The sequence below is a fragment of the Streptomyces sp. NPDC001868 genome, assembly GCF_040297125.1.
GTDB lineage: Bacteria > Actinomycetota > Actinomycetes > Streptomycetales > Streptomycetaceae > Streptomyces.
In genome coordinates this window covers 273,853-331,523 of the sequence record NZ_JBEOYO010000001.1, presented here as the reverse complement: position 1 = coordinate 331,523, position 57,671 = coordinate 273,853, and the positions used below count along the sequence as shown (strand labels likewise).

Annotated in this window: 48 protein-coding genes and 4 pseudogenes (2 of these 52 only partly in view); 35 read left to right on the top strand and 17 right to left on the bottom strand. The window is 70.8% G+C overall.

What is annotated here, in order from left to right; all coding sequences use genetic code 11:
• From ABT147_RS01605 to ABT147_RS01575, 6 genes are all read left to right on the top strand, one after another.
• Positions 1–905, top strand: the 3' portion of a protein-coding gene (locus tag ABT147_RS01605) for a BMP family lipoprotein (protein ID WP_351401532.1). 193 nt of this gene lie to the left of the window's left edge; the window shows 905 of its 1,098 coding nt (coding positions 194–1,098); the start codon falls outside the window, past its left edge; it ends in the stop codon at positions 903–905.
• A gap of 30 nt (positions 906–935) precedes the next feature.
• Positions 936–2,612, top strand: coding sequence for an ABC transporter ATP-binding protein (locus ABT147_RS01600; protein ID WP_351401530.1), 1,677 nt, complete (start codon positions 936–938; stop codon positions 2,610–2,612).
• Positions 2,609–3,817 carry an ABC transporter permease gene (locus ABT147_RS01595; RefSeq protein WP_351401528.1) on the top strand — a complete coding sequence of 403 codons (1,209 nt, stop codon included), beginning with the start codon at positions 2,609–2,611 and terminating at the stop codon, positions 3,815–3,817. Before ABT147_RS01600 ends, ABT147_RS01595 begins: the two co-directional genes overlap by 4 nt.
• Complete coding sequence (locus tag ABT147_RS01590) at positions 3,814–4,749, top strand: ABC transporter permease (protein WP_351401527.1); 936 nt, start codon at positions 3,814–3,816, stop codon at positions 4,747–4,749. Before ABT147_RS01595 ends, ABT147_RS01590 begins: the two co-directional genes overlap by 4 nt.
• Positions 4,750–4,996: 247 nt before the next feature.
• Entirely contained in the window at positions 4,997–7,864 is a 2,868-nt protein-coding gene (locus ABT147_RS01585; protein ID WP_351401525.1) for an esterase-like activity of phytase family protein, read from the top strand.
• Positions 7,865–8,560: 696 nt separating this feature from the next.
• The gene (locus ABT147_RS01575) at positions 8,561–9,508 is read left to right on the top strand and encodes a hypothetical protein (RefSeq protein ID WP_351401523.1); all 948 of its coding nucleotides are present in this window, start codon (positions 8,561–8,563) and stop codon (positions 9,506–9,508) included.
• Between the two features lie 61 nt (positions 9,509–9,569).
• Here ABT147_RS01575 and ABT147_RS01570 read toward each other — a convergent pair whose 3' ends face one another.
• Both ABT147_RS01570 and ABT147_RS01565 read right to left on the bottom strand, forming a co-directional pair.
• Positions 9,570–12,311, bottom strand: coding sequence for a DUF6493 family protein (locus ABT147_RS01570; RefSeq protein ID WP_351401521.1), 2,742 nt, complete (start codon positions 12,309–12,311; stop codon positions 9,570–9,572).
• The gene (locus ABT147_RS01565) at positions 12,308–13,729 is read right to left on the bottom strand and encodes an SWIM zinc finger family protein (protein ID WP_351401948.1); all 1,422 of its coding nucleotides are present in this window, start codon (positions 13,727–13,729) and stop codon (positions 12,308–12,310) included. Before ABT147_RS01565 ends, ABT147_RS01570 begins: the two co-directional genes overlap by 4 nt.
• Before the next feature lie 373 nt (positions 13,730–14,102).
• Here ABT147_RS01565 and ABT147_RS01560 point away from each other — a divergent pair, with 373 nt between their 5' ends.
• Both ABT147_RS01560 and ABT147_RS01555 read left to right on the top strand, forming a co-directional pair.
• Positions 14,103–16,157, top strand: coding sequence for a SpoIIE family protein phosphatase (locus tag ABT147_RS01560; protein ID WP_351401519.1), 2,055 nt, complete (start codon positions 14,103–14,105; stop codon positions 16,155–16,157).
• Positions 16,158–16,194: 37 nt separating this feature from the next.
• Positions 16,195–16,422: pseudogene (locus tag ABT147_RS01555) on the top strand (response regulator transcription factor); the annotation flags it as partial.
• Between the two features lie 56 nt (positions 16,423–16,478).
• On the opposite strand, the gene ABT147_RS01550 reads toward ABT147_RS01555, so the two are convergent.
• Entirely contained in the window at positions 16,479–17,456 is a 978-nt protein-coding gene (locus ABT147_RS01550) for a quinone oxidoreductase family protein (RefSeq protein WP_351401516.1), read from the bottom strand.
• Positions 17,457–17,593: 137 nt separating this feature from the next.
• Between ABT147_RS01550 and ABT147_RS01545 the strand changes: the two genes are divergently transcribed.
• A complete protein-coding gene (locus tag ABT147_RS01545; RefSeq protein WP_351401514.1) occupies positions 17,594–17,938 on the top strand; it encodes an ArsR/SmtB family transcription factor in 345 nt (114 codons plus the stop codon).
• Between the two features lie 49 nt (positions 17,939–17,987).
• Here the strand turns inward: ABT147_RS01545 and ABT147_RS01540 are convergent.
• Positions 17,988–18,731 (bottom strand): annotated as a pseudogene (locus ABT147_RS01540) (MATE family efflux transporter); the annotation flags it as partial.
• Positions 18,732–18,739: 8 nt separating this feature from the next.
• On the opposite strand from ABT147_RS01540, the gene ABT147_RS01535 reads away from it, so the two are divergent.
• The gene (locus ABT147_RS01535) at positions 18,740–19,072 is read left to right on the top strand and encodes an ATP-binding cassette domain-containing protein (protein WP_351401946.1); all 333 of its coding nucleotides are present in this window, start codon (positions 18,740–18,742) and stop codon (positions 19,070–19,072) included.
• Between the two features lie 110 nt (positions 19,073–19,182).
• Positions 19,183–20,268 (top strand): threonine ammonia-lyase, encoded by a 1,086-nt coding sequence (locus tag ABT147_RS01530; protein WP_351401510.1) that lies wholly within the window; start codon positions 19,183–19,185, stop codon positions 20,266–20,268.
• Here ABT147_RS01530 and ABT147_RS01525 read toward each other — a convergent pair.
• Positions 20,228–21,127, bottom strand: coding sequence for a LysR family transcriptional regulator (locus tag ABT147_RS01525; RefSeq protein ID WP_351401508.1), 900 nt, complete (start codon positions 21,125–21,127; stop codon positions 20,228–20,230). The two genes, ABT147_RS01530 and ABT147_RS01525, sit on opposite strands and share 41 nt — an antisense overlap.
• A 72-nt stretch (positions 21,128–21,199) precedes the next feature.
• Between ABT147_RS01525 and ABT147_RS01520 the strand changes: the two are divergent.
• Positions 21,200–21,562 (top strand): annotated as a pseudogene (locus ABT147_RS01520) (RidA family protein); the annotation flags it as partial.
• On the top strand, positions 21,545–21,979 hold the full coding sequence (locus tag ABT147_RS01515; RefSeq protein ID WP_351401944.1) for an antibiotic biosynthesis monooxygenase family protein: 435 nt from the start codon (positions 21,545–21,547) through the stop codon (positions 21,977–21,979). The pseudogene ABT147_RS01520 and the gene ABT147_RS01515, both read left to right, overlap by 18 nt.
• Before the next feature lie 39 nt (positions 21,980–22,018).
• Here the strand turns inward: ABT147_RS01515 and ABT147_RS01510 are convergent, their stop codons facing one another.
• Positions 22,019–23,536, bottom strand: coding sequence for a catalase (locus ABT147_RS01510; RefSeq protein WP_351401506.1), 1,518 nt, complete (start codon positions 23,534–23,536; stop codon positions 22,019–22,021).
• 482 nt (positions 23,537–24,018) lie between these two features.
• On the opposite strand from ABT147_RS01510, the gene ABT147_RS01505 reads away from it, so the two are divergent.
• From ABT147_RS01505 to ABT147_RS01475, 7 genes and pseudogenes are all read left to right on the top strand, one after another.
• Complete coding sequence (locus ABT147_RS01505) at positions 24,019–25,242, top strand: phospholipase D-like domain-containing protein (protein ID WP_351401504.1); 1,224 nt, start codon at positions 24,019–24,021, stop codon at positions 25,240–25,242.
• 124 nt (positions 25,243–25,366) lie between these two features.
• A complete protein-coding gene (locus ABT147_RS01500) occupies positions 25,367–25,537 on the top strand; it encodes a hydrophobic protein (protein WP_351401501.1) in 171 nt (56 codons plus the stop codon).
• A gap of 244 nt (positions 25,538–25,781) precedes the next feature.
• The gene (locus tag ABT147_RS01495; protein WP_351401499.1) at positions 25,782–26,492 is read left to right on the top strand and encodes a VanZ family protein; all 711 of its coding nucleotides are present in this window, start codon (positions 25,782–25,784) and stop codon (positions 26,490–26,492) included.
• A 107-nt stretch (positions 26,493–26,599) separates the two neighbouring features.
• Complete coding sequence (locus tag ABT147_RS01490; RefSeq protein ID WP_351401497.1) at positions 26,600–27,358, top strand: response regulator transcription factor; 759 nt, start codon at positions 26,600–26,602, stop codon at positions 27,356–27,358.
• A complete protein-coding gene (locus ABT147_RS01485) occupies positions 27,351–28,466 on the top strand; it encodes a sensor histidine kinase (protein ID WP_351401495.1) in 1,116 nt (371 codons plus the stop codon). The genes ABT147_RS01490 and ABT147_RS01485 overlap by 8 nt, the downstream gene beginning before the upstream one ends.
• Positions 28,467–28,475: 9 nt before the next feature.
• Positions 28,476–28,783, top strand: a pseudogene (locus ABT147_RS47265) (GNAT family N-acetyltransferase).
• A gap of 73 nt (positions 28,784–28,856) precedes the next feature.
• Positions 28,857–29,459 (top strand): GNAT family N-acetyltransferase, encoded by a 603-nt coding sequence (locus ABT147_RS01475; protein WP_502983012.1) that lies wholly within the window; start codon positions 28,857–28,859, stop codon positions 29,457–29,459.
• Positions 29,460–29,577: 118 nt separating this feature from the next.
• Here ABT147_RS01475 and ABT147_RS01470 read toward each other — a convergent pair whose 3' ends face one another.
• On the bottom strand, positions 29,578–30,261 hold the full coding sequence (locus ABT147_RS01470; RefSeq protein WP_351401491.1) for a maleylpyruvate isomerase family mycothiol-dependent enzyme: 684 nt from the start codon (positions 30,259–30,261) through the stop codon (positions 29,578–29,580).
• Positions 30,262–30,445: 184 nt separating this feature from the next.
• Here ABT147_RS01470 and ABT147_RS01465 point away from each other — a divergent pair, with 184 nt between their 5' ends.
• From ABT147_RS01465 to ABT147_RS01445, 5 genes are all read left to right on the top strand, one after another.
• Positions 30,446–31,168, top strand: a complete 723-nt coding sequence (locus ABT147_RS01465; RefSeq protein WP_351401489.1) for a hotdog fold domain-containing protein — start codon at positions 30,446–30,448, stop codon at positions 31,166–31,168.
• Between the two features lie 127 nt (positions 31,169–31,295).
• On the top strand, positions 31,296–31,829 hold the full coding sequence (locus tag ABT147_RS01460; protein ID WP_351401486.1) for a hypothetical protein: 534 nt from the start codon (positions 31,296–31,298) through the stop codon (positions 31,827–31,829).
• Positions 31,830–32,071: 242 nt separating this feature from the next.
• On the top strand, positions 32,072–33,655 hold the full coding sequence (locus ABT147_RS01455; protein ID WP_351401484.1) for a Re/Si-specific NAD(P)(+) transhydrogenase subunit alpha: 1,584 nt from the start codon (positions 32,072–32,074) through the stop codon (positions 33,653–33,655).
• Between the two features lie 6 nt (positions 33,656–33,661).
• A complete protein-coding gene (gene pntB, locus ABT147_RS01450; protein ID WP_351401482.1) occupies positions 33,662–35,113 on the top strand; it encodes a Re/Si-specific NAD(P)(+) transhydrogenase subunit beta in 1,452 nt (483 codons plus the stop codon).
• A gap of 337 nt (positions 35,114–35,450) precedes the next feature.
• A complete protein-coding gene (locus tag ABT147_RS01445) occupies positions 35,451–36,995 on the top strand; it encodes a ricin-type beta-trefoil lectin domain protein (protein WP_351401480.1) in 1,545 nt (514 codons plus the stop codon).
• 151 nt (positions 36,996–37,146) lie between these two features.
• Here ABT147_RS01445 and ABT147_RS01440 read toward each other — a convergent pair whose 3' ends face one another.
• The gene (locus tag ABT147_RS01440) at positions 37,147–37,767 is read right to left on the bottom strand and encodes a hypothetical protein (protein ID WP_351401478.1); all 621 of its coding nucleotides are present in this window, start codon (positions 37,765–37,767) and stop codon (positions 37,147–37,149) included.
• Positions 37,768–37,805: 38 nt separating this feature from the next.
• Complete coding sequence (locus ABT147_RS01435) at positions 37,806–38,135, bottom strand: hypothetical protein (RefSeq protein ID WP_351401476.1); 330 nt, start codon at positions 38,133–38,135, stop codon at positions 37,806–37,808.
• A 316-nt stretch (positions 38,136–38,451) separates the two neighbouring features.
• On the opposite strand from ABT147_RS01435, the gene ABT147_RS01430 reads away from it, so the two are divergent.
• The 7 genes from ABT147_RS01430 to ABT147_RS01400 all read left to right on the top strand — a co-directional run bounded on the left by ABT147_RS01430 (position 38,452) and on the right by ABT147_RS01400 (position 45,868).
• A complete protein-coding gene (locus tag ABT147_RS01430; RefSeq protein ID WP_351401475.1) occupies positions 38,452–39,222 on the top strand; it encodes a sigma factor-like helix-turn-helix DNA-binding protein in 771 nt (256 codons plus the stop codon).
• Positions 39,219–41,240, top strand: coding sequence for an SsgA family sporulation/cell division regulator (locus tag ABT147_RS01425; protein ID WP_351401472.1), 2,022 nt, complete (start codon positions 39,219–39,221; stop codon positions 41,238–41,240). The genes ABT147_RS01430 and ABT147_RS01425 overlap by 4 nt, the downstream gene beginning before the upstream one ends.
• A gap of 338 nt (positions 41,241–41,578) precedes the next feature.
• Positions 41,579–42,004, top strand: coding sequence for a zinc ribbon domain-containing protein (locus tag ABT147_RS01420; protein WP_351401470.1), 426 nt, complete (start codon positions 41,579–41,581; stop codon positions 42,002–42,004).
• A gap of 59 nt (positions 42,005–42,063) precedes the next feature.
• Entirely contained in the window at positions 42,064–43,332 is a 1,269-nt protein-coding gene (locus ABT147_RS01415; protein ID WP_502983011.1) for a CaiB/BaiF CoA transferase family protein, read from the top strand.
• Positions 43,333–43,391: 59 nt separating this feature from the next.
• A complete protein-coding gene (locus tag ABT147_RS01410) occupies positions 43,392–44,573 on the top strand; it encodes an acyl-CoA dehydrogenase family protein (RefSeq protein ID WP_351401468.1) in 1,182 nt (393 codons plus the stop codon).
• An 86-nt stretch (positions 44,574–44,659) separates the two neighbouring features.
• Positions 44,660–45,127 carry an electron transfer flavoprotein subunit beta/FixA family protein gene (locus ABT147_RS01405; RefSeq protein ID WP_351401467.1) on the top strand — a complete coding sequence of 156 codons (468 nt, stop codon included), beginning with the start codon at positions 44,660–44,662 and terminating at the stop codon, positions 45,125–45,127.
• Between the two features lie 516 nt (positions 45,128–45,643).
• Positions 45,644–45,868, top strand: coding sequence for a hypothetical protein (locus ABT147_RS01400; RefSeq protein ID WP_351401464.1), 225 nt, complete (start codon positions 45,644–45,646; stop codon positions 45,866–45,868).
• 76 nt (positions 45,869–45,944) lie between these two features.
• Here ABT147_RS01400 and ABT147_RS01395 read toward each other — a convergent pair whose 3' ends face one another.
• From ABT147_RS01395 to eno, 6 genes are all read right to left on the bottom strand, one after another.
• Entirely contained in the window at positions 45,945–46,811 is an 867-nt protein-coding gene (locus tag ABT147_RS01395; RefSeq protein WP_351401462.1) for a 3-hydroxybutyryl-CoA dehydrogenase, read from the bottom strand.
• A 54-nt stretch (positions 46,812–46,865) separates the two neighbouring features.
• A complete protein-coding gene (locus tag ABT147_RS01390; protein ID WP_351401460.1) occupies positions 46,866–47,867 on the bottom strand; it encodes a LysR substrate-binding domain-containing protein in 1,002 nt (333 codons plus the stop codon).
• Positions 47,868–47,998: 131 nt separating this feature from the next.
• Entirely contained in the window at positions 47,999–49,105 is a 1,107-nt protein-coding gene (locus ABT147_RS01385; protein WP_351401458.1) for an alcohol dehydrogenase catalytic domain-containing protein, read from the bottom strand.
• Between the two features lie 60 nt (positions 49,106–49,165).
• On the bottom strand, positions 49,166–49,717 hold the full coding sequence (locus ABT147_RS01380) for a carboxymuconolactone decarboxylase family protein (protein WP_351401457.1): 552 nt from the start codon (positions 49,715–49,717) through the stop codon (positions 49,166–49,168).
• A gap of 26 nt (positions 49,718–49,743) precedes the next feature.
• Positions 49,744–50,757: a VOC family protein gene (locus ABT147_RS01375; protein WP_351401454.1), complete on the bottom strand. Its 1,014-nt coding sequence runs from the start codon at positions 50,755–50,757 to the stop codon at positions 49,744–49,746.
• 75 nt (positions 50,758–50,832) lie between these two features.
• Entirely contained in the window at positions 50,833–52,143 is a 1,311-nt protein-coding gene (gene eno / locus ABT147_RS01370; protein WP_351401452.1) for a phosphopyruvate hydratase, read from the bottom strand.
• A 444-nt stretch (positions 52,144–52,587) separates the two neighbouring features.
• On the opposite strand from eno, the gene ABT147_RS01365 reads away from it, so the two are divergent.
• The gene (locus ABT147_RS01365; protein WP_351401450.1) at positions 52,588–53,181 is read left to right on the top strand and encodes an NADPH-dependent FMN reductase; all 594 of its coding nucleotides are present in this window, start codon (positions 52,588–52,590) and stop codon (positions 53,179–53,181) included.
• A gap of 80 nt (positions 53,182–53,261) precedes the next feature.
• On the opposite strand, the gene ABT147_RS01360 is transcribed toward ABT147_RS01365, so the two are convergent.
• Positions 53,262–54,293, bottom strand: coding sequence for a LacI family DNA-binding transcriptional regulator (locus ABT147_RS01360; protein ID WP_351401448.1), 1,032 nt, complete (start codon positions 54,291–54,293; stop codon positions 53,262–53,264).
• Positions 54,294–54,477: 184 nt separating this feature from the next.
• Between ABT147_RS01360 and ABT147_RS01355 the strand changes: the two genes are divergently transcribed.
• Positions 54,478–55,257: a fumarylacetoacetate hydrolase family protein gene (locus tag ABT147_RS01355; RefSeq protein ID WP_351401446.1), complete on the top strand. Its 780-nt coding sequence runs from the start codon at positions 54,478–54,480 to the stop codon at positions 55,255–55,257.
• A 161-nt stretch (positions 55,258–55,418) separates the two neighbouring features.
• Here ABT147_RS01355 and ABT147_RS01350 read toward each other — a convergent pair whose 3' ends face one another.
• Entirely contained in the window at positions 55,419–56,699 is a 1,281-nt protein-coding gene (locus tag ABT147_RS01350) for an MFS transporter (protein ID WP_351401444.1), read from the bottom strand.
• Positions 56,700–57,466: 767 nt separating this feature from the next.
• Here ABT147_RS01350 and ABT147_RS01345 point away from each other — a divergent pair.
• A protein-coding gene (locus ABT147_RS01345) for a C-terminal binding protein (protein ID WP_351401442.1) crosses the window boundary here: on the top strand, positions 57,467–57,671 show its beginning. 800 nt of this gene lie beyond the right edge of the window; only the first 205 of its 1,005 coding nucleotides appear in the window; its start codon is at positions 57,467–57,469; its stop codon lies off the right edge, out of view.

Below are 57,671 nucleotides of genomic sequence, written 5' to 3'. Positions count from 1 at the left end.
CCGAGAGCGAGCTCGGCTACGAACTGAAGGTCGTGGAGCTGGGCTCGGACCGCACCAAGTGGGAGCCGGGCTTCGAGGACGCGGCGGCCGCCGACGACTACGACATCCTCGCGGCCGGCACCTTCGACGTCACCGACTACATCGGTGAACTCGCCCCGCAGTACCCGGACAAGAAGTTCTGGGTGTTCGACTCGGCCGTCGACTACACCGGCAAGAACGGCTGCTCCAACAAGTGCGAGAACGTCTACTCGGTGACCTTCAAGCAGAACGAGGGCGGATATCTGGCCGGATTCCTCGCCGAGAAGCTGGTCGCCGGGAAAGCCCTCAAGGGCACCGAATCCCTGAACAAGGTCGGCGTCGTCGGCGGTGTGAAGATCCCCGTCATCGAGGACTTCATCATCGGATTCAAGGCCGGATTCAAGGCGGCCGGCGGGAAGAACTCCGATGTCCTCGTGCAGTACGTCGGCGGCGACAAGCCCTTCGGTGACCCCGCAAAGGGCAAGGAGATCTCCACCGCCATGTACGGACAGGGCGCCGCCCTCGTCTGGCCGGTCGCCGGGCTCTCCGGACTCGGCACCTTCGAGTCGGCCGCGAGCGCCGGGCGCTACACCTTCGGCGTCGACTCCGACCAGTACCGGACCCTCACCGACAGCGCCCAGAAGAACACCGTCGTCACCTCCATCCTCAAGAACGTCGGCAACGCCCTCTACAAGGCCGCCGAGGACGACAAGAAGGACGCCGTGAAGTACGGCGCCGTCGAGAGCGTCGGTCTCTCCGAGGACGCGGTCGGCTACGTCGACGACGACCACTTCCAGGAGCTGGTCCCCGAAGGCATCCGCACCGAACTCCAGGAGGCCGCCGACCAGGTGAAGTCCGGTTCCGTCACGGTCCCCAGCGCCTTCTGACCCCTTCACCGACTCCCGAACGGCCTTGAGATGAACGAGTCATGGGACCCGGCCGGGCCCGCCGTCGCCACCCGCGCGGTCACCAAGACGTACGCCAACGGTGTGCGCGCGGTCCGGGGCGTCGACCTCGACGTACCGGCCGGCGAGATCCGCGCGGTCGTCGGCGAGAACGGCGCGGGCAAGTCCACGCTGATGAAGCTGTTCTACGGTCTGGAGCAGCCCAGCTCCGGCGAGATCCTGATCGGCGGCCGGCCCCGTGTCCTGCGCGGCCCGGCCCCCGCGATCGCGCTGGGCGTGGGCATGGTCCACCAGAACCTGATGCTGGTGCCGTCCTTCACGGTCGCCCAGAACGTCGTCCTCGGCGTCGAGCCCGGCCGCCGTGGCCTGGTCGACGCCGGGGCGGCCGTCGAGGCGACCGCCCGGCTCGCCGAGGAGGCCGGACTCGCCGTCGACCCGCTGGCCCGCGTCGACGAGGTGTCCGTCGGCATGCGCCAGCGCGCCGAGATCCTCAAGGCCCTCCACCGCCGCGCCCGGATCCTGATCCTGGACGAGCCGACCGCCGTCCTCACCCCGCAGGAGACGGAGGACCTCTTCGCCGCCGTACGACGCCTGCGCGACGGCGGGATGACCGTGCTGTTCATCTCCCACAAGCTGCGCGAGGTACGGGAGATCAGCGACAAGGTGAGCGTCATGCGGGCCGGCGCCCTGGTCGGGACCGTCGCCACCGCCGACACCACCGAGCACTCGCTGGCCGCGATGATGGTCGGGCGCGAGATGTCCCTCGACGTGGCCCGAGCCCCCGCGAGACGCGCCGCGACCACATTGCGGGTGCGGGGCCTGGCGTACGACGCCCCGACCGGGCAGTCCCTGCACGGCATCGACCTCGATGTCGCCGCCGGCGAGATCGTCGGCGTGGCCGGCATCGAGGGCAACGGACAGACCGAACTCGCCGAGATCCTGGCCGGGTTGCGGCGACCGAGCGCGGGCACCGTCCGGGTCGGCGACACCGACACCGCCGGCCTCGACGTCGCGGGACACCGCCGGGCCGGCGTCGGCTACGTCCCCGAGGACCGCCTCCACGACGGGGCCGCCCTGGACGAGTCCATCGCCGACAACCTCGTCGTCGACCGGCACGACCGCCCGCCCCTCGCCCGGCGGGGCGTCCTGCGCCCGTCCGCCGTCCGCGCCCACGCCGAGCGGCTCATCACGGACTACGCGATCCGCACCCCCGACCCGTCCGTCCCCGTGCGCGCGCTGTCCGGCGGCAACATGCAGAAGGTCGTCGTCGCCCGCGAACTCTCCGCCGGACCAAGGCTGTTGATCGCCTCCCAGGTCACCCGGGGCGTCGACATCGGCGCCATGCGCTTCATGTACGAGCGCCTCGTCGCCGCCCGCGACGACGGCGCCGCCGTCCTCCTGATCTCCGCCGACCTCACCGAACTCCTCGCCCTCTCCGACCGCCTGCTCGTCCTCAAGGACGGCCGCCTCGTCGGCCGCTTCGACGACACGACCGGCCTCACGGAGAAGCGGGTCGGCTTGTACATGCTCGGGGTCGAGCAGCACGAGCGTGGCCGGCTGACGGCGGGGTCGGACGGCACGGCAGGCGCGGGTGGCGCGCCCGGCCCGCACGCCGACTCCGGCCCCGGCCCCACCACCGACCCGAACGACGCCGGTTCCGGCGGTTCCGGAAAGGCGTCCGCCGAATGACATCCACCCTCATCGAGAGCGAGGACCGCCGGGAGTACAGGGCCACCCGGCGCCGAGGCCTCGCCGTCGACCTCAGCATGACCCTGGCGACCATCCTGGCCGCCCTCGTCATCGGCTTCCTCGTCATGCTCGCCATCGGCAAGGACCCCATCGCCGCCTACGAGGCCCTGCTCACCGGCCCGCTGGAGCGCTCCTTCCGCGTTGGCCGCTGGCTGGAGGACGCCACCACGCTCACCCTGCTCGGCCTGTCCGTGGCCATCCCCTTCCGGGCCCGGCAGATCAGCCTGGGCGCCGAGAGCCAGGTGTACGCGGGCGCGCTGGCGGCGGCCACGGTCGCGATCTTCCTGCCGCTGCCACCGGTCGCCGCCGTGCTCGTCCCGCTGGCCGCCGCGGCGGCGGCCGGGGCCGGCATGGGCTTCGTACCGGGATCGATGAAGGCCCGGCTCGGCGCCAACGAGATCGTGGCGACCCTGATGCTCAACGCCATCGTCGTCCGCGTCTACGACTACCTGGTCAACGGCCCGCTGAAGGAGCCCGGCAGCAGCGCCGTCCACTCGGAGCGCATCCAGCCGGACTCCGCCCTCACCCCGCTCACCGAATGGCTCGGCATCCCCTTCGGCCGCGCCAACGTCGGCTTCCTGCTGATGCTGCTCACCGCCGTCGCCCTGTGGCTGCTCATCACCCGCACCCCGCTCGGCTACCGCATCCGGATGACCGGCTCCAATCCGCACTTCGCCGAGTACGGCGGTATCCGGGTGCCCCGCGCCATCGAGTGGAGCTTCGTCATCGGCGGGGCCGTCGCCGGCCTGGCCGGAGCACATCTCGTCCAGGGCGTGTACGGGCGCCTCGAACCCGGGCTCGCCGGGAGCCTCGCCTTCGAGGGGATCGTGGTGGCACTGCTCGCCCGGAACAACCCGCTGGTCGTCGTGGTCGCCGGCCTCTTCTACTCCTACCTGCGTGCCGGGGGAGACATCATGGAACAGCAGACGGACGTGGGCACGGAGATCGTGGTCGTGATCCAGGCGGTCATCGTGCTGCTGGTCACCGCCCAGGCCCTCCCGGACCTCCTCAAGCGCCGCCTCGCCCGCAGACAGGCCGACACCTCGCGAGGCCGGTCGGGCGCCGGCGGACAGCCGGGCGGTGGCGCTCGGCCGGACGGCGGTGGCCGTCCGGGCGCCACGCACGGTGAGGCGGGTGCCCGATGAACTCCGTCCTCGACGTCGTCCTCAGCAGCGCCTTCCTCGCGGCCGTCCTGCGCGTCGCGACCCCGTACCTGCTCGCGGCCATGGGCGGACTCGTCGCCGAACGCGCCGGCATCAGCAACATCGCCCTGGAGGGCCAGATGCTGAGCGCCGCCTGCACGGGCGCGCTGGTCGCCGGCTACAGCGGATCGGTCGCGGCCGGAGCCCTCGCCGGAGTCGCCGTGGCCCTCCTCCTCGGCCTCCTCCTCGCCGCGCTCCGCCTGGAGTTGGGCGCCGACGCGATCATCGCCGGAATCGGCCTCAACCTCCTCGCCTCCGGCGGTACCGCCTTCGCCGTCTTCACCCTCCTCGACGACAAGGGCGGCACGTCCGGCCTCAAGAGCGGCACGCTGCCGACGGTCACCCTGCCCGGCATCGAGGACATCCCGGTGATCGGCGAGGTCCTGAGCGGCCAGAACATGGTCACCTGGCTGGCCTTCCTCGCCGCCCCCTTCGTGGCCTGGCTCTTCTACCGCACCCGCTTCGGCTTCCACCTCCGGGCGATCGGCGAGATGCCGGACGCCGCCGCCTCGGTCGGCATCGCCGTACGGCGCGTCCAGTACGCCGGGCTCGCCCTCAGCGGAGCCCTCGCCGGGCTCGCCGGGGTCTTCCTCAGCATGGGGTACGTGTCCTTCTTCGTCCGGGACATGACCGCCGGCCGCGGCTTCATCGCCCTCGCCGCCGTGTTCCTCGGCGGACTGCGGCCCTGGGGCGTCTTCCTCGCCGCCCTCGGCTTCGGCGCGGCCGAGGCCCTGGCGGTCCAGCTCGGCACCCTCGACGTACCACCCCAGCTGGTGTCGACCATCCCGTACGCCATGACCCTCATCGCCCTCGCGCTGTACGCGTGGCGCAGAAAGCGCCGGGGCGTGGGGGAGGTGACCCCGACCTCCCTCTGACCGAGGGGCTTGGCCCCCGGCCCTCCTCGCCCCCGACCCTCCTCGCCTCCGGGCCTCCCCGCCCCCGGGCCTCCTTGCCCCCGGCTCCTCCCTGACCCCTGCCTCCCTCCGACCCTCCTGCCGCCCGACAGCCCAGCAACTTCTCCCCGCCGCAACGGCGTTCGGCCACGACGGCGTATCCCGGCGGTGCCGAACCCGGGCGCGCCCGACCGCCCTCACCCCACCCTCATCCCTCGGAGGAACACCCATGCCCAGAATCAAGCACCGGCACAGAGCGCGTCGCAGACGCGCGGTCCTCGGCTCCCTCACCGCGGCCGCCCTGGTCGGCGGACTCGCCCTCACCAACGGTCTTGCCGCGGACGCAGCCCCGGAAGCGAACAGCGGCGCCCAGCGCACGCAGAACGGCATCACCCTCCTCGACACGCTCACCGTCCCCGCCGGCACCACGGAACTCGGCATGCCCTTCGGCGGCCTCTCCGGCATCGACTACGACCCGCGGACCCACACCTACGCGGCCCTCAGCGACGACCGCTCGGAGAACGGCAAAGCCCGCTTCTACACCCTCCAACTCCCCTTGAAGGGAAAGGAGTTCGCCGCCGACAAGCCCGCCCTCGACGCCCTGACCGTCCTCGACGACACGACCGGCGAACCCTTCGCCGCCAAGGCCGTCGACCCGGAGGCGATCCGCTGGAACCCGGACGGCAAGGGCCTGTTGTGGACCAGCGAGGGCGCCTCGTCCTCCGGGCAGCCGGCGTTCGTCCGGGAGACGTCCGCGTCCGGTGCGTACATACGCGAACTCCCGCTGCCGAAGGCGTACGCCCCGGTCCGCTCCGAGTCGGGCACGCTCACCGCCGGCGTCCGCAACAACCAGGCGCTGGAAGGGCTCACCCTCTCCCCGGACGGCCGCAAGGCCGTCACGATCACCGAGAACGCGCTCGTCCAGGACGGCCCGGCGGCCGGACTGACCGCCAAGAGCCCCTCACGCCTCCTCGTGACGGACCGCCGTACCGGCAAGGCGGAGGCCGAGCACGTCTACGAGGTCGACCCGATCTCCGCCGCGCCCACCGCCCCGCTGCCCGCACCCGTCGGCACCTACTCCGCCGACCGCGGCGTCTCCGAGATCCTCGCGATCAACAAGACCGACTACCTCACCGTCGAGCGCTCCTTCGCCTCCGGCGTCGGCTTCGCGATCCGCCTGTACTGGACCACCACGCGCGGCGCGACGGACGTACACGGCGAGGCGAAGCTGTCCGGCGCGGAGCGGCCCATGCCCAAGAAGCTGCTCTACGACTTCACCCTCTCCGGCACGGACGCCGACAACGTCGAGGGCATCACCTGGGGCCCTACCCTGCCCGACGGCTCCCGCACCCTCGTCCTGGTCGCCGACGACAACTTCGGCTTCAACGGCAGCGTCACCAAGTTCCATCTGCTGTCCGTGCGTCCCGGGCTCCTGACCGGTGGTTCCCCGGACGTCCCGAAGCAGCCGTCCACGGTCGACGTCCAACTGCTCTCCTTCAACGACTTCCACGGCAACCTGGAACCGCCCACGGGCCGTGACGCCAACCTCGGCTCCAAGCTGGACCCGAAGTCCACCCCGGTCGGCGGCGCGGAGTATCTGGCGGCCCGGCTGAAGCAGCTCCGCGAGGGCACGGACGCCTCGCTGACCGTCGCCGCCGGTGATGTCATAGGCGCCAGCCCCTTCCTCTCCGGCCTCTTCCACGACGAACCGACCGTCGAGTCCATGGAGAAGCTGCGCCTGGACGTCACGAGCGTCGGCAACCACGAGTTCGACGAGGGCACCGAGGAACTCCTGCGCATCCAGCACGGCGGCTGCCATCCCGACGACGGCTGCTACATCGAGGGCGAGCCGTACGACGGCTCCGCGTTCCCCTGGCTCGCGGCCAACGTCCTCGACCGCACCACCGGCAAGCCGCTCCTCGCCCCCACCTGGGTGAAGAAGGTCGACGGCGTCAAGGTCGGCTTCATCGGCATGACCCTGGAGGGCACCCCCGAGGTCACCGGCCAGTCCGGCATCAGGTCCGTACGCTTCACCGACGAGGTCGAGACCGCCGACGCCGCCGCGCGCGAGCTGCGCCGCCAGGGCGTCGAGGCGATCGTGGTCCTGCTCCACGAGGGCGGGGTCCAGGCCGGTTCGTACGGGCAGTGCGACGGCATCTCCGGACCGATCGTCGACATCGCCAAGCACCTGGACCCGGCCATCGACGCCGTCGTCACCGGCCACACCCACCAGCCCTACATCTGCTCCCTGCCCGACCCGGCAGGCAACCCCCGTACGGTCACCTCGGCCTCGTCCTTCGGCCGCGTCGTCACCGAGACGCGACTCCCGGTGGACCGTCGCACCGGTGACGTCGTACGCGACCAAGTCGCCGCGATGAACCACCTGGTGACCCGCACGGGAGCCAAGGACACCGACCAGACGGCCGTCATCGACAAGTGGAAGGCACTCTCCGCGCCCCTGGCCAACCGTGTCGTCGGCAGCGTCACCGCCGACATCACCCGCTCCGAGACCCGCGACGCCGAGTCGGACCTCGCGAACCTCGTCGCGGACGCCCAGCTCGCGGCCACCTCGGCACCCGAACGGGGAGGCGCCCAGATCGCGTTGATGAACCCCGGCGGCGTACGGGCGGACCTCGTCCACGCCTCCTCCACGGGCGGCGAGGCCCCGGGCGAGATCACCTACGCCGAGGCCTTCGCCGTACAGCCCTTCGCCGGGTCCCTGGTCTCGGTCGACCTCACCGGAGCGCAGATCGAGAAGATCCTGGAGGAACAGTTCAACGACTCCGGTACCCGCGCGCCGACCCTGATGCTGGGCGTCTCCAAGGGCCTGACCTACTCCTTCTCCCGCAGCGCCCCGGTCGGCGACCGTGTCGACCCGTCCTCGATCAAGCTCGACGGCGAGACCCTGAACCCGGACACCACCTACCGGGTGACCGCCAACACCTTCCTCGCGGCGGGCGGCGACGGCTTCACCACCTTCGCCGAGGGCGGCAACACGGTCGGAGGCGGCGACGACATCACCGCGCTCACCGACCACCTCACGGCCCACAGCCCGGTGGCACCGCCGGGGACGGACCGGGTGACCGAACTGCCCTGACGGGCAAGGGGGTTGAGATCCCCACAGGCCGGCCATGGTGGGGAGGGACGCTGCTCGTGAGCGTTCCTTCCCACCAGGCCGCCGACAGCCGTGCGGCGGTCCACAGGCCGCCTTCCGGAGCTTCACCGGCCCCAGTTCCGGCCTCTTCGCCGAGCACTCGTCGCCCGACGAACGTCCGCGCAGTCGCCGCCACAGCCACGGCCCGAGGAAGTCGACAGCCCAGCGCACCTCGACACCGACGGCCCGCAGAGCGGGGACCGCGGGCCGGGGAGGCAGCGGATCGGCCCTGCCGCGTACGGCGAGATCGGCGTACCTGAGGCCCGGCTCGTGCCCCGCCAGCACCTCGGCCGGCCGGTCGGCCCAGCCCCGGTGTCCGCCCGCCTGATCGGGATCGCCGTGGGCACCTACTCCTCCAAGTTCACCGCACCCCACTCGCCATCGAACTCCACCGACGCGGCTGGATCCTGTCGTTGGGCCATGGAGGGGGCGACGCCTCGGCGGTGACCTCGTCGAGGCTGTCGACGGTATCGCTGACCAGGGCGGATGCCCTTGAGGGCACTCCCGTTGCCCCGTCGTGTGTACGGATGCCCTTGAAGCGTCGATCGTCGGCGGCCTACTGTCAGGCGGACCGTGTTCCGGTGGCGTGCCGGGCCGCCGGGGGAGCGGTACGCCGCCGCTATGAGAGGAACGCCTGCTGTGCGTGAGCGCAAGGAGCGGGAGAAGGCCGAGACCGCCGGACCCTTCATCCAGCCGCCCGGGAACAGCACGCCCGAACACCGCTTGGCCCAGGACCACGGTGCGATGACGCCGGCCCAGGCGATCGCACTCCAACGCACCGCGGGCAACGTGGCGGTGAGCCGGATGGTCGGCCGGAGCCGGGGAGCGGGGCCGAAGACTCCCTGGGCCGCGCCGGCGACACGCTCCAAGCGGACCCAGGGCGAGGCCGGCATAGAGCGCGGCGAAAGCCCGCCGCAGCAACAGCAGCGCGTCGAGCAGGATCAGCGGACGACCAGGGCCACCCGCAGCGGAAAGGCCGGCACGTCGGTCAAGGGCAAGGAGAAGGGGGAGGAGCCGGAGCAGATCGGCAACCCCACCCTCCGGTTCACCTCCACCTACGTCGGCCCCACGGAGCAGTCCCTCACCGCCGGCCAGGAGATCGGCTTCGAACAGGTGGCGACGCTGCACCGGGCGAGCGGGATGACGACGCGGGCGGACGAGGCGTACGACTTCTGGCAGGAGGTCACCGACACGAACTCCCAGATCGCACCGGACGCCGTCAACTACCGTCCCAAGAAGTCCAAGCGCCCCTGGGTCGTGGACGGCCCCTTCCGTCCGCCCTACAACAGCGACGACGGAACGATCGCCAACGAAGCCGACCGCATCTCCTTCATCGACAGTCCCGGATTCTCGGGCCGCATGAGGATGACCGACGGCTACTGGCTCTCTTCCTACGAGGTCAAGTTCCGCTGGAAGGTCCGCCGCAAGCAGGGCGGCCGGTTCACCAAGAACGAACCGTTCTGGGCCAGTGACGAAATGGTCCACCGGGTGGAATCGAAGTTCGACCCCGAGAACCCGGACGCGACCGCGCGGATCACCGCCACGCCGGCGGGCGACCGCGTCTGGAACGTCGAACTGCCCGACTGAGCCTCGCCGCCGTGCCGTCGCCACCGAGCCGGGCCTCGATGGCGACGATCCGGAGGGCCGCTCAGCCCAGTACGTCGCGCAGCAGCCGCGCGTTCTTCACCGCCTGGCTCGATCCGGTGCGTCCCGCGACCGTGGTGACCTCGGGTATCTCGCCCTTCGCCGCGCAGCGGGAGGCGCAGTCGACGCCGAGGGCGAGCAGTGCTCCGGCGCCCCGGACCACGGGGTCACGCAGCAGGTGGGGCAGGAGGGCTTCGAGCACGGACCAGACGGTGGCGTACGCGCCCGTGTCGGCCGCCGTCCGCAGGGAGGCGGTCACCCGGCTCGCCTCTATCCACTTGCCGCGCAGCATCTCGGCCAGCTGCCGTCCGAGCAGGCCGGTGTCCAGCTGTCCCCGCGCGGCGAGCACGAGCAGCGTGTCCACCGCCGCGTCGCGTTCGCCCCGCTGGTCGTAGGTGAGGGTGTACGCCAGCGCCAGGTGCAGCGCGAATCCCGCCGGGCCGCCCGACTCCGCGGCGAACGGCAGGGCGTGGGCCCAGCCCCGCATGGACACGCGGTACCTGAAGTAGTCGCGGGCCAGCACGAGTTCGCGGTGGTGGGGCAGCTGGGCGAGCCAGAAGGGGACCATCGGGTCGTACAGACCGTCGTTGCGGTACGGCCCGATCAGGGTCTCGGCGGCCGGGAGCAGCTCAGGGCCGGGGGCCGGCTCGGGGGGCAGGTGGCTCAGCCATTCCGTCGGGTGCTTGCCCGAGTGGGCGTCGGGCCAGCCCGCGTGACCGGAATCCCCGTACGGCAGACCGCCCCCGCGCAGCCACCGCGCCAACCGGTGCCCGGCGTCGGACCCGAGCTGCCCGGCCGCTTCCCACACGCTCTCGTCGGCGGTCGGGGTGACGCGCAGCAGCGCCTGGGCCAGGTCGACCGGCGCGGGCGTGATCCCGAGCCCGTCGAGCACCGAGAGACGCCGCACGAGTACGGCGGCCTCCAACGCACCCGTGGCGTCGGTGGGCACGGCCAGCAGGAACGGCTGGGCGTCGGTCTCGATGATGTCGATCGCCTCGGCCAGGCGCGCCCTGAGCAGTTCCCCGGCCGGGGAGGAGTGGCTGACCCTGAAGCGGGCGTCGAGGTGGCGCTCCCTCGGCTCGTCGCCCCGCAGCGCCCTGGCCACGTCGTACACGTCGGACTGGGTGAAGTCGACGGTGTCACGGGGTTCCTTGCGCATGACCGGTTTCAGCGCCCGGGCCAGGGCCTCCCGGTCGAGGTGGGCGTGCCGGACCAGCCCGTCCAGGACACGCTCGAACGCCACCACGTCCTTGCCGTTCGCGACGACCGCCGCGAGCTCCTCGGCGACCTCGACGGCCGTCTCGATCGGGCCCGGCACCGGACGGGTTTCGGGCACGGCGGGCAGCGAGTCGGCGTACCGGTCGGTGAGTCGGTCCGGCGCGTCGGTGAGTCGGTCCGGTGTGGTGCCGAGGAGCTCCGCGGCCCGTGCCGCGAGACCGGGGCTGATCCGTGCGGCGGCCGTACGCAGCTCCGGCAGTACCGAGCCGCCCGCGGCCTTGAGGTGCCGGGCGATCACGTCGAGGGCCCGCTCCTGGAGGTCGACGTCCCGGTGGTCGAGGGCCGTGGCCGCGTCGAGCACGGTCCGGGCGGCGCGCGCGGGGTCCCGGCGGGCCGCGCGGTCGAGCCGGGTGAGCTGGGCGCGGACCAGCTTCTTCTCCGGGCGGAGCAGGACCCGTTCGCACACCTCGGTGCACACGTCGGGCTCCAGCAGCCCGGCCTCGTCCAGGCCGATCAGGACCTCCTGGGCGTAGGAGGCCACCGGCGACGACAGGTCGAGCAATGCCACATGGTCCCGGAGGGTGGGCGCGTTCTCGGCCGGGGTGAGGGCGAGGGCGCGCAGGTACGCGAGCGCCGGCGCGGTCTCTGCGCGCGAGCCGTTCTGGAGCAGCCGCGCGAGCAACCGCTCGGCGAGTACGACGCGTTCACGGGTCACTGAGGCGTGTTCCGCCGGGGTGAGGGCGAGTTCCGTCAGCGCGGCCGCGGCGTCCCACTCCCCTCCCTCGCCGGCCGCCAGGTCGGCGAAGACGCGCCGGATCAGCGCGGCACGGTCCACCAGGCCCTCCTCGGAGAGGCTGATGAGCACGCCGAGCCTGGTGTCCTCCCTGACGGACGGCATGCCACTGGTGGTACGCCAGTGGTGGAACGAGCCCGCGCCGAGGTCCACGCCCGGTCGGTCCAGCACCAGCGGCAGGAGTTTCGGCGTCAGTTCGTCCGCGCGCAGCCGCTCCAGGAAGTTGGCGCCGGGCCGAGGCCCGCCGCGCAGGTGTGCGGGATACTGCCAGGTGCTGTTGCGCCAGCACAGCCAGTTGTCGATGAACCCGTCGGAGGTCGGGACGGGGCAGCCTGTGTCGTGGACGAGGTGTTCGACGAGGTCGGACCTGATGCTCTCTCCCGGCTTCGACTGATCGGCAAGCTGTGCGGCCAACTCGGCCCGCCAGGCGACGGGGTGGAGGTTCACTACGTCGAGCATCCAGACGCCGCCGAGGGGCAGAAGACCCTCGTTGCTGCCGTTCTCGGGCCGCAGGATCCAGTCGGCCGCGGCCACGGGGTCGATCCGGCAGCCGAGTTCGGCGGCGAGCTGGGCGGCTCTCTCCTCCTCGGGGACGCGGTACCAGCCGGCCCGCATCGGCGCGCGCCGGGCCTCCAGTGCCTCGGCCTGTGCCGCGCGCTCGTCCGGAGTCAGGGCGCCGAGTTCCCTGAGCACCGCGCCGACATCGCCGGCTTCCGCGAGGTGGACCAGTGTCATCGTGCCGTCTCCGCTCGTGCCGCAGTCGCCGCCGCTGTCCCTGTGACGTCCGCCTGCGCGTCCGCCGCCGTGCCGCGCACCATGCCCACCGCGAGCACGTGCTTGCAGGGGCCGCGCCCGCCCCGGTACTTCGCCCACCAGAAGCAGGTGCAGCTCAGCCGGTCGGACGCGTCGGTGCGCACCACATGGGCGTCGTCGCCCTTCCCGACCCGGGCCAGCGGACCGTCGAGCCGTACCGCCCCGTCCGCGACGAGCGCCCGCGCCCCGCGCAGCCGGGGGTTGCGCGTCTCGGCGGCGCTCGCGCGGTAGGGCAGATGGCGGTGGAAGTACGCCTGCTCGGCGAGGTCGTAGCCGATCTGCCCGGACGTGCCCAGCACGGTCAGCGCGGCGCGCACCCGGTCGGCCGGCAGGCCGGTCGGCGCCGACAGTTCGGTGACATCGATCCGCGGCTCCCAGGCCAGCAGTTCGGCGACCCGTTCCGCGTCCGCCGCGGTGGCCCCGCCGGCGAGGTCGTGGAGCACTCCGCCCTCGCCGGAGAAGCCGCGTGAGGCACTCTGGGAGAGCATCAACGTCAGCCGCATGCCCGGCAGTTCGACCTCCCAGGCGACGGCGGCGGCCCCGTCCGTGTCGGCCGGGGCGGTCGGCGCGTACACCCGTACGGTCGTCGCGTGCCGCAGGACCGTCCGCAGGGTCAGCAGCCGCTCGGGCCCGGGGAGACATACGGCACCCGGCGCCGGTCTGGTCGTGGGGCGCAGGGTGCGGCCCACGGGCACCACCCAGCGGGTCGTACGGGCGTCGGGCCGCTGGGTGGGCCGGGGCAGTGCCCGCAGCACGGCGGCGGCCTCCACGGCGGGCACCTCGGCCCGAAGGGCGAAACCCGCCGCGAGCACCTGGGCCTCGGCGAAGCCGCGCAGCCAGCGCTCCGGCAGCGGGACCTTCTTCTCCACGAACTCGCCGGCGAAGCTCCTGACCGTCAACTCCTCGGGCCCGACGGCCAGATGGAGGGGGTCGAGCCCGCCGAGCCCGGCCAGCGCCCGGCGCAGCGGCGGGTTGACGTCCACGTTCGTGGTGCCGTGGCCGACGTCGTCACCGTCGAGGCCGGGCGCGAGGACGTCGAGGCGGGCGTAGACACCGCAGCAGCCGGAGAAGGACTCCATCCGCAGCCGGTCGCCGTCGGCCGTCACCACCGGATCGAGCGAGGCGCGGGCGCCCGGCCGGTAATAGCGGGCGGCGGCCACGTCGGCGACCGCGAGCAGTGCCGTCGCCGCGGCGGCCGGGGCGGTCAGGAATCCGCTGAAGAACCGGGGGTTGGCCGTCTCCCCGGCCGGGGTGGCACCGCCGGAGGTCTCCAGCGCGAGGGTGCGCCCGGCCGTGGACTCGCGCACGGCCGAGGGGCGTAAGTAGGAGTAGGAGTGCATGAGTTGGGTCACACGCACACGCTACGGCCGGGTACTGACACCGGGCCGCATGGGCGTGCTCGGGGGAGGGCGATGACGGTCGGTTCCCTGTCTCCCCGAGCCCGCAGGAGACGACGGCACCCCCGCCGGGCGCGTCGGCGATACCCCGGCCGATCCCCGTCGGCACATGGGGCCCACCTCCGGCCGGGCCGCCTCCCGCCGGGCCGCCTCGACCGTCCCGGTGACGCCGGCGCGTCGAGGAGGTGCCGGCGGTGAGCGGCGAACGACCCGGCACCCCACGAGGCGCTCCCGCCGCTCCGGTCGTACCCTGACCTCATCGGATGACGTGCGGAACGACGGTGGTGCCCCTGCCGCGCCGGAAGGAGCGGCTCCCATGCACGGGTATGCGACCACGCACGGCGACGAGGTCATGGCGACGGCGGGCGGGCTGCTGGACCTGTTGCACGTCGCGTCGGTGGTCCTGGACGCGGACGGCCGTATCACGCTGTGGAGCCCCGCGATGGAGCAGCTGCTCGGCTATTCCGCGCAGGAGGCACTCCGGCAGCGCGCCGACACCCTGCTGGTCACGCCCGAGAACCGGCCACGGGCCCGGGAGCTCTTCACACAGGTCCGGTCGGGGTCCCAGTGGGTGGGTGTCTTTCCGCTGAGGCACCGTGACGGCGGGGAGCGCGCCGTGGAGTTCCGCACCATGCGGCTGCTCGACGGCGAGGGGACGCCGCACCTGCTAGGGCTGGCCGCGGACGCCATGACCGTGCGGCGCGTCGAGCGGGATCTGGCCCTCTCCCACAGCCTCGTCACCCAGACCCCGGTGGGTATCGCCGTCTTCGACACCACCCTGCGGTGGATCGGCGTCAATCCCGCGTTGGAGCGCATGAACGGGGTGCCGGAGTCGGCCCTGGTGGGCCGCCGGGTGGGTGAGGTGCTGCCGGATCTGGACGTGGAAGCCATCGAGGCCCGAATGCGGCACGTCCTGGAGACCGGCAGACCCCTGCTCGACCAGCAGACCGTCGGCCACACGGCGGCGGACGCCGAGGACCGCACGTTCTCCGAGTCCTACCACCGCATCGAGGACACGAACGGCCGGGTGCTCGGGCTCGCCATGGCCGTCCTGGACGTCACCGAACGCCAGCAGGCCGCCGCCGAGGTCGCCCAGGCACGCCGGCGGCTCGCCGTGATCGCGGACGCCGGGGTACGGATCGGCACCACGCTGGACCTGGAGCGGACCGCGCGGGAACTGGCCGACGTCGCCGTGCCGGAGGTGGCGGATCTGGCCGCCGTGGACGTCCTGGAGTCCGTCGTGGCCCTCGGCACCGTCACGCCCGTCACCGGTGACTCCCCGGCCGAGTTCCGGGCACTCGCCGTGGCGGCGGGGCACCCCTCCGACGCGATCCACGCCGCCGACCCGGTCGGCGAACTGGCCACTCACAGATCGTCGAGGATCATCACCCAATGTGTCCGCGGCGCCCGGCCGATTCTCATCGCACGCGTGGACGAACGGGCGATGCGGCGGATCGCCCGGGACGCGCCGGCCGCCCGGGCCCTCCTCGCGGCGGGCGTCCACTCCTACGTGGCGCTGCCGCTGGTGGCCCGGGGCAGTGTGCTCGGCACCCTCAGCCTGTACCGCACGGTCAACGAACGCCCCTTCGACGATCAGGACTGCCTCCTCGCCTCGGAGCTCGCCGCGCGCGCCGCCATCTGCATCGACAACGCACGCCTCTACGGCCGGGAACGCGCCACCGCCCTGACGCTGCAGCGCAGCCTGCTCCCCGCCACCCCGGTCCAGCCGGAGGGGCTCGACATCGCCGCCCGCTACCGCCCGGCGCTCAGCGATGTGGGCGGCGACTGGTACGACGTGCTCCCGCTGGGCCCGGGACGTACCGGACTCGTCGTGGGAGACGTGATGGGGAAGGGTGTCCAGGCCGCCGCGATCATGGGGCAGCTGAGCAGCGCCACCCGCGCGCTCGCCCGCCTCGACCTGCGGCCCGCGGAACTGCTGCGGCACCTCGACGACATCGCCGGCTCCCTCGGAGACACCATCGCCACCTGCGTGTACGCCGTGTGCGACCTGACGCGCGGCACCTGCACCCTCGCCAGCGCCGGCCACCTGCCGCCCATCCTGGTGACGGCCGACGGCACCGCGCGCCTCGTCGACGTCCCCAGCGGTGTACCGCTCGGCGTGGGCGGCGTGGACTTCGGGACCGTGGAAGTGGCACTCGCCCCCGGCTCGCTGCTCGCTCTCTACACGGACGGACTGGTCGAGAACCGGGCGGACCCCATCGACACCGGCCTCGCCACCCTCACCCGCCTCCTCCGGTCCACGGGCGGCACCTCCCTGGAACGGGGCAGCGACACCCTCCTCGGCGCCCTCAGCCCACGCCCGGACGACGATGTGGCACTCCTCCTGGTCCGCGTCCGCCCCCGCGCGTGAACCGGGGCCCGGTCGGCGACCGCCTCACGCGCCCACGATCGTCTCGCCGTCGACCGGGCTCGCCGCGCTCACCGGCCGGGAACGCGACGTCCTCGTCCTCGTCGCCGAGGGACGGTCGAACCAGCAGATCGCCGACGAGTTGGTGATCAGCGAGCGCACCGCCCGCACCCATGTCAGCAACGTGCTGCGCAAACTACGGCTCACCTCACGCACCCAGGCCGCGTTGTTCGCGGTGCGCCAGGGCCTGCTGCCGCCACGGCCCTGACGGTACGCGCACCGAGGTGTCCTCAGCCGCCGCCGTCGGCGCCGCCGTGTTCGGTCTCAGTCGGCGATCCGCAGCAGCAGCTTGCCCGTTGACGTACGCCCGCCCATGAGCCGGTGGGCCTCGGCCGCGTCCCGCAGGGGGAACTCCGCGGTGACCGGAAGGCTCACGATGCCGTCGGTGACGGTCCGAAAGGCGCGCTCGGCGAGGGAGCGCAGGGCCTCGGGCGCCGACTGCGCGAGCGCCAGGACGGAGAAGCCCCCGACGGAACGGCCTTGTGCGGAGAGTTCGGGCTGCCCCACCTGCCACGGCTCGGCCCCGCTCGCGTTGCCGAACGACACCAGACGTCCGAAGACGGCCAGCGTGTCGAGACCGCGTCGCAGGGTGTCGCCGCCGACCGGGTCGAGCACCAGGTCGACCCCCCTGCCGCTGGTGGCACGGCGGACGTCGTCGGCGAAGGTGCCGGCGAGGAACACCTCGTCGTAGCCGTGCTTGAGGGCGTGCTCGGCCTTGGCGGCGGAGGAGACCACGCCGTACACGGCGCCGGCGTCCGCCGCCCGGGCGAGCTGCCCGGCGACCGTACCGATGCCGCCCGCCGCGCCGTGCACCAGCACGGTCTCCCCGGCGCGGAGCCGCCCCACCTCGTGGAGCAGGGCGTGCGCGGTCGGCAGGACGGTCGGCAGCGTGGCGGCGGTCCGCAGGTCCAGGCCCTCGGGGAGCGGGAAGACGGTGGCGGTCCCGGCGACCACGACCTCGGCATAGGCTCCGCCGCCGACGAGCGCGGCGACCTCCTGGCCCGGGCGCAGCCCCTCGACCCCGTGGCCGACGGCCCGGATCCGGCCGGAGACCTCCAGGCCCGGGCGGTAGGGCAGCGACGCCACGCGGTACCCCTCCGCGCGTGCCTTGAGGTCCGCGAAGTTCACGCCCGCGTAGACGGCGTCGATGGTGACCTGGCCCGGCCCGGGCTCGGGGATCTCGGCCGTCACGACCCGCAGTACCTCGGGATCGCCGTACTCCTGGAACTCGACCGCACGCATCAGCGGGACACACCCTTCACCCAAGTGTTCAATGGAAAGCGAACACTCGCACTGTAAGATGCTCATCGAACACTGTGCAAGGGGTTGGACCACTCCCCGAGATGACCCGGGGAGTGCGCGTGCGGCGAGGAGCGGGCATGTCGAACAAGGCCGCGGGCGGCAGTCACCGTGCGGCGCCGGTGCACACGGACCCCGAGGACGTCTCGGTGCTGACCGCGCTGTCCGCGCTCGCCGACCCGGTGCGCATCGAGTTGATCCGCGAGCTGGCGGGCTCTCCCGAGTGGACGCGGAGCTGCGGCAGCTTCGACGTCCCCGTCGGCAAGGCCGCCAAGAGCCACCACTTCGCCGTCCTGCGCGGCGCGGGTCTGGTCGAGCAGCGTGACGAGGGGCCGAAGCGGGTCAACCGACTGCGCCGCGAGGAGTTCGACGCGCGCTTCCCCGGCTTGCTGGACCTGCTCCTGCGCACCGACGCCGACGGCTGACCAGCCGGTCCGTGCGCGGCCCCTCCTGCGGGAGGCCGCGCACAGGCGCTCACGGCGTGACGAGCGCGGCCTCGCGTCGACGTTCCACGCCCTGGCCGAAGCGGCGCAGCAGAAGCAGCGCGGTCGTCGCGAGGCCGGTGAGCAGACCCAGCCAGATGCCCACGGTGTCCCAGCCGGTGCCGAAGCCGAGGAGCGCGGCGGCGGGCAGGCCGACGAGCCAGTAGCCGACGAGGGTGATGCGGAAGCCGCCCTTGGTGTCGTCGAGGCCGCGCAGCAGACCGACGCCTATGTTCTGGGCGCAGTCGAAGAACTGGAGCAGCGCGGCGATCAGCAGCAGGTTCGTGGCGATGTCGACGGACGCCCGGTTCTCGCCCTCGAAGAACGGCGCCAGCACCGCGCCCGGCAGGACGACGTAGACGACCGCCACGACCGCCATGACCGCGGCGGCGCACGCCAGGGCCGTCGACTTCAGCCGCTGGGCGGCCGCCGTGTCGCCGAGGGCGAGTTCACGGCTGACGCCGAGGGACGCGGCGTGGGAGAGGCCGACGGCCATCTGGAAGACGATGTAGACGAGCTGGTTGACGGCGGTGTGCGCGGCCAGCGCCCCCGTGCCGAAGCTGCCCACCAGCAGGGCGACGACGGAGAAGAAGCCCGCCTCGGAGCCGTACGTGGCGGCGATCGGCGCACCCAGACCCGTGAGCCGGCGCAGGGTGGCCGGGCGAGTCTTCCAGATGCTCAGCGACAGCAGCGGCGCCAGGCGCGGATCACGGCGGGCCGAGAGATACAGCGCCAGCCCACGAACTGTCCGGCGGACAGCGCCAGCGGGTCGCCATCGCGCGAGCACTGGCCGCCGAGCCCGACGTCCTGATCTGCGACGAGGTCACCTCCTCGCTCGACCCCGACACCGGCCGGGCCATCATGGACCTGCTGGCCGGCCTCCGCGAACGGCACGGCACCACCCTCGTCCTCATCAGCCACGACCTGCCCCTCATCACCGACCACACCAGCACCGTCACCGTGCTGGACGCGGGCCACGTCGTGGAATCCGCCCCCACGGCCGACATCTTCACCGCACCCCGACACCCGGCGACACAGGCTCTGCTGGGCACATCCGTCACCACCGCGAGCCCCTGACCCTCAGCCCGGCCTGTGCTTGAGTGGCCCACGGGCGGATCGGCCCGCCCGGAGAAACCGACCGACCGACCGCCACGGAAGCGGCGGAGCCGACGCTAGGCTGCTGTGTCGTGCAGGAGACGCGTCTCGACACCGCTCGGATCCGGGCGGCCCGCCAGGTGATCGACCCGGTCTTTCTCGACAGCCCGCTGTACCGCTGCGAGGCGCTGGAGCCCGGCCTCGGGTGCGCGGTGAGCATCAAGCTCGAAACGGCGAACCCGGTCCGCAGCTTCAAGGCCCGCGGCACCGAGGTCATCGCGAGCCTGCTGGCGGGCAACGGCTCGTCGGCCGCGGTGTGCGCGAGCGCGGGCAACCTCGGTCAGGCCCTCGCGTGGTCCGGTCGCGGCCGAGGGCTCGATGTCACCGTCGTGGCCTCCCGCTTCGCGACCCGGGCCAAGCTCGACCGCATCCGCGCCCTGGGCGCCAGGCTGGAACTGGTGGACGGCGACCACGAGACGGCCCGCGAGCGGGCGGCGGCCATCGCACGGTACGACGGCATCCGGCTGGTCGAGGACAGCCTGGACATCGAGACCTGCGAGGGCGCGGCGACCATCGGCCTGGAGCTGCTGGAACCGGTGAAACCGGTGAAACCGGCGGAACCGGTGGAACCGGTGGAGCTGATGGAACCGGCGGAACCGGTGGACACCACGCCGCCGTTCGACGCCGTCCTGATCGCTCTCGGCGGCGGGGCGCTGGCCACCGGCGTGGGCCATGTGATGAAGGCGTTGGCACCCGAAGTCGAGGTGATCTGCGTCCAGCCGCTGGGCGCACCCGCGATGACACACTCGTGGCGCGGGCGGCGGGTCGTCACCACCGACTCGACCGACACCATCGCCGACGGCGTCGCCGGCCGCCGTCCCATCCCGGCCGTCCTGGACGACCTCCTCCTGGTCGCCGACGACGCCGTCCTGGTCCAGGAGGCGTCGATCATCGCCGGGATGCGGATGCTCCTCGACCACGCCGGCCTCGTCGTCGAACCCTCCGCCGCCCTCGGCATCGCGGCGCTCCTCGAAGACCGCGACCGCTTCGCCGGCCGCCACGTCGTCACCATCGTGTGCGGCAGCAACGTCGACCTGGACGCCTATCGCCGCTGGGTCGGCGCGTCGACCGACCAGGTCACCGCGGATCTCGGCCGGCCATCGCCAGAAGCTCTGTGACCAGGGGGTTCTGGTCGTTCTTGCGCCAGGCGACGGCGACTCGCGTGCGGGCGGTGCCGGGCTCGATCCCGCGGAAGGCGACGCCTCTGAGGCGGATGCGTCGGATGCTCGCCGGCGCGAGGGAGACGCCCAGACCGGCACCCACGAGGGCGCACACGGTCTGCCACTCCACCGCGTGCTGGGCCACCTGAGGTGTGAAACCCGCTGAGATACACAGGCCGGTGATCTGGTCGTGCAGGTGCGGGCCGACCGCGCGGGGCAGGAGCACGAAGGGTGATTCCGCCAACTGCGCGATATCCACGGTCCGTTGGGCGGCCAGAGGGTGAGCGGACGGCAGCACGGCCACGAACGGCTCGCTGAGCACCGTCCTGAATCCCAACTCTGCTTCGTCGGAGGGGGGTTCGCGCAACAGCCCGACGTCGATCGTCTTGTCGTGCAGGGCGGCGATCTGCGGTGCCGCGGTCATCTCGTGGATGTGCAGCCGCACATCGGGGAACCGCTGCCGGAAGGTGCGCAGCAGACCGGGCAGGACGGTCAGCGCGAGCGAGGCGGCGAAGCCGATCCGCAGACGGCCGGCCCGGCCGCCGCCGACGGCACGGGCCGCGTCCAGGCCGTCCGCGAGGTCGGTGAGGGCCCGCCGTGCGGCGGGCAGCAGTTCGCGGCCCGCCGGGGTGAGGGCGACGCGCCCCGGTTCGCGGCTGAACAGCGCGTGGCCGACCTTGTCCTCCAGCCGGCGGATCTGCTGGCTCAGCGGTGGCTGGGCAATGCCCAGGCGGGCGGCGGCGCGACCGAAGTGGAGCTCCTCCGCGAGTACGACGAAGGTGTGCAGCTGCGGCAGGGAGAGTTCGGGTCGCTCCATACGCCCAGAGATATCAGATCATGCCTGTAGCTGTATTAGACGTATCGGTGCTGGTCACTTAGCGTTCGGCGCATGACAGAGCGACGTGCGATCCTCAGCGGCTCGACCTTTGAGGAGCAGATCGGGTATGCCCGTGCCGTGGTCGACGGCGACTGGGTGCACGTGTCGGGAACGACCGGGTTCGACTACACCACGATGACGATCTCCGAGGACGTGGCGGAGCAGGCCGAGCAGTGCCTGCGCAACATCGAAGCCGCGTTGGCCGAGGCGAAGTGCACCTTCGCCGACGTGGTGCGGGTGCGCTATCTCCTGACCGACCGCGAGGACTTCGAGCCTTGCCGGCCGGTCCTGCTCCGCTGCTTCGGCGAGGTTCGGCCGGCCGCCTCGATGCTCGTGTGCGGCCTCGCCGACCCCCGTATGAAGATCGAGATCGAGGTGTACGCGCGGCGGACCTCCGAGGCGCCCGCCGCACCCGCTGTGCCCGTCGAGGCCTTTGAACCCCCGTACTACGTGGCCGTCTTCACCGCGGTGCGCACACAGCACCAGACCGGCTACAGCGAGGTCAGCGCACGCATGGAAGAGCTGGTGAAGGACGTCCCCGGGTATCTGGGGATGGACCACGCGCAGACTCCCGGCGGGCTGGGCGTCACCGTCGGCTACTTCCGTGACGCCGACGCCCTCACACGGTGGCGGACCGACGTCGAGCACCGCGCGGCGCAGCGGCGCGGGCGGGCCGAGTGGTACGAGAGCTACACGCTGCATGTGGCGAAAGTCGAGCGGAGCCACGGATTCACGCGAGCTGAGGCCGCTCCGGCGGAGCGACCTCAGCCCCGAGCCGTCTTGCCGAGCTGATCGCTGTGCATGGACCGAGGTGCCCGGTCCGTCAGACCGTCAGGCCTTTTCCTGCATGCTGCGCCGGGCGGGATTGCCCTGCTCGGCGGCTTTCGGATCCTTGTCGCCCGCCTTGGCGCGCACGCCCTGGGCGATGCGGTCACCGATGGACTTGTCGATGTTCGACCAGTACTCGAAGGCCCGCTTGAGGACGGGTTCCGAGACGCCGTTGAGGAGATGACCGACGACGTTGTCGACCAGACGGTCGCGCGCCGCGTCGTCCAGGACCTCGCGCACCATGGTGCCGGGCTGGCCCCAGTCGTCGTCCTCGGGATGGCTGACGTAGGCCGCACGGGTGATGGCGCCGTCGGCTTCCCAGCTGGGCGGGGAGTAGCGCGCGGTGTCGGCCGCTGGGCCGCCCTTGGAGTTGGGGGCGTACACCGGGTCGGTGGTGTTCCGGTACGCCATCGCCCCGTCCTTGGAGTAGGTGTGGACGTCCACGACGGGCGCGTTCACCGGAAGCTGCTGGTAGTTGCCGCCGATCCGGTGGCGGTGCGCGTCCGCGTAGGAGAACAGCCGGGCCAGCAGCATCCGGTCCGGGCTGGGGCCGATGCCGGGGACGAGATTGTTGGGCTGGAAGGCCGCCTGCTCGATCTGCGCGTGGTTGTCGGTCGGGTTGCGGTCGAGGGTCATCCGGCCGACCGGGATCAGCGGGTAGTCGCCGTGCGGCCACACCTTGGTGAGGTCGAAGGGGTTGAAGCGGTAGCTCGCGGCCTCCTCGTACGGCATCACCTGCACATGCAGGGTCCAGCTGGGGAACTCGCCGTCGCGGATGTGCTCGAACAGATCACGTGTGTGGTAGTCGGTGTCGGCGGCCGCCATCTGGTCCGCCTCGTGCTGGGTGAAGCACTCGATGCCCTGGTCGGTCTTGAAGTGGTACTTCACCCAGAACCGCTCGCCGGCGGCGTTGATCCACATGTAGGTGTGGGAGGTGTAGCCGTTCATGTGGCGCCAGGTCCGCGGGATGCCGCGGTCGCCCATCAGCCAGGTGACCTGGTGGGCGGACTCGGGGGAGAGCGTCCAGAAGTCCCACTGCATGTCGTGGTCGCGCAGGTTGTTGTCGGCGCGGCGTTTCTGGGAGCGGATGAAGTGCTGGAACTTCATCGGGTCCTTCACGAAGAACACCGGCGTGTTGTTGCCGACCATGTCGTAGTTGCCTTCGCTGGTGTAGAACTTCACCGCGAAGCCGCGCGGGTCGCGCCAGGTGTCCGGGCTGCCGCGCTCACCCGCGACGGTCGAGAAGCGGGTGACCAGGTCGGTGCGTGTCCCCGGCTGGAAGACGGCCGCCTTCGTGTACGCGCTGACATCGTGGGTCACCTCGAAGTGACCGAAGGCGCCGCTCCCCTTGGCGTGCGGCTGGCGCTCGGGGATCCGCTCCCGGTTGAACTGTGCCATCTGCTCGATCAGATACGCGTCCTGCAGCAGGATCGGACCGGCAGGCCCCACGGTGAGCGAATGCTCGTCGCTCTCGACCGGGGCGCCGGAATCGGTCGTGGTGACAGGTGGAGTCTCCGTCATGAATCTGCCTTTCGTCGTACGGAGCGGCGGCGTACCGGGCACGGCCCGCGCCCAGAGCCTGTCGGTCCCGTGCAGGCCAGGTGACCTTCATCGGCCGCCACAAACATCGCTTTCTCGACCAATGTGCGTTGTTCCGAGAACCACGTCCGTCTCGCCGCCGACCGGACCCCCCACCTCGCACTCCGCAGACCGACACGTCGGCATCATCATGCGGTCCGGGTACCGATCGGCTCGCCTGACGAGGCCGAAGGACCCCGCACCCGCGTCCCTCCTCGCCCGGATGGGCGCGGATCCCGGCCGCGCGCCTGTCCGCGCGGGCCCGACCCATGCGTGCGGGGCCGAAAACGCACGCTACGGATGCCGGCCCCCACTGCCCGCGTCTCTCGGGTGGGCGGCGGGGGGTACAGTCTGCTCGCCGCGTCCCGAGCCGGACCGGGCAGCGTGGCTCCCCTGTCCTCTGCGGGTGCCGGCCAGGTGACGCCATGACCAGTACCCAGGATCAGCCCGAGCTGACATCTCCCGGCGCCGTCCCGCCGGTACCGGCGACGGCCCGGGACCGCACCACACGCATACGCCGCCGACTGGAACGGCTGATCGGTATCGCCGCGACCGAGGGCAACGCACTCACCGCTCTGCGCAACGGGGACGAGATCTTCCCGGCGATGCTGGCGGGCATCCGGTCCGCCGAGCACACCGTGGACATGATGACCTTCGTGTACTGGAAGGGAGACATCGCCCGCGAGTTCGCACAGGCACTGGCCGGCCGCGCCCGGGCGGGTGTGCGGGTGCGGCTGCTGCTGGACGGGTTCGGCAGCCGGCTGATCGAGAAAGACCTGCTGGAGGAGATGGAGCGGGCCGGGGTGCAGGTGGCCTGGTTCCGCAGGCCGCTGCTCCTGTCGCCGTTCAAGCAGAACCACCGCTGCCACCGCAAGGTCCTCGTCGTCGACGAGCAGACGGCCTTCACCGGCGGCGTCGGCATCGCCGAGGAGTGGTGCGGCAACGCCCGGAACGAGCACGAATGGCGCGACACCCATGTCGAGGTCCGTGGTCCGGCCGTGGACGGCATCGCCGCCGCGTTCGCCCAGAACTGGGCCGAATGCCACCATGAACTCTTCGACGCCCGCGACCGGTTCGTCCCGCACCGACCGCAGGGCGAGGCGGTCGTCCAGGTGGTGCGCGGATCGGCCGGCTTCGGCTGGCAGGACATGCAGACCTTGATCCGGGTGATGCTGGAGTCGGCCGAGGACCGCTTCCGGCTGGCCACCGCCTACTTCGCACCCGACGCCTACTTCGTCGACCTGCTGTGCGCCGCCGCCCGACGGGGCGTCGAGGTGGAGATCCTGCTGCCCGGCCCGCACACGGACAAACGGGTCTGCCAGCTGGCAGGCCAGCATCACTACGAGGCCCTCACCGACTGCGGTGTGAAGATCCACCAGTACCAGCCGACGATGATGCACGCCAAGGTCATCACCGTCGACGGCGTCGCCGCCCTGGTCGGCTCCACCAACTTCAACCGCCGCTCCCTCGACCACGACGAAGAGATCATGATCGTCGTACTGGACCAGGAGTTCACGGCCACCCTCGACGGTCACTTCGACGAGGACCTGAAGGCGGCCACGCAGATCCGGGAGGGACGCTGGAAGCGGCGCTCCGTGGTGCAGCGGGCGCGCGAGACCGCCGTCATTCCTCTCCGCCGTTTTCTGTAGCGACGCCGTAATCGGGCTCGCTCGCGGCGCATCTGATTTCCCTGGAATCGAGGAAACATGCGTTCATTCTTGGGAGCGTGAAGGGGATTTCGTGGGGCACCTGATTCCGCGGAGGTTGATAATCATGGTTCCCCTGCTTCTCGTTCTGCTTCTCGCGCTCATCCTTTTCGGTGCCGGCTTCGCCCTCAAGGCCCTGTGGTGGATCGCCGTCATAGTCGTGGTGGTCTGGCTGCTCGGCTTCGTGGTCCGGCCCGCCGGACACGGTGGCCGCAAGGGCCGCTGGTACCGCTGGTGAACAATGCGCTCAGCCCGCAGGGCCCCGTCGGTCATGACCGACGGGGCCCTGCGGCACGCTCCCCCGTTGCGTATGGCCATGGAATTCCTCATCCGACCGATAACGGCTCATTGACGACTTCCGCCGGGCCTTGACCTACCTGGGGGAGCCGAACTGATCGTGTATATCGCGGGCGTGTCGAGTATCGCGGGCGTATCGAAAACCGCATACGCCACCGCAACGCCCCTCCGTCTCCCATGGAGGCATGAACCCTGACGCATCCCTGCCGCCCACACCCCGCCGTACGCGCGGGATAGTGCTCGCCGGCCTGGCGATCCTCGCCGTCGCGAGCGCCCTGTTCGTCGTACGGCGGCCACTCATGATGTCCGCTCCGACGTGCTTGGCAGGGCGGTGGCACGGCTGCTTCGACACGTTCAACGGTGTGGTGCTCATGACGCTGGTCGCGCTGCCGTTGGCCGTGCTGGTGGCGTGGGCTCTCGCGCGCCGGCGGCGTGCCGCAGGGGTCGCCTCGGCGTGGCGGATGTCGCTGGCCGAGGTGGGCATGGTCCACGGGACGGTGCCGTTCGTGTGGATGACCATGATGCCGGGCGGCGGGGACGGCACCCTCCCCGCCCGGGTGAGCCTCGTACCGCTGCGGGACCTGGTCACGATGGGGCCGCTCGGGATCGGCGGCAACCTGCTGGTCTTCGCGGCGCTGGGGTTCTTCGCCCCGATACGGTTCACGGCGATGGCATCCGTGCCGCGGATCCTGGCGCTCGGGGCGGGGTGCTCGCTCCTGGTCGAAACCGCGCAGTACGTCCTGCGGCTGGACCGGGTGTCGTCCGTGGACGACGTACTGGTCAACGCCGTCGGCGCGGCGCTGGCCGCGCTGGCGTCGCGCCGCTGGTGGCGCCGTACGGCGGAAGCACCGTCGGACCGGCCGCGCCCCGCGCCGGCACAGGCGTCAGCAGGCTGAGTGGCGGGGGTCGACGGGCACACGTCTTCGCGCACAGGTCCATGCGGACGTCCTTGCCCACGTCATTGCATACGTCGGCGATATGCGGTGCTGCCTAGGCTTCGTACATGCGTGTACTGATCGTGGAGGACGAGCCCTACCTGGCCGAAGCGGTCCGTGACGGTCTGCGGCTGGAGGCGATCGCCGCCGACATCGCCGGCGACGGCGACTCCGCTCTGGAACTGCTCGGCGTCAACTCCTACGATCTCGTGGTGCTGGACCGCGACATCCCCGGCCCCTCCGGCGACGAGGTCGCCCGGAGTGTCGTCGCCTCCGGCAGCGGTATCCCGATCCTCATGCTCACCGCTGCCGACCGGATCGACGACAAGGCTTCCGGGTTCGGGCTCGGCGCCGACGACTACCTCACCAAACCGTTCGAGCTGCGGGAACTCGTCCTGCGGCTCAGGGCACTCGACCGCAGACGCGCGTACGCCCGGCCCCCGGTCCGCGAGATCGCGGGCCTGCGGCTCGACCCCTTCCGCCGAGAGGTGTTCCGCGACGGACGCCATGTCGCGCTCACCCGTAAACAGTTCGCTGTGCTGGAAGTCCTCGTCGCCGCGGAGGGAGGGGTCGTCAGCGCCGAAGAGCTGTTGGAACGGGCCTGGGACGAGAACGCCGACCCCCTCACCAACGCCGTACGCATCACCGTCTCCGCACTGCGCAAACGGCTCGGCGAACCCTGGATCATCGCCACGGTGCCCGGCGTCGGATACCGGATCGACACCGGTACGGACACCACCGCCCGGCGTACGCACACCACCGGCCCCGTTACTTACGCCGCTCCTCCCGGCAGGGACACCATCGACCCCGGCAGCACGCATGCGTAGACGCCCGGGGCTCAGCGCACGACTGAAGCTCACCCTCAGCTACGCCGGGTTCCTCGCCGTCGCCGGGGCTCTCCTGCTGGCCGTGGTGTGGGTGTTCCTGCTGCGCTACGTACCCGACAACTCCCAGGGCCTCCTCGGGGTCTCGCCCAACCGCTACCTCCTGGTGCGCACCTTCGCCCCCGCCGCGGCCGTGGCGATGGGCTTCCTGCTGGTGTTCGGCCTCGTCGGGGGATGGATCCTCGCGGGCCGGATGCTCGCACCGCTCACACAGATCGCGGATGCGGCACGGATGGCCGGCGAGGGGTCGCTGTCCCATCGGATCCGGATGAAGGGCCGCCGGGACGAATTCCGTGAACTTTCCGATGTGTTCGACTCGATGCTCGAACAACTTGAGTCCCATGTCGCCGAGCAGCGGCGGTTCGCCGCGAACGCCTCCCACGAACTGCGCACCCCGCTGGCGATCTCACGGACGCTCCTCGACGTCGCCCGCAAGGATCCCTCGCGGGACCTGGGCGAACTCGTCGAACGCCTGCACAACGTCAACACCCGGGCGATCGACCTCACCGAGGCCCTCCTGCTGCTCAGCCGCGGCGACAGGGGCACCTTCACCCGCGAGAGCGTCGACCTCTCCCTCATAGCCGAAGAAGCCGCCGAGACGCTGCTTCCGCTCGCCGAACAGCGCGGGATCACGCTCGACGTCACCGGCGGGGCGGCCCGGACCAGCGGCTCCGCGGAACTCCTGCTGCGGATGGTGACGAACCTCGTCCAGAACGCCATCGTCCACAACCTCCCCACCGGCGGCACCATGACGGTCCACACCGAGGCGTACGGCGGCACGAGCGTGCTGCGGGTCGAGAACACGGGGCCTCGGCTGCCACCGGAACTGGTACCGACCCTGACCGAGCCCTTCCAGCGCGGAACGGAACGCGCCCGCACCGACGAGCACGCCGGCGTGGGACTCGGCCTGGCCATCGTGCACAGCATCGTCCGCGCCCACGACGGGACCCTCGACCTCGTCCCGCACCCCGTCGGCGGTCTCCTCGTCAGGGTTCTGCTTCCCGGCACGCCGCAGGCATCCTCCCCGGCGGGCCCACCGGCCGATCGATAGGCTCCCGGCATGGACGTCCATGTGGAGATCATCCGTGAAGCCGGCCCGGAACTCGTCGACGCCTTCAGCCGGTTGCTGCCGCAGCTCTCCTCGACGGCCGAACCCTCGACCACGAGGCGATCGACCGCATGGTGACGTGCGATGCCAGGGAGTCGCGGCACTCCTCACCCAGGAAGCGTTGCGGATCGCTCAGGAGGCGGGGGCCCGGACGGTGGATCTCACCTCCCGGCCGGGATCGGGCCGCGGCGAACCGGTTGTACGAGCGTCTCGGCTTTCAGGCCCGGGAGTCGAGGGTCTATCGCTTCCCGATCGCCTAGCCGGACCAGAGCAAGGAGACATGACGCGGAGCCCGTCGGCGCCGGGCGGAGTGCCGCCGCATACGATTCGCCGGTGAACACCCCCGTCGTCCTGCACGTGCCCGCGACAGCGGCCTCACCCGCTCTCGTTCTTCGCCCCTGGAACATGGCGGACGTCGCCGCGCTGGTCGAGGTGCTCCGTGATCCAGAACTGCGCCGCTGGACGAGTCATGTCGTGGACGACGAGGCCGACGGAACACGGTGGGTGCGGGCCCAGCAGCGGTCATGGGCAGCGGGGGACCGGTTCAGCTTCGCCGTCCTCGAGGAGCAACCCGGCCCAGTTCGCGAGCAGTTGGTGGGCCATGTCGTACTCAAGGAAGTCACCCCCGTCTCACTGAAGGCCGAGGTGGGCTACTGGACGGCGGCACACGCGCGCGGGCGGGGCACAGCACCCCGTGCTCTGGAGGCGCTCACCGACTGGGCCTTCGACACCTTCGCGGCCGACGGGCTGGAGCGTCTCGAACTCCTGCACCAAGTGGACAACCTGGCATCGTGCAAGGTCGCGCGGAAGAGCCGGTACGCACTCGGCGGCGTCCTGCCCGCCGCGCCGCCGTCGTTCCCTCGCGATGGCCATCTGCACATACGGTGGCTCCCCGGCTCCGTCAGGCAGAGGATCACGGACCAGCGATCTGACTGAGGAGCCCGGGCAAGCCGTCGTGCACGCCAACGCCCCGAGACCACGCAGTGGTTCGGCGTGTGGTCCCCGGGCACCTCGTCCGCTTGCGCCAGGCCGAGGGCGCGGGCGAGCACAGATGTCAGCCCAGCGCGAGCCATCGGATGCCGAGCCGTTCGATCCGCGCGGTCTCGGACTCGTCCAACGGTTCGCGTCCGGTGGCCTTACGCAGGAAACGCGGCCGGCTCCACCCCAATTTGTCCGGGGCCGTCATCTGCTGCGCGCCGAGAAGCAGCTCCAGCACGGCGTCACCGGCCGACGAGGTGAGCCAGGGTTCGCGTCCGAGCGCGTCGGCCAGGTCGATGCCGTGGACGGCGACTTCGACGACCCGGGTGAGCAGAAACTCCGACAGGAGCATGGCGTCACCGTGACGCGTGCGCACGGTACGGCCGGTCGGCTGGACCCGGCACAGCCGGTCGACTCGCCGCCAGCTCGCGGCGAAGTCGTCTGCGAAGGCGGCACCGTCGGCGGACTCCGCAGCGCGGTCCTGAGCCAGCGCGATCCGGGCACTGTTGGTCCGGGGCGAGAACCGGGCGTCCGGCCGGTAGTACTCCGCCGCGGAAACCCTGGCCGCACTCGGCTCCGGCGCCTCCAGCATCCCCGGCAGCCAATCGATCACCACGCACACATGCCCGAGCAGGTCCCGTACGGTCCAGGGAGCGCAGCGCGTGGGAAGGCTCCACTGGGCCTCTGACAACCCTGACACGGCATCGGTCAGCGCCTCGGATTCCCGACGAAACGCTTCACGTACACGTTCTTGATCCATTCCGGTGACGCTACCAACCGGGCCCAACAGGCACCCGGTCGGCCGAGATCCCGGAGCTCCCTCGGAGACAGGCCCCCATCGGGCTCCGTACCCACGCCGCGGCGGACCGTCGGCCGGATGCGGGAGGAATCGGGCACAGCCGGTCGAAAGGGCGCGGCCCCTGCGGTGTGGTGAAGTGGGGATCATGACGACGAGTGACGCGATCGTGGTGCCGGAACTGTACGTCGGCTACCCCGGGGTGGCCTTCGGCGGCTATGTCGCCGGCGTGCTGGCGGAAAGGTCGGGCGCACCGGCGGTACAGGTGGACTTCCGTGGGCCCGTGCCGGTCGGCGTGCCCGTGCGGATCGCCGAAACGGCGGCCGGGAGCGTGGAGTTGGGCGAGGCCGGGCGGCCCCTCGCCGCCGCGCGCCCCGCCGAATTGCCGCTCGACGTGCCGACCGCGCCCTCCTGGGACGAGGCGGCCGCCGCGGCGGACAGGTTCCGGGCGGCGCCACCGCCAGGAGTGGTCGACTGCTTCGGCTGCGGCCTGCGTGCCGCTGACCGCGGTCTGCGTGTGCACTGCGCCCCGGTGCCGGACCTCGACCTCGTCGCCTCCGCCTGGACCCCGTCCCGCGTCTTCGCCGGCCCGGACGGCCTGCTCCCTCCCCAACTGGTCTGGGGCGCCCTGGACTGCCCGGGACACTGGGCGGGCCGCTTCCTCGGCACCCAGCGCCCGGGCGCGGTCACCGCGGCCCTCACGGGCACGATCCTGCGGCCGTTCACCACGGGTGAGCGGTACGTCGTATACGCCTGGCTGCTGTCGGAGTCCGGCCGCAAGCACACGATGGGTGTCGCGCTCGCCACGGCCGAAGGCGAACTGTGCGCGGCCTCCGAGGCGTTGTGGATCGACCCCAGACCCACCCCTTGACGCCGCCGCTGCCGCCCACCGGCCGGCGGACCGTGCGCCGAGCGGTCTTCGCGCCGGTCCAGGCACCTCGGTCCGGTTCCGTTCCGGCCTCGGTGAGGCTGTCAGTGCTCGTTCGTAAGATCTCGGCATGCCTGATGCCTTCACCATCCTGTGGACCCATGACACATGCCGTGCCCTGCGCAAGGCGGGTCGCGTGGGCGAGCGGCCACCGGTCGCGTTCAGCGGCGCCCATTCCTCGCTCCCCGCTTGGTCGGGTGCCCTCGCCGGGGACGAGGTCTACGCGCTCCATGTGAACCGGGGCGAGGTGTTGATGGTGAGCCGGATGCGAGTCGTCGACAAGGTACGGCGCGACTGCTGCGGCAGCACGCCCGCGACATGGCGGGATCCGGGATTCCCCGGGCACGGCGACTGGTCGGCGCTCGGTGCCGGCGGCTGCGGCGCGGAGGCGGTGCACGTGGACGCCACACCCGTGCGCTTCGACCTGCCGATACCCGGCGACCTTCTGGCACGGCTGACGTGGCGCAACCGCCGAAACCAGACCCGAGGCCTGAAGTACGTGGTGGACGGGCGCCTGGAGCGCGCGGTCAGCCTTCAGGGGTTCTACCGTCTGACGCCCGAGTCGGCCGACGATCTGGCGGAGCTCCTCGGCGGCGCCCCCTGACTGCGGAGGCAATGGCTGCGTGACACCCAGCGTGCGGCCTACGGCTATGCGAGCGCCTGAGGGGCCTTTCGCAGGGCTGGGTCGCTGCTGTGGGGAATCGCCCCTGTTTCCCGACGAGTGACCGAACATCACCCGCTCACAGGGTCGAACGGGAAGGATCAGGGCACCGATGGATGGACAGGCATACGAATCCACGGCGGGCAGATCCGACGCCAGGACGTCGACGACGAGAGAGGGAGACGATGGTCCCATCGGAGCGGGAACCGGAACAGCGGGCCCAACTCATCGGCATTCCCGCGGAGTCCACCGCGGGGGAGACCAGGGTGGCGGCGACACCGGCCACCGTGGGCCGGCTTGTCGCGCTGGGGTACCACGTGGTCGTCGAACCGGGAGCGGGTGAGTCCTCCCGCTTCTCCGACGCCGCCTACGAGGAGGCGGGAGCCCGGCTCGGCGACCCCTGGCCGGCCGAGATCGTACTGAAGGTCAACAGCCCTTCGACCGAGGAGATCGGCCGGCTGCGCGACGGCACGACACTGATCGCGCTCATCGGGCCCGCACTCCACCCGGAACTGGTCGAGGAGTTGGCGCGACGGCCGATCACCGTCCTCGCCATGGACGCCGTCCCCCGCATCTCGCGCGCCCAGTCCCTGGACGTCCTCAGCTCGATGGCGAACATCGCCGGATACCGGGCCGTGGTCGAGGCCGCCCATGCCTTCGGCCGCTTCTTCACCGGCCAGGTGACCGCCGCGGGCAAGGTGCCGCCCGCCAAGGTCCTGGTGGCCGGTGCCGGAGTGGCGGGGCTCGCGGCGATCGGCGCGGCGCGCAGCCTCGGCGCCGTGGTCCGCGCCACGGACCCCCGGCCGGAGGTCGCCGAGCAGGTGCGCTCGCTGGGCGGGGAGTTCCTCGCGGTGCGACCCGAACAGGACGAGCAGGCCGCACAGGAGGCCGGCGCCGACGGTTACGCCAAGGCCACCTCCGACGACTACAACCGGCTCGCCGCGCGGCTGTACGCCGAACAGACGGCCGACGTCGACATCGTCATCACCACCGCGCTCGTTCCGGGCAGGCCGGCCCCGAAGCTGATCACCGCCGACGACGTCGCACGGATGAAGCCCGGCAGCGTGATCGTCGACATGGCGGCGGCGCAGGGCGGCAACGTCGAGGGAACGGTCGCGGGCAAGGCGGTCGTCACCGACAACGACGTGACGATCATCGGCTACACCGACCTGCCCGGCAGACTCCCGACCCAGGCGTCACAGCTGTACGGCACCAACCTCGTCAACCTGATGAAGCTCCTCACCCCCGGCAAGGACGGCCGACTCGTCCTCGACTTCGACGACGTGGTGCAGCGGTCGATGACCGTGGTCCGCGACGGCGAGAAGACCTGGCCGCCACCACCGGTACGGGTGTCCGCCGCACCCGCACCCGCCGCGGCCCCGGAACCCGCCACCCCCGCCGACGCCCCGGCGAAGCCCACACGTTCCGCGCGGTCCGGGTACGCGCTCGTCGGTGCCGGAGCCCTCGCGCTCTTCCTGGTGACCGCGTTCTCGCCGAACGAACTGATCGGCCACTTCACGGTCTTCGTCCTGGCGATCGTCATCGGCTTCTACGTCATCGGCCAGGTGCACCACGCGCTGCACACCCCGCTGATGTCGGTCACCAACGCGATCTCCGGGATCGTCGTGGTCGGCGCGCTGCTGCAGATCGGGCACGGAAACACCGCGGTCACCGTGCTGTCGTTCGCCGCGATCCTGCTGGCCAGCATCAACATCTTCGGCGGATTCGCCGTCACCCGCCGCATGCTCGGCATGTTCTCGAAGGGCTGATCACGGATGACCACCACCACGGCCGCAGAGGCCGCCCACGTAGTCGCCGCGCTGCTGTTCATCCTCAGCCTCGCCGGACTCTCACGGCACCGAACCTCCCGCTCGGGAGTCGTCTGGGGCATCACGGGCATGGTCATCGCGCTGGCCGCCACCATCGGTCTCGCGTCCCGGAGCATCACCGTCACCGGTCTCGTACTGATCGCCGTCGCCACCGCCCTCGGCGCGGGCATCGGACTGTGGCGTGCCCGGGTGGTCGAGATGACCGGCATGCCGGAGCTGATCGCCATCATGCACAGCCTCGTCGGCCTCGCCGCCGCGTTCGTCGGCTGGAACGGCTACCTCGACGTCGAAGCCGGGGGCCACGCCGGGCAGGAGATCACCGGCTCACTGCTGGGCATCCACCACGCCGAGGTCGTCATCGGCGTGTTCATCGGCGCCGTCACCTTCACCGGCTCGGTCGTCGCCTACCTGAAGCTGTCGGCGCGGATCGCTTCCCGCCCGCTCGTGCTCCCCGGCAAGCACGTTCTCAACCTCGGCGCGCTGGTCGCGTTCGTCGTACTCACCGTCGCGTTCGTCGCCCGCCCCCACATGGGACTGCTCATCGCGGTCACCGTGGTGGCGCTCGCCCTCGGCACACACCTGGTCGCCTCCATCGGCGGCGGGGACATGCCGGTGGTCGTCTCCATGCTCAACAGCTACTCGGGCTGGGCCGCCGCGGCCTCGGGCTTCCTGCTCGCCAACAACCTGCTGATCGTCACCGGGGCGCTGGTCGGCTCCTCCGGCGCCTACCTCTCGTACATCATGTGCAGGGCGATGAACCGCTCCTTCCGCTCGGTGATCGCGGGCGGATTCGGGGTCCAGGCGGTGGCGAGCGGTGACACCGACCACGGTGAGCACCGGGAGATCAGCGCCGAGGACACCGCGGAACTGCTGCGCGACGCCTCCTCGGTGATCATCACACCGGGTTACGGCATGGCGGTCGCCCAGGCGCAGTACCCGGTCGCGGAGTTGGCGCGCAAGCTGCGCGAGCGCGGCGTCGAGGTGCGCTTCGGCATCCACCCGGTCGCCGGCCGACTGCCCGGTCATATGAACGTGCTGCTGGCCGAGGCCAATGTGCCGTACGACATCGTCCTGGAGATGGACGAGATCAACGACGACTTCGCCGCCACCTCGGTCGTCCTCGTCATCGGCGCCAACGACACCGTCAACCCGTCCGCCGCCGAGGACCCGGCCAGCCCCATCGCCGGGATGCCCGTACTGCATGTGTGGGAGGCGGCCCAGGTCGTCGTCTTCAAACGCTCCATGGCCGCCGGGTACGCGGGCGTGCAGAACCCGCTCTTCTTCCGGGAGAACAGCCAGATGCTCTTCGGCGACGCCAAGCAGCGGGTGGAGGACATCCTGCGCAGCCTCGACGCCACCGACGCGCCGGCTCCGGCCATGGTCGGCACGGTCAACTGACCAGGGGCGTCGACGAGTCCACGCCCCTCGGCCGCGGCGGTCATGGCGGCCGCGCGCCCCCGACGCCGGGGCCGGGGGCGCGCGGACGGGGGCCGGGGGTGACGCGGACCCCCGGCGGGGGTGGTCCTCAGGCACAGCCCGACTGCCCGGCACCGCCCACAGTGAACCGTGTAACCGTACGGGACGTACTCCTGACCATCCGGACGTGACCGCGACCATGCGGCTCGCATCCGAACGCGGAACTGCGATCGGCCGTATCCGCGGTGCGGAACAGGGAGGTGACCGGTTCATGGAGGGTGTTCCCGTGGCGGAGGCTCCGTCGTACGGAGGAGAGCCCATGACACTCGGAGACGATGTCGTCTTCGAGCAGGTCGAGCCCAGGGCGGAACGAGCGGACCCGGCGCTCTCGGTCGAGGAACTGCTGGCGCTGCACGGCAAATCCGTCCTGGACTACGCGGCGCTGTGCACCGGGCCGCGCCGGGGCGCCGCCGAGCGGCTGGCCGGGCAGGCCTTCCGGACCACCTACCGCGACGCGGCCTCGCACGCCGGCCCCGACTTCCCGTGGCGGTCTCGGCTGCTCGCGGCGGTCCTCGAGGCCGCCCGGGAGTGGAGCGCGGACGACAGGGGCTCGTTCCTCCACCCGGACCTGCGGGACGGCGGACTCGATGACGCGCGCCGGACGGTCTCCGGCACGGACCGCGCAAGCGGAGCCAGAAGCCTGGTCGCGCACGCCTTGCGCAACCTGCCGGACCGGGCCCGCGTACTGCTGTGGCACACCGAGGTCGAAGCCGAGGACATCGAGACGGTGGCGTCCCTGCTCGGCGCCGGGCCCTCTCTGCTGCGTCCCGAACGCGCCCGCACCCTGCTGCGCGACGAGTGCGTACGCGTCCACCTCGACCGCGCGCCCGACGAGCGCTGCCGCCGCCTCAACCGGCTCATCGACATCCACGCCCGCCGTAGTTCCGGCGAGGTGGTGGCGGAGGTGCGGGACCACCTCGACGGCTGCGCCTACTGCGGGGCGGCGGTGGAGCAGCTGGACCAGTCTCCGGACCGGCTCCCCGCGCTGCTGGCGGAGGCCGTACTGGGATTCCGCGCGGCGGACTACCTCGCGATCCGGCCCGCCCGTCGGACAAGCGCGTCGGCCAGCGCGTCGGAGCCCGCCCCACGCCCCGGAGCCGCCGCCGAGGCCCGGTCGACGGCTACGGGGGATCTCGCGCCGTGGCGGCGCCGGTGGCCGCTCGTGGCCGCCATGGGTGTGGTGCTGTGCGGGCTGATCGCGGCGGCTCCCATGGCCCTCACCGGAACCGAGGCCGACCGCGAGGCGGCGGGCGGCCCGGCGTCCGGGCCGAGCCGTGTTCCGCTTCCGCCCGACACCGCCCCCGAACCGTCCACCGTCGTCCCCTCGTCCCGTCCGTCCTCCCGCGCCTCCACGGCCCCCGGCACGAGCGGGGCCCAGGTCACGCGGCTGCGCAATGCGAGGACCGGGCTGTGCCTCGACCTACGCGGTTCGGCGGGGGTGGTGGGCGCGCCCGCGGAGACGGCGGAGTGTGCCGAAACGGCGACCCAGATGTGGTGGCTGGAGGACGGCGGCCGACTGCGGAACCAGTCGGCCCCCGAACTGTGCCTCAACGCCGAGCCGCAGGGCACCGTCGCCCTGCGGCCCTGCGCCGATCCGGAGGACGCGGGCGGTGAGGAGTCCGACGACACCCGGTACGAGCTGGCCACCGACGGCCTCCTCACCGTCAAGACGGGGCCCTCGGTGGCCCTCACGCCCGTTCGCCGCGCCGAGGGCTCGATCATCCTCCTGGAGCCCGTCCCCGAGGACAGGGTCCGCAGCTCCCAACGCTGGCGCACCGACGAGGCGTCCGCCTCGCTCACCTGACTGTCGCGGATCGCCGGGAGTCTTCGGCCGCGGAATGAGGCCGCTGGGGAGGCACGGGGTGCCGCGTCGCATGGGGCAGTGGCAGGAGCGCGTACGTACGGGTGTCGCCGTCGACCCGCGCGGTCCGGTCCCCACCGTGGGATGACACCGGTTAGCGCTCGCGCTCACGGAGTGCGGCGGGGGAGCCGGTGCGGAACCGCTCCCGGGCGAACCTTCCCAGGGCGTCGTACAGACGTGTGGGGGAGATCCGCAGGGCGCCCGCCTTGGTGCCCAGGGTGACGATGTGGAGCTCGGCGGCGGTCAAGTGGGCTCCCAGCCGCCGGAAGCCGCGGTAGCGGTGTGCTTCCTCGGCACGCAGCCACAGGTGGACCTCGTCGTGCGTCTCCTTGCCGGATGTCGAGGGGCTGACCTCCAGCGTGACGATGTGGTCCCAGGGGATGGCCATCCGGTGCCTGCCCGAGCGCCGTCGGCGAGCGGCCACCGCCGTCCGGCGCGCCGGGCCCACCAGGACATCTGATGAGGCGTCTGCTCGCGTAGCCGGAGGACAAGCAGGAAGCGCCCCTGCCCACGCCTGCACGGTGCCCCAGGTGGTGGGGTCGCCGATGACGAATTCCCCGCCCTGGTTGGGCGGTCGGCCGCCCTTGGGGGCGCGGACCCGCGGTGGTGTGGGCCGTCGCTTGACGCGGTCGGAGCAGGGCCGGCCGAGGATTCCGACGTGCTGGTCCCTCAGCGGATGGGCGATGCGGGGCGCGTCGTGTCCGGTGTCCAGCACGGCCGTAGCCCTCCTGCCGGCCGACGGCTCCCACGAGATCACTGGGTGCCGATGATGGTGTTGAGGAAGACGGCCGTTCCGGCGAAAGCGACGCCGCCGGCCAGCACCGCGGTGGCGATACCCGGGTCCGACCGGTGTGTGAGGACGGCAGCCACGGCGGCGGCGATGACTGCGACCACCAGAATGAGCGCGCTGCGCGGACTGAGCAGGGTCGGAGTACCCGCGGGGGGAGTCGCGTTCGGCACTGGGGCAGGCGGCTGCGGTGCCCCCGACGGCCCTGCGACGGGGGCGTGGCCGGCTATGGAAGCGACGCCCGGCTGCGCGGGCGGTGCCTGCCCGGTTTCCGGTTGCTGCGGCGTGCTGGTCATGGCTCTCCTCGTGCGGTGGTGCCCCGTCAGTGCCCGCTGCGTCTACGGGGCTTGATGGGGGTGTAGCGGCGGGGGGCGCCGGTGCCCCCCTCTGAGGGGTGTGTGACCTAGTTCACACTTTTGGGTGGTGGGGTGGCAGGGGGGAGAACCGCGGGCCGCGCCTAGGACCTCGTTACGCGAGCAGCACCGAAGGGGCCCATCAGGGGCCGGGCGAGGCAAGGGAGCGGACGTGCCAGATGAGACTTGCTCGGGGCGTCCGTCCCATCATCCAAGCCACCACACAGCCACGGCACTTGCCCCCGATCCGCAGGAGCCCTTGCAGTCACTCGAGGACCTGCTGTCACGGGCCGACAGTGAGGCGGCGCTCTCCCGTGCCGCGAGGCTGCAGGGCGATGCCCGGCTGGTGGACTATCTCAGGCGCCAGGACTTCAGCGGCCCCCAGTACCAGCAGTTCATCCAACGACTGATGGAGTACGGCTGGCGGACGCTGATCAGCTGGAGTGCCGACGGAGTCATCTTCGAGCGCACCGCCCGAGCGGGCCGCCCCGTACCCGCCCACATGGTGCAGACCTCCTGGGGTGAACACGAGCGCAGCCAGGTCGTCACCGACACCGTCCTCAAGGGCACCATCATCTTCCGCGAGCACGGCCTGGTCCGCGCCAAATGGAACGCCGCCGCCGGCGCCGGCTTGCCCACCTACTTCGTGGGCGCCTCCATCCTGGCCTTCCGCCCCGTGTACATCCGCTGGTTCAACGACCACCGCCTGGGGCAGGCTGAGCTCGACCGCGGACCGGCCGACGCGGACGACGGGCCACATGCCCATCCAGACATCCCCGACCAGCGCGCCACCGACCCCGCCAAAGCCGCCACCACCTACGACGACATCGCGCACCTGCGTCAGCAGCTGCCCGATTCACAGCTGCGCGAGGCCCTGAGCTGGATCGCCTTCGGCTATAGCCACGCCCAGGCCGCACAGCTCGTCGGACTCACGCCCAAGGCCCTTGAGCGTCGTCTGGCCCGTGCCCGAGCCCGGATCACCGACCAAGGCCCGCACCAGGCCCACGTGGGGGAAGGGGGAGCACGATGAGCGTCGACAAGGACGGGATCATGCACGATGGCAGGGTGGACAGCCTCGGCGACGAGTTCGAAGCACTGATGGCCGCATCCAGCCTGGGTGCCCCGCACGTGCGCGCCCGTACCGAGCCGATCCCCGCAGACGCGCAGCACCGCCTGCACGAGGCGGCCGCCCGCCATCGCCCCCCGGCCGCGCAGCCCGCTCCCGACCCGCGAGTCCCCCTGCGGGAAGACGGTCTTCTCCCCGGCCCGGATCGGCCGGGCACCGCCGGGGGCGCAGGTGCCGTATCAGACCCCATCGCCGTTGTCGGTTTGGGCGTTGTCATGCCCACCAGGTGGAACCCCGACGAATTCTGGCGTCTCCTGACGACTTCCAGCGCGGAGAACGAGGCTGTGGTGGTGGTCGATGCCTGCGGCGGCCGGGAGAACATCCGCGGCACCACGGAGCTGAGTCCGCTGCGGCAGTGCGCCGAGCAACTGGCCGACCTGTTGTGCACCGCGAGGCGGCGGCTGGAGCACGATGTCACGAGCCTGTCGACGTACGGGCTCTACGAGCCGCTGGACGACGTCGGGACACCGGCACAGTGCGACGTCGCCAAGTTCCTGCGGTACGGAGACCATTGGCGTGCGCGGTCAGGGCCTTCCACTCTGGGGGAAGCCCTGCGCCGAGCCATCCGGGCCGAACTCTCCGCCGCCAGGCTCGCCGACGACCACCCGTTCGCCTGCCCCGACGAGTGGACGGCATCGGACGGACCGCGCACCCGCACCCCGTGGACGGCGGCATTCCTGCGCCTGCAGGCTGCCAGGGCGCTGGAACGCGTTCCCGGCATGACGGGCCGGCTCACCATGGACACGGACGCGCTGCCGCTGCCGCTGTGGCTGTGCTCGATCCAGCAACCGACCACACAGACGCACTCCTGGCTGCGCACGCTTCTGCAGCCCCGTACTCGACCGCCGGTCAGTGTCAGTGAGGAAACGGCGCTGGAATACACCGGGCCCATGCCCCCTACGCGGTCGCTGGCGCTCGCGGCCGGTTTGAGGGCGATTCACTCAGCGGAGGACCGGGCGGGAACGCCCGCACTCCCCTGCGCTCGGATGGCCGACCTCCTGCATCTGGCTCCCGCCCGTCAGCAGCACAGCCCGATGTCGGGGATCACCCGGCCACACCCCCTGGCGTCCCTGCCCGCTCCACCGGCAGGCAGAAACGTCGGGCAGCCCACGTCCGCCGCTCTACGGGACACCTTCCCCGAACCATGGCCACTGACCTTCTGGCCACATGCCGACGCGGCTCCGGGCCAGCCCGGCAAAAGGCATCTGCGGGCGCTGTTGGACTGCGCCCAGATCCTGCTCGCGGTGGAACAAGCTGTCGACCTGGACCCAGCACACCGCCAGGCCATCCCCGTCCAGCATCCGAGCCCACCAGATCCGGATGCCTACGTCCCGCGCCCCAGAAGCGAACTGCTCGTGCCCCGCAGTCTGTCCGCGGCGACCACTGAGCGCGGTCACCCGGACGGCGATACGTCCCCGCCCGTTCAAGCCCTGGATCAGAGCGGGCCGAGACTGTCGGTCGAGCACACGGCCGATGCCACCGAACATAAGGCAGAGCTGTGGGTTCGCCTCCATGCCGACGAGAACGACCCCGGTGACCTGCTCCACACCCGGCTCGTCTACCGCACCACCGCCCCGTACGCGGTGACGGCCTTCTTCAATGCCGACACGGCAGACGAACGCGAATGGACCTTCGCCCGCGAGTTGCTGGCCGAGGGCGTCGACCACAGCACCGGCATCGGCGATGTCATTGTCTGGCCGGACAAAACGCCCTCCCACGCGGAGCGTCCTGGCAAGCTGTACCTCCGGCTGCGCTCACCCGATGGCACCGCCCTTCTCTCCATGGACCGCAGCCATGTCGAGGCGTTCCTCCGAGCCACGCAGCAAACAGCCGACAGCCACGCGGCAGCTGAACAACTCGACTCTCTGCACCTGTGGCGGAACCAATGGACCGAACTGACCTGCCCCAACATCACCGAATGACCACGGACTGGCGAGCGGCCGAGCGCAAAGGCACGCGGCATGAGGCGATCTGGCTCTGACAAGAGCTGTTGATCATGTGGCCATCGGTGTGGTCTCTCGTTGGTGAGCACGGGTTCGTCCCGGTGGAGGTGCCCTCCCGCGCTGTCCGGCTCTCGTGGGCCCGCCGTGAGAGTAGTGCCTGGAAGACGGCTCTGACCTCGGTGAACGGAACGCGTTCCGCGCACAAAGATGCGTCAGCTCGTCGTTGACCGGCACTCCGCGACAGGGCCAGGCTGAGGGAGCCAGATCGGATTCCGATCTCCCGATTCCGGTCACCGAACTGCGTGCAGGAGGCCGTGATGCTCCAGACAGACATCCTTGAAGACACCGAGCCGAGGGAAGACCACGAAGCGGCTGCCGTCGCCACGACCGCGCCCGCCACGCCGAACGCACCGGCGGACCGTGACGAATTGCTCTTCCAACGCTGCCTGTGGTGCGGCACTCCGGCCTACCGCCGCTCGTTCTGCCGTGCCTGCGGGTCCGTGGCTTTCCGACGGGAGCGCAGCGCGGGCGACGGGGTCGTCGTGCGCCGCCATGGCCAGGTACCGCACAACACGTGGTTCGTCGCGATGAACGAGGGCTTCAACCTGCTCTGCCAGGCCACCGACGAGGCCCCGGTCGCGGTCGGGTCGAGGGTGAGCGTCGTACAGGCCGTCGCTCCCCTCGGGCAGGGACTGCCCGTCGTCGAACCCACTCGCCCGCCGACTTCGAACCGCTGGTGGTAACGGGAAACGGCTCCGACGCAGCCACCTCGCGCGAGCGGGACGATCAGAGAGGAGGGTACGTGGGCACCGAGCACAACGCGCCGGACGGACGGGCCGGCGTGATCGAGGGCGTGGGGCGCGGGGCGCTGGAGGGGCTGCGGATCGCCGACTTCTCCCGGGTTCTCGCAGGCCCCTACGCCACCATGCTTCTCGCCGACCTCGGCGCGGACGTGGTGAAGGTCGAACGGCCGGGCATCGGGGACGACACCCGGGCCTGGCACCCTCCGGCGGACCACGACGGCACCTCGACCTATTTCCTCAGTGTCAACCGGAACAAGAAGTCCGTGACCCTGGACCTCACCACCGACACCGGCCGCGAACAGGCCCGTGCCCTGGTCGCAGAATCCGACGTGCTGGTGGAGAACTTCCGCCCCGGCACGATGGAACGGCTCGGCCTCGGTCCTCGCGAACTCCGTGACCGGCACCCGGAGTTGGTCTACTGCTCGATCAGCGGCTTCGGCAGCGGCGCGGGCGCGGAGATCCCCGGATACGACCTTCTCGTGCAGGCCGTCGGCGGGCTTATGAGCGTGACCGGGGACGCGTCCGGTGAGCCGGTCAAGGCGGGCGTGGCCCTGGTCGACGTGATCACCGGCCTGCACGCCTCGCTCGGCATCCTCGCCGCTCTCCGGCACCGGGACGCCACCGGGCAGGGGCAGCATGTGGAGGTGAACCTGCTGAGTTCGCTGCTGTCGGCCATGGTCAACCAGGCATCGGCGTACGCGGTGGCCGGTGTGGTGCCGGGCCGTATGGGCAACGCGCACCCGAGCATCGCCCCGTACGAGACCTTCCCGGCCGCCGATCGCCCGATCGCCATCGCGGTGGGCAACGACCGGCAGTTCGCCGCGCTCGCCGATCTCGTCGGGGAACCCGGTCTCGCTCTCGACGAGCGCTTCCGCACCAACGCCGACCGAGTCGCCCACCGCACCGAACTGCGGGACATCCTGGCGCGGCGGCTGAGCGCCGCCGGCGCGGACCACTGGTCGACCGTACTCCTGGCCGCAGGGGTGCCCGCCGGGCCGGTCAACACCCTCGACGAGGCGTTCGACTTCGCCCAGAAGCTGGGCCTTCCCGGAATCGTCGACATCCCCGCCGCATCCGCCAACAGAGGCGACGCGGGCGACAGGGCGGAGGGCAGGCCCTTCCGCCAAGTCGCGAGCCCCATCGCGATGAGCGGCACGCCCGCGCAGTACCGCCTGCCGCCACCGCGTCTGGGCCAGCACACCGCGGAGATCCCGCACCGCCCTTCCGGCCACGACCACACCTCCCCGCCGGACCAAGCGGTCAGCTGACCGTTCCAGGCGCGGGCACCACGACCGAACCGATCACCCACACCTCCCAGGAGCTCACGATGAGCGGCGCCAAGCCGATGAAGGACCCCCTCGACCTGCTCGACATCTCCTCCCTCCTCAGTGACGAGGAGCGCGAGATCCAGGCCACCGTGGCCAAGTTCCTCGCCGACCGGGTGCGCCCGCACATCGGCGAGTGGTTCGAGAACGCCCACTTCGCGCGCGAACTCGCCCCGGAACTTGGCAAGTTGGGCGTACTGGGCATGCACCTCGAAGGCTACGGCTGCGCCGGGACGAACGCGGTCAGCTACGGCCTGGCCTGTCTGGAGCTGGAGGCGGCGGACTCCGGCTTCCGCAGCTTCGTCTCGGTGCAGGGCTCGCTGTCGATGTTCTCCATCTGGAAGTGGGGCTCGGAGGAGCAGAAGCAGGAGTGGCTGCCCCGGCTGGCCGCCGGTGAGGCGATCGGCTGCTTCGGCCTGACCGAGCCCGACTTCGGCAGCAACCCCTCCGGGATGCGCACCCGGGCCGTCCGCGACAGTGGGGGAGACTGGATACTCAACGGCTCCAAGATGTGGATCACCAACGGCGGCATCGCCGATGTCGCCACCGTCTGGGCGCAGACCGAGGACGGTGTCCGCGGCTTCCTCGTCCCCCGCGGGACTCCCGGCTTCACCACCCAGGACATCAAGCAGAAGATGTCCCTGCGCGCCTCGATCACCTCGGAGCTGTACTTCGACAACGTACGGTTGCCCGACTCCGCCCGACTGCCGCTCGCCCAGGGCCTGCGCGGACCCCTGTCCTGCCTGAACGAGGCCCGCTTCGGCATCCTGTTCGGCGCGGTCGGCGCGGCCCGCGACTGCGTCCAGGCCGCCATCGAGTACGCCGACTCCCGGGTGCAGTTCGACAAGCCGATCAGCGCCTTCCAGCTCACCCAGAAGAAGCTCGCCGACATGAGCGTCTCCACCGGCAACGCCGCCCTGCTCGCCATCCATCTCGGCCGGCTCAAGGACCAGCACCGCATCCGCCCTGAGCAGATCAGCGTCGGCAAGCTCAACAACGTCCGCGAAGCGATCGCCATCGCCCGCGAGTGCCGCACCATTCTCGGCGCCAACGGCATCTCCCTGGAGTACTCACCCCTGCGCCACGCCAACAACCTGGAGTCCGTCCTGACCTACGAGGGCACCAGCGAGATGCACACCCTCGTCGTCGGACAGGCGCTCACCGGCCAAGCGGCGTTCCGCTGACTGCCGTGATCCGGACCACCGAGATCCGGACCACCGCAGGCCGGACCACGGCAGGCGGGGCCGCCGCAGGCTGACGGAAGACGCCCGTGAACATTGTCGTACTTGTGGACGAGATCAACGAGCGTGCCACCGAAGAGGCCCTGATTCTGACGACCACCGACGGCCGGGCGAGCGCGGTCCCCGCAGTCGTCGCGGACCTGCTCGCCCTGCCGCAGGTGACCCACGTACGGAAGCTCGACGTGGACGCCGGACGGGTGCGCGCCGCGCGCGCGACCGAGAACGGCGAGGTGACGCTCGACGCCCCGCTGCCCGCGCTGGTCAGCGTCACCGAGAAGATCAACGAGCCGCGCTACCCCTCGTTCAAGGGGATCATGGCGGCCAAGAAGAAGCCGGTGGACACGGTCGACCTCGACGACCTGTTCCCGGACTCGGACGACACCGCGTTCCTCGCGACGCGCACCCGTGTGCTGGAGCCGTCCCGCGTCCTCCGCGTTCAGCCGGAACCCGCATCACGGACGACGGCTCGGCGGGCCGGCAGCTCGCCGCGTACCTGATCGCCCAGAAGCTCGTCTGAACCGTCTGCCCATCTGAACTGTCCGTCCGCCCTCGTCGACCATGACGGGGAACGTGTCAACAAGACCACCTATGAACTCCTGGCCGCCGCACGGCGGTTGGGAGACCCCGCCGCCGTCGTGGGAACCCCCCCGCACGGCGGCGCGACTCAGGCAATCCCTCACCCAAGTGGCCGCCCGCCGCGCCGTCGGTTGAGGCGCTGCGCGACCGGAGGGGGGCGGCCGTCGGCCGCCCCCCTCCGGCCATTCGCCGACTGCGGTGCGCGTTCACCCTCGGCGACTCCGACGGTGATGCCAGTCTTGAGATCGGGGCATCGAGACACCGACGACGGGGGATGGCACCATGCCGTACACCGGGAAGCCCGGGCCCTGCTGCGACGTGTACATCGACGCCGATCCCACACGGGTGTGGGCGTTGGTGACGGACATCGCTCTGCCGGCCCGCCTGAGTCCTGAGCTGCGGCGGGTGAATGGCTCGACGGCGCCGAGGCGCCCGCGGTGGGAGCCCGTTTCGCGGGGTACAACCGCCACCGGATGATCGGCGAGTGGCGGACGGTGTCGCACATCGTCGAGTTGGAGCCCGAGGGGACCGGCACCAGGCTGAAACAGTCCGTCCGGTTGGGACCGGGCCGCTCCGGGGTCGACCTGGCCGTACAACACACACCGGAGCGGGAGCAGGAGATCGTGGCCTTCCGGCTCGCGGAGCTCCGCGCGAACATGTAAGCAACCCCGCACGGCATCAAGGCCCTTTCCGAAGGAACCAGCCGGCCAGGCTTCGGGACCGGCGCCCTGTCGGCCTTCAGGCAGCCTGGTAGTTGAAGAACCCCTGTCCCGACTTACGGCCCAGCAGGCCCGACTCGACCATGCGACGCAGCAACGGGGGAGGGGCGTACAGCGGTTCGCGGTACTCCTCGTACAGCGCCTCGCCTATCGCCGCCACGGTGTCGAGGCCGATCAGGTCGGCGAGGCGCAGCGGGCCCATGGGGTGGGCGCAACCGGCGGTCATCCCGGTGTCGATGTCCTCGGCCGTCGCCACGCCGGAGCCGACCATCCGTACCGCTGCCAACAGGTAGGGAACCAGGAGGGAGTTCACCACGAAGCCGGCGCGGTCCTGTGTGACGATCGCCTTCTTGCCCAGGGTCTCGTCGGCGAAGGCACGCACGCGCAGTTCCGTAATCTTCGAGGTGTGCAACGAGGGGATTATCTCGACCAGCGGCATGACAGGGACGGGGTTGAAGAAGTGCAGGCCGATCACCGATTCCGGTCGTCCGGTCGCTGCCGCGAGCCGGGCGATGGGGATCGAGGAGGTGTTGCTGGCGAGTACGGCGGCAGGGTTGGTTATCACCTCGTCCAGCTGTCGGAACAGAGCCGTCTTGGCCCGCTCGTCCTCCACGGCGGCCTCGATGACCAAGTCCGCCCCGGACAGACGGGAGAGGTCCGCGGCGACCGTGATTCCCGCCAGGGCATGGGCGCGGTCTTCCGAGGTGAGGGCGCCACGCTTCTCCGCCTTGAGCAGGGAGTCCGCCACACCGGTCAGACCGGCGCGGGCCCTGTCCTCGGTCACGTCGCACAAGGTGACGCGTAGGCCGGCCCGGGCACAGACCTCGGTGATGCCCCGGCCCATCTGTCCGGCGCCGACGACGCCCACGTGATTGATCGATGTCATGTGTTCCTCCGCCTGTCCTTCTCCGTCCGCGAAAGTCGACGGACGCCGCCACGCTCAGTGGTGCCCTGCTGAGCCTAGGCTGGTCGCACCCCCTCTGACCTGCTCGGACGGTGCGTCATCCGCGTACAAAGATGCGTCGGTCCGTTGTCGGTCGGCGGCGGCCGTGGCGGCAGCCGCCTCCCGCAGGCGGCGGATCACGCCGCGCACGGCGGGCGAGGTCTCGCCTCTGCGGTAGGCGCCCACCAGCCGGGTGGTGAGCGGTACGTCCGCCAGCGGACGATAGGCCACCCCGGGGATCTGTACGCGGCGCAGCGAAGCGGGGACCAGGGCCACCGCGAGACCACCGCCCACCAATGTCAGAGCCGCGATGAAGTCCCGTACCGGGGGAGCGCACCGAGGGCGGAAACCGCCCCGTTCCGCCACCTCCAGGATCTGGTCGCGGCAGCCGTACTCCTCGTCGAAGTGCGGGGCGACGAACTGCTCGTCGCGCAGCTCCGCCGCCGGTACCGCCTCGTACGCCGCGAGCGGCGCGTCGACGGGCAGCGCCAGGACGACATCCTCCGTGAGGAGACAGGTGGCGGTGACTTCGGGCGGGTATTCCGGTCTCCAGCGCAGGAACCCGACGTCGATGTCCCCGCAGGCCAGGGCTTCCAGCTGCGCCGGGGTCTCCAACTCGCGTACTTGCAGGGTGAGTTGTGTGCCGGGGGCCGCGCAGCGGGTGAGGACGTCGGTCAGTACCCCGGAGAACGCGGCCGAGGCGACGTACGCGATCTGGGCGTGCCCCAGCTCTCCGCGACCGGCACGGCGGCCCACGGCCTCGGCCCTCGCGGCCTGGGCGAGGGTCAGCCGCGCCTCTTCGAGGAACAGCTGTCCGGCGCTGGTGAGTGCCGGGCGGGTGCGTCGTCCGCGGTCGATCAGACGGACGCCCAGGTGCGACTCCAGCGCCCTGATCTGGGCGCTGAGTGCCGACGGAGCGAGATGCAGGCGGTCCGACGCCCGCGCGAAGTGCAGTTCCTCCGCGACGGTGACGAACGACTCCAGCCAGCGCAGTTCCACCGGCTCCTCCGTCCTGCTGGGCGTGTGCTCAGGCGTGCGTCGGCCGAGTGTACGGCCGGTGGGTCGGGACACCCCGCGGCGGCGTCAGGGCAGAACAGGACCGCCGCGGGGTGAGTACGGTGCGCGGTGGTTCAGGGGATGACGACGTAGTTGCTGAATCCGCCGTCGCGGTCCTCCAGGCCCGAGATCGCCTCGTTGACTCTCGACAGAGGGAAGGGCTTGACCTGCAGGTAGGACAGGTCCAGGGCGCCCGTGGCCACCATGCCGGCGAGTTCCTGCCCCTGGGCGGTGCTGAACCAGTTGGAGCCGATCAGCTGGACCTGTTCGTCCATGAGCCACTTCACGTCCACCGGCAGCCGGTCGGCCACGCCGCCGACGTTGACGACCCTGCCGCCCCGCCGGACGCCCTGCATGGAGTCGAGCATCGTCTCCACCGGGGCCTTGGCACCCAGCGCGCTGATCACGTAGTCCGCGCCCTCGCCGCCGGTGCGGGACTTCGCCCACTCACCGGTGGAGCCGTCCCCCAGCCGGAAGACCTCGACCCGCTCGGGGTCCAGTTCCTTGACGCGCTTGAGGAGTTCCTCGTTGCGGCCGGTCCCGAGGACCCGCGAGGCACCGGAGGCCAGCGCGAGCACGGTGGACGCGACGCCGAGGGTGCCGGTGACCCCGTCGATCAGCGCGACCTGGCCTGGGCCGGCGGCGGCGTTCTTGAGAGCGCCGTAGGAGGTGCCGATGTAACCCAGCTTTCCGGCCTGCTCGAACGTCATGTTGTCGGGGATGTTGACGATCGAGTACTGCGGGGCGGTCATGTACTCCGCGAAACCGCCGTAGGGGTAGAGGTCGAAGATCCGCTGGCCGTCACGGGAGGTGCTGAAGTAGCCGTTCAGCGTGAAGTAGCGGCATCGGCTCAGTTCGCCGCCCCGGCACACCTGACAACTCCCGCAGGAACGCAGGGGGTTGACGTACACCCGGTCACCCGGCTTGGTGTGCAGCACCGCCTCGCCGACCGCTTCGACCACGCCGGCGGCGTCCAGCCCGAAGATGGCGGGGAACTTCGGCAACGGCTGGTGCGGGAACCACGTGGGCCAGTTGTTGATCACGTTGGCCATGTTCGGCACGATCCCGCACGCCTTCACCCGCACCAGTACGTCGGTCGGGCGTGGCGTGGGCACGTCGATCGTGTCCACCGACATCGGCTCACCGAGCGCGTGCAGTCGGGCAGCGAGCATTTTCGCCATTGAAATACTCCTTGGAACTGCTCCGTCCCGGGCGGCCGGGGGCGGAGAATCAGGAATTGCCTACGAATTCGGGAAGGGGTTCGGGTAGTTGTCCTCAAGGTCGATGCCGAGCAGTCCCATGATGCGGACGCCGGAGTTGTACCAGGCGATGGACAACGACAGTTCCACCATCTGCTTGTCCGTCAGATGGTCGGCGGCGGCCCGCCAGGTCTCCTCCGAGACGTCGACCTGGAGCGTGGATTCCTTGGCGAGGCGCATCACCGCCTTCTCCGTGTCGTCGAACAGACCGGACGCCTCGAAGTCGGCCACCGCCGCGAGCTGTTCCTCCGTGAGCCCGGCCTTGAGTCCGTGCGACTGGTGGTGCGCGACCTCGTACGCCGACCGGGTCGCGTACCCCACGGTCAGGATGGCCAGTTCCCGCAGCTTGGGGCTGAGGTCGGCGGCCCGCAGCGAGTTGGCGTAGGTCAGGAAGGCGTCCAGCTGGGCCGGCGCGTTGGTGAGGGCGAGGAAGATGTTCGCCGTCGGGACCTTGCGTTCGGCTTCCAGCCGGTCGTACAGGGGCTTGTGCGACTCGTCGGCGTCCTCGCGGCGCAGATAGGGGACGCGTGCCATGGTGTCTCCTCGGGGGAACGAAGTGATCAGCGGGTGGACGACTGGGACTGTTCGAGCAGGAACCGTTCCAGCGACATGGGCTTCGGCGGCTCGGCCGGCGGAATCTGCTTGACCCCCACGAAGGGCGACGCCTCGAAGTACCACTTCTCCAGCGCCGGGAGGCCCCAGCGGGCGTTGGTGCTCAGCGATCCCGCGTCCCAGCGCACCGGCTCGATCTCGGTGTCGATGGTCTGGTAGTGGCTGTTGAAGACCTCCACCCGGTGCCCGTCGGGGTCGCGGAGATAGGCGAACAGCATCCCGCCCGGACCGTGACGTCCGGGGCCGCGCTCCACCCCCTCGCCGTAGCCGTGGATGCCCGCGAAGTCGCAGGCGGTGAAGATGTCGTGGCTCTCGGAGACGGTGTACGCGAAGTGGTGCAGGGCGGGGCCGGTGTTCTCGACGATCGCCAGGTCCAGGCAGGTGCCCTTGCGGTACATGAACGCGCCCAGGAGCTTGTCGCCGTGCGCCAGGTACTCGGAGTTGCGGAAGCCGAGTTCGCCGTAGAACGCGCACAGCTCGTAGGTGTCGGGCGCGAAGGTCTGATAGTGGTCGAGCCGCTGCGCGTGCGCGCCCTTGTGGAGCTGGAAGTCGATGTGCAGCCTCGGCCGGGTCTCCATGTGCGCGCAGAGTTCCAGCGGCGTGCCGATGGGGTCGCTGACGTGCAGGGTGCGGCCCTGGTACGGGGCGTCGACCCACTCGGCGGGCAGTCCCCGCTCACGGAACCAGTCGTACGCGATGTCGAGGTCCTCGTCGAAGAAGACCCGGAAGCCGATCCTCCTGCTCCTGCCCGCGCCCTCCTCGTCCAGTTCCAGGACGAGGCTGTGGTGGCAGGCCTCCGACAGGCCACGGAGGTAGCAGGTGCGCTCGTCCTCGTCGCTGACGACGAGTCCCAGCACGTTCACGTAGAAGTTCCGGCTCTCGGCCAGATCGGCCACGGTGAGCCGGACGTGGCTGGAGCGGGTGATGTTGAAACTCGGGCGCAGATTGACGGGTGGCAGCATGCTGGTCTCCGTGCTCGGATCGGCTCTGGATTTCATGGGGGCGACGACCGTGATACGTGACATTCTGCGGTCGTTCTACGGCTTGGTGGTAAAAGCCCGGGATCCGGCGAATGTGAAGGCGGACCAGCCGCTGAATTCCGCGGATTCTCCGAGGGACTCCTCGATGCGCAGAACCTCGTTCCATTTGGCCATGCGCTCGGAGCGGGTGAACGAGCCCACTTTCAGCTGGCCGGCGTCCCAGCCGACGCTCAGATGGGCGATGGTGATGTCCTCGGTCTCGCCGGAACGCGCCGAGACGATCGTGCCGAAGCCGGCTTCCTTTCCGGCCCGCAGTGCCTGGAACGCCTCGGTGACCGTACCGGCCTGGTTCGGCTTGACGAGGACGGCGTTGACCGCTCCGACCGTGGCCGCCGCCTCCACGCGCTTGGCGTTCGTGACCAGGTAGTCGTCGCCGATCACCTGGCAGCGGTCGCCGTAGCGCCGGGTGAACTCCAGCATGCCGTCGTGGTCGTCCTCGCCCACCGGGTCCTCGACGGACAGGATCGGGTACTGCTCGATCCAGCCGCCCAGCATGTCGATCAACGCCGCGGTGTCCAGCGTGCGGTCGTCGAGGGCCAGCGTGTACCGCCCGCCGCTGCCGAACTGGGACGCCGCGACGTCCAGCGAGATGCCCACCTCGGTCGACAGGGCGAAGCCCGCGGTCCCGATGGCGCGGGTCAGCATCTCCAGCGCCTCCTCGTTGGAGTCGAAGGCCGGCCAGAAGCCGCCCTCGTCGGCCACACCCTGGGCCTTCCCCGCCGCGCGCATCAGGCTTCCGGCCGCCCGGTAGATCTCCGCGGTCCAGTCCAGTGCCTCGGAGAAACTGTTCGCCGCCGGGCACATCACCATGAAGTCCTGCACGTCGACCCGGCGGTCCGCGTGGGCGCCGCCGCCGAAGATCTGGATCTCGGGCAGCGGGATTCGGACCGGGCGCTCGCCCGCCAGGTGCTTCCACAGCGGGACGCCCGCCGACGCGGCGGCGGCGTGCAGGACGGCCATGGAGGTGGCCACGATCGCGTTGCCGCCGAGACGGCCGCGGTCGGGGGTTCCGTCGAGATCCACCAGGAGCCGGTCGACGGCTTCCTGGTCACCCGCGTCACGGCCGGCGAGGGTGGGCGCGATCTCGTCGTTCACTGAGCCCACCGCGTGCCGCACATCGAGCCCGCCGAAGCGGCTGCCGCCGTCGCGCAGGTCCAGTGCCTCGCCCTGCCCCGTGGAAGCCCCCGCCGGTGCGATGGCCCGCCCGACCGCGCCGTCCATGAGGTGGGCCTCGACCTCGACGGTCGGTCGGCCGCGTGAGTCCCACACTCTGCGGCCGTGGAGCTTGGCGATCCGCGCGTCTGTCATGGCGGGGCAACCTTTCGGAGTTCGGACGACCGGGGTGTCGGGCCGGGAGTACGTGCCTGTTGTCGAGGGAGGGGCGTCCGCGCGGCTCACGGCCTACGGACGTCAGCGTTGACGAACGGGCGCGGGCCCCGAGGAGGGCGGCACCCGGATCGGTACGGCGGTGCTGCGAGCGCGACGTGTCGTACGGCTCTCTTCGTCGTCGTGCTAACGATAGCGCAATCGTGCGAACTGTCGACGGTGATGTCAAGGGGAAGGTAATGCTTCATGCTGGTCGGCCCGCCGCTCGGCGCCCTCCTTGGTTCGCATTGAGGTCAGTGCTATCGTTCGCATAATCCCGCTCCGGCAAGGACTCCGGCGGGCCCGTACGCCTCCTGGACGGACGGACAGCACAGGAGGGGCGGGCCCGCCGGGCCGGATCGCGGCCGAAAGGAAAGTGAGCCCGATATGGCAGCCGAGCCCTCTGTGGCGCCGATGACCCTCACCACCGTGGTGGCCAGCACGCGTCCCGGGCGTGTGGGAAGGTCCGTCGCGGACTGGTTCACCACCCGGGCCGCGGAGTGCGACCAGTTCGAGTCGCACACCGTCGACCTGCGCGAACTCGCCCTTCCCTTCTTCGACGAACCCCACCCACCCGCTCTGCGGCAGTACACGAGGAGCCACACCCGCGAGTGGAGCCGGATCGTCGAGGCGTCGGACGCGTTCGTCTTCGTCACCCCCGAGTACAACGGCGGTTTCCCCGCCCCGTTGAAGAACGCGTGGGACTACCTCGTCGTGGAATGGCAGCACAAGCCTGCCGCGTTCGTCAGCTACGGAGGGGTCTCGGCGGGCACCCGGGCGGTGCAGATGGGCAAGCAGGTCGTGGCCAACCTCAGGATGCTGCCGATCGGCCCCACCGTGAGCATCCCGTTCGTCAGCGAACTCGTCGAGGACGGCGCCTTCCGGCCCGGCAAGATACATGAGACAGCGGCTGAACAGGTGCTCGACGAACTCGCGCGTACCGCCCGCGTCATGCGCCGGCTGCGCGGCGGGACGTACTGACCTGTCGTCGGACCCGGGAAGGCGCCCGGAGCGGTGTGCTCCGAGCGCCTTTCGTGTGCGAGGGGGTGTGGGGGTGCTGCTCAGCGGGACCCGGACCTGGACCTTCCCTCGGGGGGTGCCGTGCTGCCCCGCAGGATCAGCGATCCGGGTGAGACCGATGTGTACGGTCCGTCGTTGCTCGGCTCGGTCTTCAGACGGCGCAACAGCCACAGCGCGCAGCCGGTGGCCATCTCCTGGATCGGCAGACCGATCGTGGTGAGACCGGGACCCCACCAGGAGAACCCCGGCTCGTCACCGAACCCGATCACGGACAGCTGACCGGGCACCTTCACACCCTGCTCGGACAGTTCCTCCAGGACTCCCCGGGTGAGCTGGATCGATCCCAGCACGAGCGCGGTAGGGGCGTCCGGGCCCTTCAGCAGCCGGCGCATCGCCTGGCGGCCGTGGTCCACGGACGACGGCGGACCCAGCTCCGTACGCCCGGCGCCGTCCGGCAGGCCGCCTTCGCGCAGAGCGCTGCGGAAGCCGCGCAGACGCTCCGCGCCCGTGGGCAGTTCCTCGGGGCCGCCCATGTACGCGATACGCGTGTGGCCCTGGGCCACCAGGTGGGCCGTGGCCTCGCGCAGCGCCTCGTGGTCGTCCACTCCGAACCACTGGGAGCCGAGCGACGGGTGGCGGCGCAGCAGCTGCAGGTGCGGCACCGTGCGCAGGAGCTTGACCGAGTCGCCGTGCGGGCGCGCGGTGGGCACGATGATGACGCCGGCCACGCGGGTCGCCGACAGCTCCCGCAGATGGCGCAGCTCCACCATCCGGTCGTCGTCGGTCTCCGCGAGCATCAGCTGGAAGCCCTCGGCCTCCATGTTCTTGGACAGCTCGTGCGCGATGGTCGAGTAGAAGCTGTTGCGGATGTCCGGGATCACCAGCGCGACCACATTGCTGGACGCCCCGCGCATCATCCGGGCCGCGCGGTTGCCGACGTACCCCATCTCGGAGGCGGCCTGGCGGACCTTGTACTTGGTCTCCTCGCTGATGCGGGAATCGTCGGCGAGCGCCCGGCCGACCGTCGAGACGGAGACCCCGAGGCGTTCCGCGATGTCCTTGGTCGTGATCACGTGAGGGCCCCCTTGAGCTGACTGATCCCGTGTCGTCACTTTCCGTGTGCCAACGATAGCGCTTGTGTCGCGCTCCGCAGTCACGCGGAAGGGGCTCCGGCACTGATCGTCCCCTGCGTGCTAACGTTAGCATTGCTGTATGGGTAATGCGGCCGTATGAGGCTGCCTAGTTGCGGAGGTTTCCGTGCGGATCATCAGGTATGCCGTCGGCAGCGTGCGTCACTATGGAGAACTCGTATCCGGGGAATCCGGGATCGCGAGATTCGAGGGGGATCCCTTCGCCGGGCTGTCTCCCACCGGTCACGTCGACGAAATCGGCGACGTGACCGTTCTTCCGCCGCTCGAACGGCCCCGGATCTTCGGGTTCGCCTACAACTACGCCTCACATGTCGACGAGACCGATCGTGAGGTTCCGGAAGTTCCGGTGTGTTTCATGAAGCCGAGTACCGCGGTGGTGGGTCCGGGTGACGCCATCGTCTATCCGGCGGATGGTGAACTGATCCATTTCGAAGGCGAGTTGGTCGTCGTCATCGGAAAGGAAGCCCGTCATGTGAAGCCCTCCGAGGCCCACGAGTACATCCTCGGATATACGTGCGGCAATGACGTCAGTGACCGCATCGTCCAGCGCAAGGAGAGCGCGTTCGGCACACTTCTGATCGGGAAGGGGCAGGACACCTTCGCTCCCCTCGGACCGGTCATCGAGACCGAGCTCGACCCCTCGGCGCTGTCGCTGACGACTCGGGTGAACGGCGTCGTCACGCAGTCGGCGAGCACGGCCGACCTGCTGCTCACCGTGCCCGACCTCGTCGCCTACCTCAGCCGCTATCTGACCCTGCTGCCGGGAGACGCGATCATGACCGGTACGCCCGCCGGCGTCGGACCGATCCGTCCCGGAGACGTGGTCGAGGTGGAGATCGAGGGCATCGGCGTACTGCGCAACCCTGTTGTGGCCGAGAGCCTCTGACCCCGCCCGCCGGACGACCACGCACAGGGGCCTGCCCACCGCTTGACGGTGGGCAGGCCCCTGTCGCATGTCGACGGTGTGTCCCGGCTCCCTGTGAGGGGCTGGGAACCGCGCGGCCGGCCCCCGCCGGCCCGCACGTTCGTCACCGTGCCCGACAGGGCCTAGCGGAGCGCTTCGCGGTCCGCGTTGTTGAACCGCGAGGTGCGGACGAAGGCGAGGGCGATCACGCCCAGCAGCGGCAGAACCGTGACCTGCAGCAGTCCGGCCCGGGTCCAGCCGAAGGAGTCCACGAGGGCGGCGAAGAGCAGGCCCGAGAACGCCGCCGGTCCGTAGTAGCTGGTGACGAAGAGGCCGGAGGCGCGTCCGATCTGTCCGGGGCGGACGGCACGCTGGATCGCGCTGTTGGTGTTCGGGTAGATGAAGCCCAGCCCGAAGGCGCCCATGAGGAAGGCCAGCAGGCACTGCACCGCCACTCCGGCATGTGTCGAGTAGATGCACACGCTGATCGCGGAGACGGCCAGCAGGCTCAGGATCAGCAGGTTGCGCTGGTCGAAGCGGTCGCCGAGCCAACCGCCGAACACGGCCGTCATGCCGCCGAAGCCGAGGAGGCTCATGGCCAGTGCGGCCTGTCCGGGGGTGTAGTGCAGCGAGGTGATGAGGAACGTCGGGTAGAGGCCGAGGAACCCGTAGATGGCCACACCGCTGATGACCGCGTGGACGGCCAGGGCGATGGTGTTGCGGTTGTAGGCGGAGGCCGGCATGTACTCGTAGGTCCTGGTCGAGGCGACCTTTTCGGCGGAGTGCTCGGTCAGGCCGGAGTTCACGAGGAACAGGGAAGCGGCGGCGATCAGCAGCCCGGCCGCGCCGAACAGGTAGAAGGGCGAGTGCCAGGTGCCGTGAGCGCTCATGAGCTGGACGCCGATCAGCGGAGCGATGAACACACCGACCGAGTAGCCCACGCCGATGACGCCGAAGGCGAGGCCGCGCCGCTGGGCGAAGAAGGCGCCGATCGCCGCGAAGATGGCGGCGGACTGCATGCCCTCACCGAAGCCCGAGACGACCCGGTACAGGGTCATGTCGGCGAAACCGGTCGCCAGCGGTGTGGCCATCGTGCCCAGGGAGTAGATCACGATGCTGGCCAGCAGCACGGTCTTGCGGCGGAACCGGTCCAGGAGATAGCCGGCGGGAAGGCCGGCCAGGGCCATGCCGAGGGTGAAGTTCGTCGCCAGCAGCCCGCCCTGCTCCAGGGAGAACCCGTACTCCTCCCGGATGTTGGGCAGCAGGGGAGGAAAGACCTGGCGGTCCATCGCGTTGACCATGTAGGAGAGGACGATCAGCAGGAAGCCCACGCCGATCATGGGGCGGGAGAGGGAGAGGCGGTCGCTCTCCTGTGTTTCGCCGGCGGGCACCGCGGTGGTTTCGACTTGCGCTGCGTGAGTCATAGCGGCTCCTGAAGAGGAATGGGCCACGGCGGGCCGTGGCGGATCCATCGCCGTACGGGGCCGTACGGCGAGGACGAGAAGCGGTGAGCTGAACACGGACTCGCGTCGGCGACGGCTGTGCGGTCGTCGACTGGCGGAATGGGGGCGACGGGCTGCCGCGCGGTCGGACACCGCATGCGGAATTCAGCCGTGTATCGCCCGTCGGGGACGTCCGTGGCTATGGCGTCTTCGACAGCCGGACTTCGTGCGGACACTTCTCGGTCACACGGTCGGCGCTGGCAGAAACCATGAAGGGAAGTACCGGGCGCGTCAAGATGTGCACACCGGATTTCTCCGGCGCCTCGCGTTCCCACGTCTCGCCCTCTCGCCGCGACAGCTCGCCCTTCCGCTCGTTCTTCCGCTTGTTCTTCCGCTCCGGAACGGCCCTGCGGTGCGATGTCGACGATCACGTGCACGACGCACTCTTGACGTGGCGAAGGATCGCAGTGCTATCGTTAGCATCGCGTGGCTATGACAAAGTGATACGACGTGTCCCTGGTATCCCGTGATCCGTTCCAGGGCCGTACTGCGGGGCCCGCCCGACCACAAGTCGGCGAGCGCCCGACGAGCCCAGTGACCCCCTCCGGCCCACCCGAGGCGACCGACGGCCCATCGGACATGCCGTCGGCCGCCCTTCCGGGTGGCGATCGAAACCGCTCACCGGACACGCCCGGGCGCGACGCCCGGCCGCCCGCCGCGGCCGCACGACTCTGCGAGGACGACCTGCCATGAACCAACCGAGCCGCCCAGGCACCGTGCTGCTCACCGACTACGCCTGGCCCGACGACTCCGTCGAGCGATCCGTCATCGAGGGGGCGGGCCACACCCTCGTGACCGGTCCCGCCGAGCCCGCCTCCGCCGAGGCCATCGAGGAACTGGTGGCCGAGCACCGGCCCGCCGGCATCCTGACCTGCTGGGCGCCCGTCTCCGCCA

Excerpts from the sequence above, each read along its gene's own strand:
- ABT147_RS01565 (WP_351401948.1), bottom strand. The coding sequence starts at position 13,729 with ATGCACTCCTACTCCTACTTACGCCCCTCGGCCGTGCGCGAGTCCACG.
- ABT147_RS01455 (WP_351401484.1), top strand. The coding sequence starts at position 32,072 with ATGGTCCCATCGGAGCGGGAACCGGAACAGCGGGCCCAACTCATCGGC.
- ABT147_RS01525 (WP_351401508.1), bottom strand. The coding sequence starts at position 21,127 with ATGGAGCGACCCGAACTCTCCCTGCCGCAGCTGCACACCTTCGTCGTA.
- ABT147_RS01500 (WP_351401501.1), top strand. The coding sequence starts at position 25,367 with ATGGTTCCCCTGCTTCTCGTTCTGCTTCTCGCGCTCATCCTTTTCGGT.
- ABT147_RS01505 (WP_351401504.1), top strand. The coding sequence starts at position 24,019 with ATGACCAGTACCCAGGATCAGCCCGAGCTGACATCTCCCGGCGCCGTC.
- ABT147_RS01485 (WP_351401495.1), top strand. The coding sequence starts at position 27,351 with ATGCGTAGACGCCCGGGGCTCAGCGCACGACTGAAGCTCACCCTCAGC.
- ABT147_RS01365 (WP_351401450.1), top strand. The coding sequence starts at position 52,588 with ATGGCAGCCGAGCCCTCTGTGGCGCCGATGACCCTCACCACCGTGGTG.
- ABT147_RS01445 (WP_351401480.1), top strand. The coding sequence starts at position 35,451 with ATGACACTCGGAGACGATGTCGTCTTCGAGCAGGTCGAGCCCAGGGCG.
- ABT147_RS01385 (WP_351401458.1), bottom strand. The coding sequence starts at position 49,105 with ATGGCGAAAATGCTCGCTGCCCGACTGCACGCGCTCGGTGAGCCGATG.
- ABT147_RS01460 (WP_351401486.1), top strand. The coding sequence starts at position 31,296 with ATGCCTGATGCCTTCACCATCCTGTGGACCCATGACACATGCCGTGCC.
- ABT147_RS01560 (WP_351401519.1), top strand. The coding sequence starts at position 14,103 with ATGCACGGGTATGCGACCACGCACGGCGACGAGGTCATGGCGACGGCG.
- ABT147_RS01570 (WP_351401521.1), bottom strand. The coding sequence starts at position 12,311 with ATGACACTGGTCCACCTCGCGGAAGCCGGCGATGTCGGCGCGGTGCTC.
- ABT147_RS01380 (WP_351401457.1), bottom strand. The coding sequence starts at position 49,717 with ATGGCACGCGTCCCCTATCTGCGCCGCGAGGACGCCGACGAGTCGCAC.
- eno (WP_351401452.1), bottom strand. The coding sequence starts at position 52,143 with ATGACAGACGCGCGGATCGCCAAGCTCCACGGCCGCAGAGTGTGGGAC.
- ABT147_RS01470 (WP_351401491.1), bottom strand. The coding sequence starts at position 30,261 with ATGGATCAAGAACGTGTACGTGAAGCGTTTCGTCGGGAATCCGAGGCG.
- ABT147_RS01595 (WP_351401528.1), top strand. The coding sequence starts at position 2,609 with ATGACATCCACCCTCATCGAGAGCGAGGACCGCCGGGAGTACAGGGCC.
- ABT147_RS01425 (WP_351401472.1), top strand. The coding sequence starts at position 39,219 with ATGAGCGTCGACAAGGACGGGATCATGCACGATGGCAGGGTGGACAGC.
- ABT147_RS01545 (WP_351401514.1), top strand. The coding sequence starts at position 17,594 with ATGTCGAACAAGGCCGCGGGCGGCAGTCACCGTGCGGCGCCGGTGCAC.
- ABT147_RS01420 (WP_351401470.1), top strand. The coding sequence starts at position 41,579 with ATGCTCCAGACAGACATCCTTGAAGACACCGAGCCGAGGGAAGACCAC.
- ABT147_RS01510 (WP_351401506.1), bottom strand. The coding sequence starts at position 23,536 with ATGACGGAGACTCCACCTGTCACCACGACCGATTCCGGCGCCCCGGTC.
- ABT147_RS01435 (WP_351401476.1), bottom strand. The coding sequence starts at position 38,135 with ATGACCAGCACGCCGCAGCAACCGGAAACCGGGCAGGCACCGCCCGCG.
- ABT147_RS01515 (WP_351401944.1), top strand. The coding sequence starts at position 21,545 with ATGAAGATCGAGATCGAGGTGTACGCGCGGCGGACCTCCGAGGCGCCC.
- ABT147_RS01600 (WP_351401530.1), top strand. The coding sequence starts at position 936 with ATGAACGAGTCATGGGACCCGGCCGGGCCCGCCGTCGCCACCCGCGCG.
- ABT147_RS01550 (WP_351401516.1), bottom strand. The coding sequence starts at position 17,456 with ATGCGTGCGGTCGAGTTCCAGGAGTACGGCGATCCCGAGGTACTGCGG.
- ABT147_RS01375 (WP_351401454.1), bottom strand. The coding sequence starts at position 50,757 with ATGCTGCCACCCGTCAATCTGCGCCCGAGTTTCAACATCACCCGCTCC.
- ABT147_RS01350 (WP_351401444.1), bottom strand. The coding sequence starts at position 56,699 with ATGACTCACGCAGCGCAAGTCGAAACCACCGCGGTGCCCGCCGGCGAA.
- ABT147_RS01495 (WP_351401499.1), top strand. The coding sequence starts at position 25,782 with ATGAACCCTGACGCATCCCTGCCGCCCACACCCCGCCGTACGCGCGGG.
- pntB (WP_351401482.1), top strand. The coding sequence starts at position 33,662 with ATGACCACCACCACGGCCGCAGAGGCCGCCCACGTAGTCGCCGCGCTG.
- ABT147_RS01395 (WP_351401462.1), bottom strand. The coding sequence starts at position 46,811 with ATGACATCGATCAATCACGTGGGCGTCGTCGGCGCCGGACAGATGGGC.
- ABT147_RS01490 (WP_351401497.1), top strand. The coding sequence starts at position 26,600 with ATGCGTGTACTGATCGTGGAGGACGAGCCCTACCTGGCCGAAGCGGTC.
- ABT147_RS01410 (WP_351401468.1), top strand. The coding sequence starts at position 43,392 with ATGAGCGGCGCCAAGCCGATGAAGGACCCCCTCGACCTGCTCGACATC.
- ABT147_RS01585 (WP_351401525.1), top strand. The coding sequence starts at position 4,997 with ATGCCCAGAATCAAGCACCGGCACAGAGCGCGTCGCAGACGCGCGGTC.
- ABT147_RS01590 (WP_351401527.1), top strand. The coding sequence starts at position 3,814 with ATGAACTCCGTCCTCGACGTCGTCCTCAGCAGCGCCTTCCTCGCGGCC.
- ABT147_RS01465 (WP_351401489.1), top strand. The coding sequence starts at position 30,446 with ATGACGACGAGTGACGCGATCGTGGTGCCGGAACTGTACGTCGGCTAC.